The organism is Streptomyces sp. NPDC001514 (assembly GCF_053597075.1).
On record NZ_JBSFHO010000027.1, the window covers coordinates 1 to 57,671 of the forward strand.

Annotated in this window: 13 protein-coding genes and 4 pseudogenes (1 of these 17 running past the window's edge); 8 read left to right on the forward strand and 9 right to left on the reverse strand. The window is 71.5% G+C overall.

The genetic code is table 11. The annotated features are described in order from the left end of the window. Positions 1-1,124: 1,124 nt before the first annotated feature. The 3 pseudogenes from ACWCXB_RS25405 to ACWCXB_RS25415 form a co-directional block, all read left to right on the forward strand. Positions 1,125-17,300, forward strand: a pseudogene (locus ACWCXB_RS25405) (lonely Cys domain-containing protein); the annotation flags it as partial. Positions 17,301-19,736: 2,436 nt separating this feature from the next. Further along, positions 19,737-20,477 (forward strand): annotated as a pseudogene (locus ACWCXB_RS25410) (TNT domain-containing protein); the annotation flags it as partial. Positions 20,478-22,514: 2,037 nt separating this feature from the next. Continuing rightward, positions 22,515-43,859, forward strand: a pseudogene (locus ACWCXB_RS25415) (lonely Cys domain-containing protein); the annotation flags it as partial. A gap of 101 nt (positions 43,860-43,960) precedes the next feature. On the opposite strand, the gene ACWCXB_RS25420 reads toward ACWCXB_RS25415, so the two are convergent. The 4 genes from ACWCXB_RS25420 to ACWCXB_RS25435 form a co-directional block, all read right to left on the reverse strand. Then, on the reverse strand, positions 43,961-45,034 hold the full coding sequence (locus tag ACWCXB_RS25420) for an alkene reductase (RefSeq protein WP_450725831.1): 1,074 nt from the start codon (positions 45,032-45,034) through the stop codon (positions 43,961-43,963). 335 nt (positions 45,035-45,369) lie between these two features. Further along, on the reverse strand, positions 45,370-46,170 hold the full coding sequence (locus tag ACWCXB_RS25425) for an MBL fold metallo-hydrolase (RefSeq protein ID WP_450725832.1): 801 nt from the start codon (positions 46,168-46,170) through the stop codon (positions 45,370-45,372). After that, positions 46,167-46,301 (reverse strand): hypothetical protein, encoded by a 135-nt coding sequence (locus ACWCXB_RS25430; protein WP_450725834.1) that lies wholly within the window; start codon positions 46,299-46,301, stop codon positions 46,167-46,169. The genes ACWCXB_RS25425 and ACWCXB_RS25430 overlap by 4 nt, the downstream gene beginning before the upstream one ends. After that, positions 46,298-46,909, reverse strand: a complete 612-nt coding sequence (locus ACWCXB_RS25435; RefSeq protein ID WP_450725835.1) for an ester cyclase — start codon at positions 46,907-46,909, stop codon at positions 46,298-46,300. The genes ACWCXB_RS25430 and ACWCXB_RS25435 overlap by 4 nt, the downstream gene beginning before the upstream one ends. Positions 46,910-47,071: 162 nt before the next feature. On the opposite strand from ACWCXB_RS25435, the pseudogene ACWCXB_RS25440 reads away from it, so the two are divergent. After that, positions 47,072-47,300, forward strand: a pseudogene (locus ACWCXB_RS25440) (cupin domain-containing protein); the annotation flags it as partial. A gap of 37 nt (positions 47,301-47,337) precedes the next feature. On the opposite strand, the gene ACWCXB_RS25445 reads toward ACWCXB_RS25440, so the two are convergent. After that, positions 47,338-48,432: an NAD(P)/FAD-dependent oxidoreductase gene (locus ACWCXB_RS25445; RefSeq protein ID WP_450725837.1), complete on the reverse strand. Its 1,095-nt coding sequence runs from the start codon at positions 48,430-48,432 to the stop codon at positions 47,338-47,340. Positions 48,433-48,753: 321 nt separating this feature from the next. On the opposite strand from ACWCXB_RS25445, the gene ACWCXB_RS25450 reads away from it, so the two are divergent. Continuing rightward, positions 48,754-49,224 (forward strand): SsgA family sporulation/cell division regulator, encoded by a 471-nt coding sequence (locus ACWCXB_RS25450; protein ID WP_450725839.1) that lies wholly within the window; start codon positions 48,754-48,756, stop codon positions 49,222-49,224. Between the two features lie 680 nt (positions 49,225-49,904). On the opposite strand, the gene ACWCXB_RS25455 is transcribed toward ACWCXB_RS25450, so the two are convergent. The 4 genes from ACWCXB_RS25455 to ACWCXB_RS25470 form a co-directional block, all read right to left on the reverse strand. Beyond that, complete coding sequence (locus ACWCXB_RS25455) at positions 49,905-51,125, reverse strand: SDR family oxidoreductase (protein WP_450725840.1); 1,221 nt, start codon at positions 51,123-51,125, stop codon at positions 49,905-49,907. Positions 51,126-51,155: 30 nt separating this feature from the next. After that, complete coding sequence (locus tag ACWCXB_RS25460; protein ID WP_450725842.1) at positions 51,156-52,409, reverse strand: acyl-CoA dehydrogenase family protein; 1,254 nt, start codon at positions 52,407-52,409, stop codon at positions 51,156-51,158. Positions 52,410-52,470: 61 nt separating this feature from the next. After that, complete coding sequence (locus tag ACWCXB_RS25465) at positions 52,471-53,688, reverse strand: beta-ketoacyl-[acyl-carrier-protein] synthase family protein (protein ID WP_450725844.1); 1,218 nt, start codon at positions 53,686-53,688, stop codon at positions 52,471-52,473. Then, entirely contained in the window at positions 53,685-53,936 is a 252-nt protein-coding gene (locus ACWCXB_RS25470) for an acyl carrier protein (protein ID WP_450725845.1), read from the reverse strand. Before ACWCXB_RS25470 ends, ACWCXB_RS25465 begins: the two co-directional genes overlap by 4 nt. A 753-nt stretch (positions 53,937-54,689) precedes the next feature. Between ACWCXB_RS25470 and ACWCXB_RS25475 the strand changes: the two genes are divergently transcribed. The 3 genes from ACWCXB_RS25475 to ACWCXB_RS25485 all read left to right on the forward strand — a co-directional run. After that, on the forward strand, positions 54,690-55,556 hold the full coding sequence (locus tag ACWCXB_RS25475; protein WP_450725847.1) for a type VII secretion system-associated protein: 867 nt from the start codon (positions 54,690-54,692) through the stop codon (positions 55,554-55,556). A 48-nt stretch (positions 55,557-55,604) separates the two neighbouring features. Then, a complete protein-coding gene (locus tag ACWCXB_RS25480; protein ID WP_450725848.1) occupies positions 55,605-56,180 on the forward strand; it encodes a hypothetical protein in 576 nt (191 codons plus the stop codon). Between the two features lie 1,120 nt (positions 56,181-57,300). Continuing rightward, positions 57,301-57,671 carry the 5' portion of an amino acid permease gene (locus ACWCXB_RS25485; protein ID WP_450725850.1) on the forward strand. The gene runs 1,063 nt beyond the window's last position, so 371 of the gene's 1,434 nt are visible here — the first part of the coding sequence; its start codon is at positions 57,301-57,303; the stop codon falls past the right edge of the window.

Here is a 57,671-nt window from a genome sequence, read left to right on the forward strand (position 1 = left end):
ACACCAGTCGGGATTGGGCGGCGACCGCGACAACCGCCGGTGTTGGTGGCACGTCCGGGCGTGCCACCATCAGCGGACAGCGTCGCGACCGCGGCGTGACACTGCTCGCCCATGTCGACCCGGCCACCGGCGCCTTGGCGGAGCCCTCCCTCGTCGGCCTGCCGGGCCCCGGACCGCGGACGGCGGCGCCCGCCGCCCCGGGACGGCCCGAGCGAGTCGAGGTGCTAGGTGCCTACGGCGTCCCGCAGACGCTCTCCGGCGAGACGTTCCGCCGCTGGGCGGACGGCCTGCCGCCCGGCGCGCCCCTGTTGCTGGAGCCGGTCCCCGACGCCGCTGCCGCCGGTCTCGCCGCGTCCCGCCCCGGCATGGCCCCGTCCGCCCCGACGTGGGACAGCGGGCCGGAGCCGCACGAGGCGGACCCGCTGGGGCACACCCCGGCCGGGCAGCGGGCGGCCGACGCGAGCGGACGCGAGGTCTTCGTCGTCGAGCCCGGACCGGCACCGGCCGCGGACTCGACGGAGGCGGCCGACACCCGGGCGCGGGTCGTCCGGTACCTCCCGGCCCCGACGCCGCAGGAGCTGGCGCGCGTGGCGGAGTGGGCCGGGCTGCCCGAGGGAGAGGACCGCGAGGAGACGGCCGGGCGCCTGGACCGGGCCCTGCGACGCGCCTTCGGCCCGGACGTCGCCCGGCAGGACGGCTACCGGGAGCGGGTGGCGGCGATCGGCGCGCTGGCCCGGCTGTGGGCCGAGGACCGGAAGGGCACCGCCTACGGCCTGTTCACCATGGACCTGTTCGACCAGGTGACGCGGGGCGCGGCGGACCTCACCGCGCCGGAGCGGCCGACGGCGGACCACTACGACCAGGCACTGGACCGGGTCCGGCGTCTGGTCGCGGAGAACGAGGCCGCCTCCCTGCGCGACCTGCCCGGCCTGTCCGCGCTCACCATCGCGCTGGACGTGGTCACCCCCGCCGCCCCGCCCGCAGAGGCGTCGCCGACCGTGGCCGCCGGTGCCGGGCGGGAGGCCGGCGACTTGGGTCCGTTGTCCGCGACGGCGGGTGGGGAAGAGCGGTCCGCCCCTCAGGTCAGGGTCGATCCGACGTTCGACTGGGACGATCTTGACGACATGAGCGACGGCTCGGCCGAGGAGGACGCCGATGTCGTCGACGCGGCCGCCGCCGAGTTCGCCGAGGGCCCGCTGCCTGCCGCCGTGCGGCCGACAGACGCTGCTGACATCGTTCCACCGCCTGTCTTCTACCCGCATCGGGTCGTGTACCGGGCGGATCGGCGCGCGCCGGAAGTGATCTTCCGTGAGGGCTTTGTGCCGCGTGGCGGAAATCTCGACCTTGAGGAGTACGTGCGGCTCGGGATGGGGGAGAGCGCCGACTACGGGTTCGTGGGGACCGGTGCTTCGCGGGAATGGCTGGCTGGATGGGTGGGCGATGGCTATGTCTATGAGATCGACGCTCCGGGCGGCATCGACGTGGCCGAGACGTTGGTCGCGAACGAGATCCCTTACGAGGCCGCGGAGACGGACGAGATCGCGTTCGCGGGGGGTGTGGCATCCCGCTTCATCAAGGGCGCCTGGCGGATCGTCCCGGCGCCGCCCGGTGTCGCGGCCGAGAACACACTCGGCGAGTGGATACCCAATCCGTACTACCAGGGGGCGCGGGGTCCGGCCGGCGAGGACGACGACGGTGAGTCCGGTCCCGCCCTCACAGAACCCGGGTCCCCCCAGGATTCCCCCGAAGCCGACCGCGACACGGGGCAGCGACGGGCCGGGGACACCGGCCCGGGAACCGACTCCGCGCCGGACACCGGGACCGGACGGTCCGTCACCTCCGAAGGACGGTCCTACGGGCTGACGCCGCGCGCCCACCCCCAGCACCTCGTCCGGGAGACGCTGCGCCTGGCCGCCGACGCGCCCGTGGGCCCCGTCGAGTACGCCCGCTACCTGTCGGCGACCGCCAAGGCCGTCGCCTGGCTGCTGCCCAAGGACGACCGCGAGCGGGCGCGTATCGCCCGTAGCGTGCTCCACCTGGGCCGGCCCGCCACCGGGCGCGACCTCGTGGAACTGATCCGGCTGGTCACGACGGCCGCCGCGGCCGGGCTCGACATCCACCAGGAGGCCGTCCTCGGCGCGTTCGACCTGGCCCTGACGGGCGCCCTCGCCGAGGACGCCCAGCTGACGGACGAGAACGACGAGGTCATCGGCTACGACTGGCGCACCGGCTCCCGCTCCGCCGCGTCCGTGGACCGGCGTCGCTTCCTCGGCGGCCTGAGCGGCCGTCAGGAACCCGCCGTCTGGGACGACGGAAGCGGCGACGACGGGGACGGCGCGGCCCCCCTGCCGTTCCTGACCGTGGCCGACGAGGGCGAACCCGGGCATGTGACCATGCGGTTCACCGACCCCGCGACGGGCGTCCGGCGGACGGTCAGCGCCTCGCACACCGAGGTCGCCGTGCTCCTCTCCCGCGCCGGGGCCTTCGCCCGGTACGCGGGCACCGTGGGAGGCGCACCCCGCGTGGCCGTCCTGGTGCCGGGCGCCGCCCGCCGCCGGGGGACGCTCCCGGTACCGCAGGACGTCTTCCCCCAGGTCCTGGGCGCCACGACCTGGGCCACCAGCGGGCACGTGGCCCTCGCCCAGGACACCACCGGCGGCGCGGAGACCACCGACTCCACCGGCACCGTGCACGGAAACGGCCGGCCCGCCGGTCTGCTGATCACCGTCGTCCCCCCCGTCGCCGATGCCGCCGGCCTCTCCGGCGGGTGGGAGTCCGGCGACGCCCCGGCCGGCGTCCGGCCGGCTCCGGGGGCCGGGACCGGCGCCCCGTCGTCCGCCCCCGCGCCGGACAGCTCCCTGTCCCAGGCTCTGTCCTCCGGCCTCGGCGACCTGGCTTCCGGCGCTTCTGGAGCAGCCGGGGAAGCCGGGGCAGCCGGAGCCGCCCCGGCGGTCGGCCCCGGGACCGCCGTCGGGCGTCCTGCCGTGGGCACCACCCCCGACCCCCGTCCGGCGGCCCTGGTGGCGCGGGCGTTCGGCGCCGGGGCGGCGAGCGAGGACGGGTACGCGCGGCGGCTTGCGGCGGCGGAGCGTCTGTACCGGCTCTGGGCCAAGGACCGGACGCTGCCCGACGACGGTTCGGACCTGGCCGTGGACCGGATGGCCCGCCGGCTGCTGTCCCTCAAGCGCCCGGACGCCCGGTCCCAGCCGGAAGCGCCGGTCGGCCAGGACCGGTTGCGGCAGATGATCGAGCTGCTGGCGCGCGAGGACCTACTGGACGCGCGGAGCATCAAGGCCCTGGCCGCCCTCCGGCTGATCGACGCGGGCGTCATGGGCGAGCACAGCCTGCACCGCACCCGAGAGGGCGTCCCCGCCGGACGCGACTGGGACCGGGAGGGGCGCACGATGCCGCCGCTGCCGGACGACGCCACCGTCGACCTGTCCCGTGTACGGACCCGGCTGGGCCTGGTGGAGACGGGGCAGGCGGGTGAACCGCCGTACTGGGTCAGGGCCGACGGCGACAACGAGGCCGGCCACCCGGGCGTGTGGGTGCACGGACCCGGCACGACGGCGGAGCCGGGGGCGCCGGAACAGTCGGGAGAGCCGGAGGAGTACTTCGCCGACCCCGACGTCTTCGGCGAGCTCATGGCCCTCGACACCGGGCTGCTCGCGCGTCCGCGCACGACCGAAGTGCTGATCGAGATCAACGGGGCCGCCGACCGGTACCGCGAGGTCCCGGACGCGGTGTCCGACGCCACCGGGCACGGCGCGCTGTCCACCGACGGCCACTGGGGCGTCTCGGCGGCCTCGACGGAGTCGGACAAGAAGGTCCTCACCGTCTCCGGGATGTTCCACCGGTCCCGGCGCGGCAAGGCGGCCCCGCCCGTGTTCAAGAACCCCGAGGCCGCCCGGATCGACGTCCTGCTCATCACGGACCGGCAGGGCGACGAAGTCGGCCTCGCGAACCTCCCCGAAGCCGACCACGGCCTCGCGCGCGCGGTCTCCGCCAACCCCTCCCCCCGGTTCTTCCGGCACTGGGACGCGGCGGCCAAGGCGCTCGGCGAGCCGATCCCCGCGTCCTGGACGCACCTGCTCTACACCTACCTCGGACACGGCGCGCCCGGAGCCGACGTACTGTCCGTCGAGGGCGGGCTCAGTGCGATGTCCGCCGAGGAGACGGCGGACTGGGCCGCGGAGGTCCTGCGCCTGCGCGGTCTGCCGAAGACCATGGAGATCTTCCAGGCCCAGTGCGCCGCGGCCAGCCCGGGCGGCACCCGCCGGGCCGCGAAGCGCTTCTGGCTCGCCGGCCCCCTTCCGTTCGTGCACGACCGGCTGCGGAACGCCGACCGGGCGCAGGAGACGGCGAACGGGAGCGGACACCGGGTCCACGCCGGCACCAGGCCGCTCGCGGGAGACCGCGACGGCCGGCTGGACGGCTGGGCCGTCGTCGCCTCCGCGCTGTGGGGCCACGGCGAGATCGTCCGGCGCGACCCGGAGCCGGACGACCAGGTCCTGGCGGAGGTGGCCCGCCGGTCGGGGCTGCACACCGGCGACGGACCGGTCCCGCCGGACACCCTCCGAGAGGCGAGGGCCCTGGTGCGGGCACTGCGGACCGCGTTCCCGGCCGAGTCGGACGGCGAGCCCCGGTTCTGGGAACACGTCGAGTCGTTCGGCGCGCTGGTGCGGCTGTGGGGCAGGGACCCGAGGGTCGAGTTGTTCGGCCCGTTCACGATGGACCTGTTCGACCGGGTGGCCCGGGACACCGCGCGGCGGAACGGCGACCCGCTGGACTCCGCCCAGGCGCCGTCCGCCCGGCACTACGGCGACGCGCTGGCCCGCGCCGTGGCGGTCGAGACGGCGGCCGGTCCCGAAGCAACGCTCCAGGACCTCTTCGCCTCAGGTCCGTCCGGCGAGCCCGGGACCCTCGGCCAGGACGAGGCCCCCGGCCAGGACGAGGCCCCGCACGCGCTCGACCAGGCGCTCGACCTGCTGAAGGGCCTCAGCGAGCGGTGGGACGCCACATCCCTCGACGCGCTGGCCCGCGACGTGCTGCGACTGGAGCCGGACGAGCCGGTGGGCCCCGAGCAGCGTGGCTGGCTGCTGTGGGCGGCGGTCCGGGTCAGGGAGTGGGAGCAGCGCACCCCGGTCCAGGAGCGGCTGGCCATGGCCGCCTCCGTGCTGCACCTGGACGGTCCGGCGGACGAGTCCCACCTGGTGGAGCTGAGCCGGGTGGCGCTCGGGGCGACGGCCGACGGCCGCCCGTTCGACACCGACTCGCTGGGCGCCTACCACCTGGAGCTGATGCGCCTCTTCGACGCCGAGTTCGCGCTGACCGACGCCGAGGGCCGGGTGCTCGGATGGGACTGGAGCGGCGACCCCGAGTCCTTCGGCGGCCGGGCGACGGAACAGAGCTACCCGGAACTCGACCCCGACCGGCGGCGAACGGACGCCGAGGGCGCCGAGCCCTCGCCCGCCGCCCCCTTCACCGCCAGGTTCGCGGGCGCCACCGACGGTGGCGTGGTCCTCCGGCTGCGCGGCAGGAACGTGAATGTCCCGTGGGGCCGGCTCGCCATGGTGTTCGCCTACGACGCGGGCCTCGCGCGGTTCCCCTCGGACCACCCGCTGCACATGCTGGCCCCGGGCGCCGACCGCGTCACGCCCGGTGAGTCCGGCAGGACGGGCGAGCAGGAGCTGGCGTACGTGCTCCGCAGGCCCGTGAAGGTCACGACGACGGACCCCGCCGTGCAGGTGAACCCGGGCGCGGAGCACGCCGCGCATGTGCTGACCATCGGTGAGGCCGCCGAGGACGGAACGGTCGACGCCGACCGGGGGCCGGTCCTCCCGGAGCCGATCGAGGGCCTGACCCGGGCCGCGGACCCGGCCGAGATCGCGGGCCTGACCCCCCTCTTGGGTACGTCCTTCCTGGGGCTTCACAGGCTGCGCCGCGGTGGCGTCACCACGAGCGCCGTGGTCGTCGGCCCCGCCGGTTCCATCGTCGGCCCCGACGCGTCCGTCGTGGGCGTCGGCGCGTCCACTGTCGACGCATCCGCCCCTGTCGACGCATCGGTCGGCGCTTCCGCCTCCGCCGGCAGCACCAGGCCCGCGTCGGATGGCGTCCTCTCCCTGCCGGAGCCCGCCGCCTCCAGTGACCTCCTCGCGGACTTCGAGGCAGGGCTGACGCGGCACGGACGGGAGGAGGACGTCACGGACGACGCCGCGCCGACGGCCGTACGGGACGTCGCGGCCGCCCCCGTACGGTCCCTGGCCGACGAGATCTTCGCGGCTGTGACAGGGACCGCGCCCGTCGACACCGCACCGGCCACGGCGCCCCCCGCACCTACGGCGCCGGCCGTGACGGCTCCTTCAGCCCCGGCGGGTCCGGCCGACCCGGCGTCCCAGGCGGCCTCGTCCGCTCCGGTGGCCCCGGTGCCCGCGGCCGACGGGTCCGGAAACGTCGGCGCTGACGGTACCGGCCGGGCTGTTGGAGGCGCCCCGGCCGACGGCGCCGCCCCGTCTGCGGTGGCCGCGTCCGCCACCGCTCCCCAGGCGGCGACCGAGCCCGCCTCCTCCCTCCCGCCGTCCTCCGGCCCGGCCGACGACAGCGGCACCGGGGCGGCCCCCGGCAGCGCCCTCGGGGCCCTGCTCACCCTCCTGCCGCGCCCCGGTGTTTCTGCCGCGTCCGCGTCCGCCCAGGCGGGCCCGGCCCCCGCCCCGGCGGACTCGGCGTCCGCCCCGGCAGGCTCCGCGTCCGCCCCCGTCGGCTCCGCCCCGTCCGTCAGCGACAGCGGCGACGAGGTTTCGCTCTTCAGCGTCGGCACCACGGGCACGTCATCGGACGGCGGCGACCCGACCGAGGCAGGCCCTGCCCAGGCCACCGAGCAGGAGGACGCCGCCCAGGACCGGCCGGTGAACCTGGTGGAGCACGAGCTGGACCGGCGGCGCCCCGTCCGCGTCGACCACAAGATGCCCGCTCCTGGGACCCGGCCGCGCGACATCGTCTTCGCGGACGAGACGCGCCGCCCCGCCCTCGCGCACACGGTGACCAAGCTGCTGCCCGCCGCCGCTGCCCGGCAGCCGGAGCACCCCGTGTTCGGGCACACCCTGCAGACGCACCTCATCCGCGGGGTGCCCCTCCTGATCGACACGATCGTCCAGTTCCTGGAGGCAGACTCCGCCACGAAGCCGTGGGAGTCCCGGACCCGCGCCGAGGCGGCCGCACTGCGCTCGGAGCTGGCGAAGATCCTCACGACGGACGCCGAAGGCGTGCTGCGGGGCGGACGCGAGGTCGCCTACAAGGTCGCCGGAGAGAGCCTGTTCAGCCGGTCCCGCACCCGCAAGGTGCGCGTACGGGCACGGCAGTACGGGCTGGGCGAGAAGTTCACCGGCAAGGCCTCCGGCGCGCCGATCCGTACGGGCGCCTCGTGGAAGGACCTCCTGACGGTCGGACGGGTCGCGCAGCTGAACACGACCCGGTCTCTCGCCCCGGTGGTCCCGTTGTTCCCGCTCGTGCTGCCCGTCTGGCTGTTCGCCCGGATCAACCTCCTGGCCGGCCAGTCCCGCGCCATGACCTACCGGAACACCACGACGGTGGCGCGGCTGACCGAGGACCGGGCGCCGGGGGCCCAGCCCGACGTCCACCTCGACCACGGCTGGTTCGAGGTCGACGCGCTGGACAAGCACGGCCACGTGCTCCGCACCCATCACTTCGCTCTGCTCAACGGCATGGTCACCCTGCTGACCCACCAGGAGAAGGAGCGAGAGGAGATCCGGCTCCGGATCCCCCCGCGGCTGACCTTCACCTCGCGCCCGGACCTGCGCCTGGCCGCCACGGAGCGGTGGGGACCCCTGGACGAGGTGAGGGACTGGGTGCTTTCCCAGCTGGGCGTCGACCACGAGGCTCCCGCGCACCACCACATCTCGGAACTCTTCACGCCGGAGGGATTCGAAGGCCTGGGCGGGCTCAGCGCCGGGCGCGTCCTCACGCCGGAGACGCTCTACCGCGACGAAAAGAAGAAGAAGGCGCTGGGCCAGGTCGAGATCTCGGCGGTCCCCCAGTCGGCGGTCCTGCTTTCCGAGTCGCTGGTGAGCCGTCTCCGGCAGGGCTTCGAGCTGGCGACGGCGGGCGGAAGCCAGCTGACGAAGACGAACTTCCAGGGCCTGACGGGTGCTCTGGGACCCGCCGGGTTCCTGTTCGACGACCTCACGGCGATCCGGCTGATGCTGGCCTTCGTCGCCCGGTTCACCCACGCGAGCGGCCGTGACCAGGCCATGGGCGGCGGGGCGAGCGTCCAGATGCTGCGGGAGCAGTTCCCCAGCCAGGGAGCCACGGGGCTCTACCTGGTCGTCCAGGCCGTCACGGTGCGGCGCACCGGGCGGGACCGTTCCCTGCCGACGGGCTCGGACGGGCAGCACCCGCGCCACCCGGCCAGGACGTTCCTGACCTGGTCGCTGGAACGGATTCCGGTCTCCCTGGCCCGCGAGCTCGCCGGCTGGGACGACGGGAGCGGCCTCAGGCTGCGGTCGCTGCGGTCCACCGACCCCAAGGCCGCAGAGCCCTTCGTACCGCCGTACCTGACCCTCGACCATCCCTCGACGCTGGGCGCCAGCGCGGTGGAGAAGTTCTACTTCCCGGACGGCTCCTACACCCGCCAGGCCCCTGACGAGAGCGAGCGGACCTGGCTGGAGGAGCTCACCGACCGGGTGCTGGCGGGCGCGGCCGAGAAGTTCCCGGAGCTGGTGGCCCCCCTGAGCGAGCTCGACCCCGACCACCCCAAGTGGAAGCGCGACCGGAGGCGCTTCGAGCGGGTCGTGGGCAACGTCCACGAAATCGTGCGCACCTTCTCCGAGGCCGCCATGAGCACGGGCCTCGAGAGGATGATGACGACCGGCGTCACGATCACGCTGCGCGAGCACGTCGGCGTCAAGCGCGGCCACCGACACTTGCTGGTCCGGGTCAAGCTGACCGGGCGGAAGTACGAGGGCATCCAGTACGGCTACGGCCACGAGCAGTCGATCACCGGAACGGAACGGCTGTTCACCACGTACAGCAAGACCCACGGCCTCGAGGCCGGCTTGGAGGGGCACGCCTTCGTCCTGGGCGGCGAGAAGACCGCGTCGGGCCGCTCCCTGAACATGGGCGGGGCGATGCTGGGGGCCATGGGCGGCGTCATGCGCCAGGCGCGCAACGGGGCCGGTCCGCTCGTGCTCTTCGACCAGGAGAACATGACCAACTTCCCCCCGTACCAGGTCAGTTACCAGGTCGAGGTGGAGGTGGAAGAGAGCGGACTCTGGCAGCTTCCCGCCACCTTGCGAGGCCCGCTCTTCGCCGGTGTCGGGGCGACCCGGGCGTTCGTGTTCAGCAGGCCGAGCGGGCTGCTCCCGCTCGGCGTCGCCCCGGCGGACCCGAGCCCGGCGGACGACGCGACGGACGACGGGAGCGCTCAGGGGGCCGTCACGGTCTTCTCGGGACGGGTCCTGCTGACCGCCAACTCCCACCACACCCCGCTGGTGGACCCCGACACCGAGGCCAACCCGTACCAGCGCAGCCGGGACGCCGAGGTGCGCCGCCTGCCGGAGGGCGACGCGTTCCAGAGGTCCGCCGCCCGCCCGGCCCAGCCCGGGGCCCGACGGGACCTGATGCGCGACCTGAGCAAGTACTTCGTGCACACGGTCTCGGTGGCCTCGCACCCCCTGCTCGCCGAGACGGCACGGCAGGCGATGTCCGAGGCGGCGCACCGCTCCTGGCAGTTCACCCTCCCCGGGGCGCCCGTGCTGGAGTCGGCCGTCGACCAGTTCAAGGCCCCCAACACCACGGCGGACATCGACCAGACCATGACCCCCGGCGGCAACCGCACGCTGTTGTGGGTGCCGGGCCCGTACACGAACCGGTCGGGAATCCTGCTGCACCGCGTGGGGCTCGGCCCGATGCGGCTGATGGGCCCGGCCACGTACAACGAGCTCGTCGACGGCCACATCGCCGGCCAGCTGTTCTCGGGACGCCGCGCCACCGGCACCGCCTACATGGCCGGGCTGCTGGGTAATCACTTCCGGGCGTTCATGGCGGGCGAGGGCGGATTGACCGGCGTCGTCGCGGCCGGGCAGTTCCAGCGCGTCAAGCGGCACGACAGGATCACGGCGATGGTGGGGGTGACCGCCGCACTGCGCGCGCTGACGGGGCGGACCTACCTCGTGGTCGCCACCGCCGAGCACGACATCGCCGTCGCTACGACCACGCTCGGCACGATGTCCTCGGTCGGCGCTCCGTTCGTGCCGAAGGCACTGGCGGACTCCGCCGGGTTCCGGGTCTCGGTCCCGGCCGGGTGGACCGGCATGCTGCCCGAGAAGGCCGTCCACGAACTCGGCATGATCCAGGACGGCATGGGGAAGGTGCCGCACTACACGGACGCGGTCTGGGTCCCGCGGCCGTGGATGATCGGACGCCGGTTCGGCACCTACCCGGTCAACACCCTCGACACGGGCGACGTGGTCGACCGGTTCCTCGCGGAGCTCGACAAGCTGTTCCCGCGCCTGTCGGACCAGGAAACGATCCGCAAGGCCGTCTCCGCCCGTGTCAGCCGCAGCCTGAGCGGCACGATGGCGGAGGGCGGCGGGGCCTCGCTGCCGGTCCGGGTCGGCCGCTGGGGCTTCCCCCTCCTGCGTATCGGCGGCCGCACCCTGCGGGTGGAGGCCCACCTCGTCCCGGGCACGCCGAAGTTCGACGGCGTGGACCACAGCTCCTGGCTCATCGACGACGTCCTGGCCAGCGAGACCCGTGCCCACGGCGAGATCGTCACTCACACTCACATGCTCGGGACCAATACCAACGCGCGCGGTTTCTTCGAGGACGACCAGCCCGAAGCCCTGGGCGCCGGCTACGGTTCCGCGGGCACCCGTGGCTCGATGCGGACCGACTTCGAGGGAACGAACGAGCGGGCCGGGTGGACGATCGCCCTGACCTCGCCCTACACCGTGGAGCACATCCCCTACCAGCTGACGCTGTCCCTGGAGGTCGACAACACCGGTCTGGGTGACGCGGACGCGGAGACCGTCGTCCTCGGTGGCGATCCCGACGACGCGGTCATCGAGATCGCGGACGACGCGCTGCTCGTGCCGGTCGCGGACGCGGGTGCGGGGGCGGACGTGGCGACGGGGGCGGAGGACGCGGGTACCGGTACGGAGGCGCCGGCGGCCGGCGGCCACCGGCTGGCCGACTTCCGCGGCCTCAAGCCGTTCTCCGTCGAGGGTTCGATCGGCGAGCAGACCGTCCACCGCTCGCTCGCCTTCAGCACGCCGCAGCTCCCGTCCACCGCCGGCTCCGTGCTCGACGTGGCGCCCCAGCCGCCCCAGCCCGGTCCGGTCCGGCATCTGCCGCTTCCCTCCCTCGCCGAGCGGAACGACTGGCACCGGATCCGCTTCGGCGACGGCCGTCTCGGCACGTTCAAGCTGCCCGGCACCGGATTCATGATCTTCGACGTCGTCGGTGCGGAGCAGGTGCAGGAGAGCGCCCGCCGCGCGCTGGCCCAGGCATACGACAAGACCTTCCCCGTCGACGTGGGGAGTGGCGCACAGCCGCCGGAGTGGATCGACAAGACCGGCCTCACCAAGGCCGGCTCACCCGGCGACACCACCCTGCGGTCGGCGACTTCGGACAGCTCGCTCGCGGCCTTCGCCTACCGGGCCCTGTCCCGCGAGGGCTTCCAGCCGCCCACGCTGGAGCAGGACAACCTGATCGGCGGTGCCAGGGGCAACCTCACCCTGCTCGCCCGCCCCCTCGTCGAGCAGTCGGTGCTGATCACCGTCGCCGACGGCACCCACCACGTCATGTACGTACCGCAGCGGTACACGGGATTCGAGCACGCCGACTTCGGCAACGCGCAGAACGCCGCGGAGAACATCACCGTGCAGGGCGCCGACAGCACACCGGCCGGACCCCTGTGGCCGGGCGTGACCGGGTCGGGGCCGAACGCCGGCGGCTTCGAGAGCCTGCCCTCGGGCGCTGAGTCCCTCGGCTGGAAGGGCGCGTTCGTCACCGACAAGCCCGGGGAACGTGCCTTCCTGTTCGCGGTCCCCACGGAGTGGCTCACCATCGCCGACGTCCATCGCAGCATCAAGGACAGCCGGATCGGGCGGGCGCTCGCCCACCCGCTCCAGAAGATCGCCCCGAACCACGTCGGGAACGCCGGCGCGCAGGCGTACGGCACCCAGGCCGCGCTGCTCGTCTGGATGTCCGAGGCGACCGCGCGGGACCTCGGCCTGCTCACCGACGAGAGCTACCCGGCCAAGGTCGCCAAGGCCTGGGACACGGTCAACGAAGCCATGACCGCCTGGGTCACCGCCGACAAGGCGTACTGGGCCGCCCGTCGGCAGGTCGGCCCCGGCCCGTTCACCCGCCACGACGAGGCGGAGGGCCGTGCCGAGGCAGCCCGGTCGGTGTTCGACGCCCGCGAGGCGGGCGTCACCTCGGCGGATCGAGGCCGGGCCGAGGCCGAGCAGGCGGTCCAGGAGGCCGAGGACGCCGTCGAGGCGGAGGAGCGGGCCCACGAGGCGCGGGAACTGGCCCGGCGGCAGGAGTCGGCCCGGCAGCGGGGGCCGGCCCGCGGGCAGCAGATCGAGGACGCCGGCCCGGTCGCCTCCGGAAGCGGTGCGGTCGCCGGAGCCGGTGCGGTCGCCGGAGCGGGTGCCGGACCCGCCGCGGACGCCGGACCCGCCGGACCCGCCGCGGACGCCGGACCCGCCGCGGAAGGCGTGTCGTCCACGGACCAGGCACCCGCCCCCGATGACGTGTCCCTCACGAGCGGCGACACGGACGAGGAGCCGGCACCGCTGCCGCACCCGGAGCTGGACGCGGCCCGGGCCCGGCTGAGCGCCGCCCGGCACGAACTGCGCCGTGCGAATACCGGGCTGAGCGCCGCCCAGGACGAACTGCGCCGCGCAAAGACCGCGCTGAGCGCCGCTCAGGACGAACTGCGGGACGCGAAGGCCGTCCTGGACGCGCTGCACAAGGAGCTGCGGCCCCTGCGGAGCCTCGCGGACACGCTCGCCCAGGAGATGCACCGGGTACGCGCGGAGGCGGACCGCCTGACCCGCTGGCACCGGCTGAACGCGACGGCGGAGGGCCGGGACCTGCTGGCCGGCACCCCCGAGCCCGCCGAGGTGGAGTTCGACGACCCGACGCCGAGCAAGCCCGAGGCGCCGGTGTTCACCAAGCGGGACGCCGACGGCCGGACAACCCTCACCCCGCCTGCGGACCAGGTCTTCCCCGGCGAGGAGTTCCTCGTCGTCGACCCGCCCGGCACCACGGAGGGCAACGGCTTCTTCGCGTCCTTCCTGGCCGGCCTGCGGGCCCAGGCCCCCGACATCGCCGGGACCATGAACGAGGCGGAGCTCCAGGCGGCCCTGGCGGACACGCTCGCCGACCCCGCGAACACCGCCCTCATCGACTTCTACACACCGGACGACCGGGACACCTTCACCCGCGAGGAGCTGAAGGCGGCCGGCGTCGACCTGGGGAAGAACACCCCCGAGTACCGTGAGTTCGAGGCGATCGGCGTCGTCCCGCACTCCACGGCCCTCACCTCCGCGCAGAAGCTGAAGCTCGCATACGCGCAACTCACCCGGTCCGCCGACGCCAAGGGCGAGGGCTGGGACACCGCCGCCGCCGATCTGCGCCCGGTGCTCGCCGCCCGATCCTTCGGCGTCACCGTGACCGTCGTGGACGACAGCGGCCGGTTCCAGACCTTCCGGCCCGCCGACGGCCCGGCGATGCCGAAGGCCCACGTCGTCCTGTACCTGGACAGCGAGAAGCAGCGCTTCCGCGTCGCCCTGCCGGACGGCGCCGACCTGGGCAAGGGGAAGGGCAAGGGGAAGGGCAAGGCCAGGGCCGAGGAGCCCCCCGCCGCACCCGGTTCCTCCGGGACGGCGACCGTCGCCGGCCCGTCGACCGCTGGCCCGTCGACCGACGTTCCGCCAGCCACCGCACCCTCGGCCTCCGGAACCTCCACCGACGCCCCAGCGGCCCCGGCCGACCCGACCGCGGACGCCGACGGGAGCGCGGCTCCGACCGCGACCCCGAGGCCGGGCGGAGCGCCCCTGCCGGTCCACACCACGCTGCCCTGGAGCGCCGCGGGCACGACCGCCGCAGACCGGGCGGAGGACCTCTACGACACCTCGGACCACACACGGCTGACCGCGCCGGACGACCAGGCCTACGACCTCGCCGCGCACCTCACCGACGGCAACGGCTTCTACGCCGCGGTGTCCGCCGCCCTGCACCACCAGGCCCGCGCCACCCGCACCACCGTGCCCCGGGTCGCGGCACGACCGGCGACCCTCGCCTCGGCGGTCGCCGCCCAGCCGCTGGTCGACGCCCAGGACGCCGTACTCGACCCCGAGGCGCTGTTCCTCGCGTCCGAGATCGACGCGCTCGGTCTCGAGCTCCCGCAGGGGCTCACCGCCGAACACCTCACGGCGGAACTCGGCCGCACCGGCGGGCGCGTCCCGGCCGAGGTGTACGCCGGCAACCGGGGCAACGAGGAGGCGCTGCTGCGCTCGCAGCTCCACAGCGCCCGCCTCTGGAACGACGCCACCACCCGCCTCGCGGCGCGGCTCGTCGCCCGTACTGTGGGCATCACCGTCGTCCTCGTAGGCGAGAACGGCACCCACACCACCCACGCACCCGCCGACGGCACGTCCGCCGGCACCGTCGTCCTGCACCAGCGTGGTGGGGAGTTCCTGGCCGCCCTGCCCCGCGCTGTCCCCGCACCGGCTTCGTCCGCACCGGCCTCGTCCGCCGCGGCGGACGAGACCCGCACGGGCGGGGACGACGCCTCCGCTCCCACCACCCGGCCGGGCCCCGCCGCGGACGCCGACGCGAACACCGGCTTGCCCCAGGGCACCCCCACGAACCCCGCCCCTGTCCCCGCCCCGGCTCCCGCTCCCGCCCCGGCTCCCGCCCTCGCGTCGGCCAAGGCGGCCGCGGGGTACGCCGTGTCCCAGCTGCCCGCGACGTCCAGGCCGGCGGCGGACCCGGAGGCGTCCACGGCGACGGCCCGGCCGGTGATGGGTTCGGAGGCAGAGCACGCGGCCCTGCTGAGGAAGGCGTTCGGGGCCGGGGTGGCGGACGAGCCCGGCTACCAGGAACGGCTGAAGGCCCTCGCGTTCCTTGCACGGGTGGGTCTGGCGAAGGCCCGTCCGGGTGAGCGGGTGCTGGGCGACACGCTGGTACGCGACGCGCTGATGCTCGACGAGTGGAAGACCGTCACTCCCGATCACTGGCGGACGCTGATCGAGCTCGCGCGCAAGCCGAAGGCGCGGCAGGCGAAGACGCGGGCGCAGCTGGCCGCACGGTTCCTGGAGGACCGGGGCGCCCTGTCGCACGAGACGTACCTGTGGGATGCGCACGGGAGGCTCATCGGCCGCAACTACAGGGGGAAGACGCTGCCGGGTGGGCGGCTGGACCTGAGCAGTGTCGGCATCGCCGACTTCGTGCACGGGCGGCTGGAACGCCGGTCGCAGGAGAAGCCTGAGTGGTCGACGGAGATCAACCGCACCCCGTACACGATGGCCGCCATCGGCGATCCGTCAGCGAAGAAGGTGAGTGTGTGGCTGCCGAAGGACGAGGTGTTCCGGGACGCGCCGGCGGACGTGCTCGCGGAACTGATACTGCTGGACCCGGTCCTGGAGATAACCCCGAAGGAATCGGGCGTGGCGCTGCTGGCGGACGGGGGGGCGAAGTTCTCGTACGCGCAGGAAGTTCTGGACCGGGTGGGCCGCGACGGGGTGGCTCCCGACGGGCAGATCGCCTTCCTGGAGCCGAAGGCGGAGCGGCGGAAGCGGCGCTGGATGCCGCGGAGGCCGAAGAAGGCGCTGATCGCGCTGGTGGAGCGGAACTGGCAGCCTCAGTGGATCTCGCTGAAGGCCCGCCCGGCGGGCCTGGCACCGCAAGCGGACCCGCCCGCCGAGGTGCGGGACATGAACCGTCACATCGTCACCGACGCCGACGGGCGGCGCGTCATCCACACCATGGCCGCCGACGACGACGCGCTCATGGCCCGGCGCGCCCGCACCAACTGGCGCGGCGTCACCCACTTCGTGCCCGAGGACCCGCTGACCGGTAAGGCCGACCTGTCAGCGGCGAAGCGGATTCCCGGGATCAGCGCGCTCACCAGGTGGACGGACGGCCACGGTCAGCCGAAGTACCTCGAAGTGGTGGACAGCCGGGGCGACGTATCGCTGGTGACCGGTGCGGAACTGGGCGAGACCGAGAAGCGCCGCGCCAGCTTCAGCGACCTCCCGCTGGGCGAGCTCCAGATGCTCGCCTGGTGCTACCCCGCGGCGAGCCGCACGGAGTTCACCGAGCGCGCCGATGTCTACGTGCGTGGCCCGGTGCTACCCGCGGGCGACCCGCTGAGGAACCTGCCCTTCATCCAGGGGATGGCCGACACGACACGGGTGCCCGCCGCCGGCCCCACTCGTGCCAACCGCGCCGACGAGACCGCTGTCCTGATGGCCGAGGGGGTGCGCAGCGCCCCCGGTGAGATACGGAAGGCCAATCCACGGCCGGAGGGCGAGCGGCTCGACGCTCTCATCGTGCAAGGGGGACTGGCTAAGCGCGGCGAGATCACGGACGCGGACCGTGAGCTGGCGCTGGCCCTGGTGATGGCGCTGCACCTGCGGTTCAGCCCGGATGTCGAGAAGGACGCCGAGTTCGACCAGCTGTGGAACGGGATCTGCGCGCTGGAACTGCTGCGGGCGGCCGACCGGCGCATGGCTCCGTATCCGTTCGCGCTGGACCTGCTCGACCTGGCCGCGCACGCGCGGCAGGGGCTGAAGGCCGGCGCTGTGCCGGGGCCGAAGCACTACGCGCTGATGCTGAAGGCGGCCCGGCAGACGCTGGACGCGCGTCCGAAGGCCACGCTGGCCGACTTCGTGACGCTGCCGAAGGAGGTGGACAGGGCCCTCCTGGTCTTCGAGGAGGGGGTCCGGAACCAGGGCGCCGAGAACCTGGAGGGCCTCACACGGGACATCCTGGAGCTGAGCCCCACCGCTGTGGTGGGTCCGAACGAGAGGCTGCGGCTGCTCTGGGCGATGGTGAAGGTCGCGCGGTGGGAGCTGGCGCACGACTTCGCCGCGATCGACGACTTCGCGGCCAGGGTGCTCCATCTCCCGCGGCGTCAGCCCGACCCCGCCACCACCCGCGGGCGCCTGCGCCGGCTGATGATCAAGGGGGCGGCGATCGGGCTCGACATCGCCGATCCGGTCGACATCGCCGTCCTCGACCTCCAGGACAAGGGGGCGTACGACCGGAACACGCTGCTGGTCGACGGCACGGGCCAGGAGGCGGGACGCAACTACCGCGAGCACTCCGACGGCCCGCTGACGGTCGACCCCGATGTGATCAGCACGCCGTACGGGCCAGAGGCGGCTCCATGGACGGTCCGGCCGTTCCTGGCGGCGGTCGAGCTGCTCGATGACGGCCGGGTACGGATCGTCCTGCGCGGGGTCACGTACGACATCAGCATGGAGGAGTACGCCGTGCTGACGCTGCACGACCCCGTGCACAAGAGGACGGATGCCCGCGCGGCCGTGCAGTTCGTCGGCGACGGCGCCGTCGGCCTGGACCGTCTGGCCGATATGCCCCGGAACACCGCCCGCCGCACGATGGTCACGCGGGGGCCGCTGTCCCTGGAGGACGACCCGGACAACCCGGGCAGGAAGCGGCTCAGGCTGTACCAGCGGAATCCGTTCCGCCCGCTCGCGGACGAATTCGCCGTGGTGATGCCCGCCGACGGCAGCCTGGTGAAGGCCGACTTCGACGGCCCCGACGTCTGGAAGCCCACGCCGCCCGACCCGCGGCCGCTCGACGCCGACGCGCCGGTCGTCAGTGACGGGGCCAAGCGGCATGTGACGTTTGGGCAGGCTCCGGAGGAGGCTCGTACCGAGGGGATCGAGGGTGTCCTGGAGGGCGAGTCGGTCGACCCGCGTCCGGTCGACGCCGAGCAGCTCGTGGAGGGGGCGCCGGTCGTCAGGGATGGGGCCAAGCGGCATGTGACGTTTGGGCAGGCTCCGGAGGAGGCTCGCACTGAGGGGATCGAGGGTGTCCTGGAGGACGCGCCGGTCGACCCGCGTCCGGTCGACGCCGACCAGCTCGCGGAGGGGGCGCCGGTCGTCAGGGACGGGGCTGGGGCCAAGCGGAATGTGACGTTTGGGCAGGCTCCGGAGGAGGCTCGTACCGAGGGGATCGAGGGTGTCCTGGAGGACGCGTCGGCCCCGGCCTCCACGGCACCGGCGCCCCCGCCGGGCGAGATCCAGGTCCTGGACTGGGACCGCTCCGGGGTGGCGCCGACCGAGTTCAAGCGACGCCGCTACGCGTTCGAGGGTGGGCTGGTGCTGCCGCCGGGCGATCCGCTCGGGACCTTCGCCCCCCACCAGGAGCGGGCCACGGAGTCCGGGCAGGCCGCGATCGGGCGCCTGGCGACGGGTGTGCGGGGCGCGCCGGGCGCGGAGGTGAAGGCAAGGCCGCTGCCGACGGGGGAGCGGCTCCGCGAGCTCGCGGAGACGGCAGGGCTGGCCGAGAACGGGGAGGTGACGGACGAGGCCCGCGCGACGGTGTGGCGGCTGCTGCTGGCGCTGCGCTTCCGGTTCGGCGTGGACATCGAGGACGCGCACGGGCGGTTCGACGAGCTGTGGCGCGGGATCGTCGCGCTGGACCGTCTGCGGGCGGCCGACTGGAGGCTCGCGCCGGCCGGACCGTTCGCGCTGGACCTGTTCGATCTCGCCGCGCACGCGCACCAGGGCCTGAGGGTTGGAGAGGCGCCCGCGCCGGAGCACTACGAGCTGATGCTGCGTGCCGCCCGGGAGATGCTGAGCGGCAATCCGCGGGCCACGCTGGCCGAGTTCGTGACCCTGCCGGCCGTGGACGCGGCGGCGGCGAAGTTCCAGTGGATGGCCGAGAACCGTCTTCCCGCGGCTCCACTCGCGCGGGAGATCCTGGAGCTGGATCCCACCGACGCGGTGGGGCCGGTGGAGTTGCTGCGGCTGTTCTGGTCGATGGTGAGGCTGGCTCGCTGGGAACAGCGGCGCACGCAGGCACAGGCCGACGAATTCGCCGTCCGGGCACTGCACCTTTCGCGGCCCGAGCCCACCCCGGACACTCGTACGCGGCTGAAGCGGCTGCTGCACAAGGCGGCGGCGATGGGTCTTGACATCGACGATCCCGACGAGGTGGGCATTCTCGACCTCGAGGAGCGCGGGGCGTTCGACGAGCAGACGCTGATCCTCGACTCGAATACCGAGACCCTGGGCCGCGACTATCGCCTGGCCGCCGAGGCGGTCATCGACGACCCCAGTGAGATCAGCACGCCTTCCGGGACGGAGCGGGCCCCGTGGACGAGCCCGCCGTACCTGGAGCTGTTCGACGAGGTCCCGGGCAGGCCGGACCTGCTCAGGATGCGCCTCCCCGAAGGGACGGTCGACATCACGCACCGGCAGGCGGCCCTGCTGGCGCTGGTCGACCCCGAGCTGGACCAGCGCAGCGGACAGACGGCCGTGCTCCTTGGCGTGAACGGCGCCGCCCGGCGGCACGGCCTGGCCGAACTGCCGCGGAACACCGCCCGCCGCACCGCGATCCCCCTGAGCGACCTGACCCTGCAGGACGATCCGGACAACCCCGGTATGCAGCGGATCTGGCTGGACCGGCGGGATCCGTCCCGGCCGCTCACGGACGAATTCGCCGTGGTGATGCCCGCCGACGGGACCCTGGTCAAGGCGGACTTCGACTCCGGGGACGGGGAGCAGCCGGAGCCGGTCAGGGACACCCGCCGGAAGGCGGGGAAGAGGAACGATTGGCAGGCGGCCCTCGACCTGGAGATCGGGGCTGTCGCGCGGGGGGCGTTGCGCCTCCTCGGCGGACGCGCGCTCAAGTCCGCCCCCGCGCTGGGCACCGGCGGGGTCCGCCGTTACGGCCTGCTGGGGCCGAAGGACCTGCCGAAGAAGTGGCAGAAGCCGGTGGGGCCCCTGCTCGCCGGGTGGAAGCGGACGGGGAAGCTGACCCCCAGGGCCTTCCGCAAGAAGTACCGGGAGGGCCGCGCCGACACCAGCAGCTGGAAGTACCCGCCCAACGAGGGTTTCGCGGTGATCAACGGGCGGCTCGATAAACAGCCCAAGCGGCTCGACACGGGTGAGCTCATCGACCGCTTCGGCTCGGAGTTCGGTGCCTTCCTCGCGCCCGCCGGGGATACGTACGCCAAGCGTGCGCTGCCCCCGCAGAGTCTGAACACCCGGGACGCCGGCCCCGCCTTCAGCTACCACGTCTACAAGGTGACCAAGCCGTTCTACGTGTGGGAGGGTCGCATCGCGCCCTGGTTCGAGCAGCCCGGCGGCGGTCGGCAGTTCAAGCTCGATCCGGCGTTCCTCGACCCCGGCCCGGAGCAGCAGCTCAATGTGAAGTGGCTGCTCGAGAACGGCTACCTCGAGCGTGCCACTGACGCACGCGAGGGCGTCGGCGAGCTGCCGGACCCCGGGCAGGAGATGGACCTCGCGCCGATGGCGCTTCCGTTGCCGCCGGTGGAGGAGCGGCCGGCGGTCATCGTGGACACGTCTGCCCGCCGGAAGGTCACGATGGGCCAGGTTCCCGAGTCGGTCGTCGCCGAGGCCTCGGCTCTGGGGCAGTACCTGGAGATATCCCCCGGGTATCTGGAGCGGGATCTCGGAATGCCGATGTGGGAGCAGGCGGTCTTCCAGCACTTCGCCGACACCATGAAGGTCGTGCTGGAGGTCCGCCCGTCCAACCCGGACGGCATCAGGCACCTGCTGGCGGGTGCCATCCCCAAGCCGATGGAGATCAAGGCCAAGACCATCTCACCGGTCGACGTCCACCTGGGCGCCCGCTCCAGCGATGTCGGTCTCGTCGGGCTGTTCCGGCCCGAGATGCCGGAGCGGACTCCCGAGCTGGACGCGATCCCCGGGTTGTGGGACAGGATCACCAAGCGGCACGAGCAGCGGCTCGCCGAGTACGAGTTGCTCCATCCCCAGATGGAGGCTCTGAAGGGCCGCTTCTGGATCAAGCGCGGCGTGGTGTGGGGCCGCAACTCCGCCGGGCAGGACCGCCCGCTGGGACCGGACCGCGACATGTACAACATCACCCTGCCGGACGGCCGGCAGGTTGCCCCGGACGTCGAGCGGGCGGTGATCGCGAAGCTGTACGAGCAGGGCGTGGCACAGCACGGTTCCCACCTGTTCTGGAACCCGGTGTCGCCGTTCGAGCGGACCATCAAGGACCGGATCGTGCAGACGCACCGCAGCGGCGCCGAACCGCTGATCCGGTTCGTTCCCGGCGGTGGGCGGCCCCTGCTCGTGCCCGCGGAGGAGGGAACCCCCTACGCGGGCGCCCCGGGCCGCCGTCCTTCGGACCTGGGACACGAGCCGCCGCAGCACGGCTGGATCGGGTACGTGGACGAGGGCGTGGCTCCTGAGGACACGGGCATGGGCGCGGCCACGGACGGGGGCAGTGCGGCCGGACAGCCGGCGCCCGGCGCGGTGCCCGCGACCGTCGAGGGCGAGGCGCCGGCAGAGCTCCCGCTCAGCGCGGAGTCGGTGGCGGCGGTACTGACAGGTGGCCACGTGCCGCCGGTCGCGGAGCCGCCGGCGACGGAGGAGCGGCCCGACATACTCGCACGGCAGGCGGGAGGGGCCGGGGAGACGGTCACAGGCGAGGCGGGCGAGCTGGCGGCGCGCCTGATGGCGGCGCTGCGGCTGGAGCCGCACCACCACGAGGCGGTGCTCAACGCGGCCCGGGACAGGATGGAGGACGAACCGGCTGCCACGTCGGCCACGTTCACTCCGGCGGTCGACGCGGCGGTGAGGAAGCTGGACGCGTTGGTTCGCAGACGGGGCGCCGGTGCCTTGACGGAGGCCGCGCGGGAGACCCTGGGCCTGACCCGCGCCGAAGCGGTGACCTTGGCGGACCTGCTGGGGATGTTCTGGGCGCTCGTGAAGGCGGCGCAATGGGGGAAGGGCCGCAGCACCGATCAGATCGAGGCGTTCGCGGTGCTGGCGCTGCGCCTGCCCGAGCCCCGTCGGGACCTGGACACGCGGATGCGTCTGCAGTGGCTGCTGGTCAGGGCGGCGGCGCTGGGGATCGACATCGAGGACCCGAGCGCCGTGGCTGCCCTCGCCGAGGACAAGCCGGAGACCGGAGCCGCGACGGCGGACGACGGCACGACGGGTCTGGTTTCGGACTCCGAGGACCTGCTCGACACGGTGTCGGAGCTGTCCGACGAGGACACGGAGTGGGACACGTGGTCGCAGGTGTCCGCGCTGCCCGACGAGGACGAGGCGCCCGCCGGTGAGCCGGAGCCGGCGGTGGACCCCGCGCACATCGCGCTGCTGGAGCGAGCGTTCCGAGGGGAGACGGCGACGGCACAGGACCGGGAGCGGCGGCTGGACGCCCTCGCGTACCTGAAGCGTCTGGACGCGGCGGAGGCCGGGCCCGGGGAAGCGGCGCCGGGCGACGCACTGGCACGTTACGTGCTGCGCCTGGGCGAGAACGCGGAGGTCACCGATGACCACTGGCGCACGCTGATCGAGCTCGCGGAGGACCCGGACGTACGCGACGCACGGACCTGGGCCCAGATGTCGGCCCGGTACCTGAGGAAGAGAGGAGCGCTGTCGAAGGAGACCGAGCTGAAGCTGGCGGACGGCACATCGGTGGGCCGCGACTGGCGGGACTTGCCGAAGCCGCACGGACTGGATCTCAGCAGCGTCTGCACCGCCCAGCGGATCGACGGGCGCTGGTTCCACCACGCGCCAAGGACGCCGCTCTGGTCCGCGAAGAAGAACAGGAGCCCGTACACGATGGCCGCCGTCGGCACCCCCTCGGGGCAGTCGGTCAACGTGCGGGTGGACGACGGCACCCTGCTGCCCACGCCCAAGGAGGTGCTGCACGAGCTGATGGTGCTGGACCCGCTCTTCGAGCGCACACCAAGGGAGGCGGGATTCCTACTGCTCGGCGACTGGGCGGGACGATTCGAGGCCGAGATGCTTCAGTATCTGTCCGACCAGCTGCTCTTCGAGGGAGTGGGCACCGACAGCCAGATCGTCTTCCTGCCTCCGAAGCAGCGGAGCCGCTGGAATCTCCGGACGGCGGAGCAGACACGGGGCGCCCTGCGGATCGGCCTGGTCCACCAGGGCGAGGACGCCTGGGAAGGGCAGTGGATCCGGGTGAAGCCGCGGCGATCGCCGGCCACACCGGCCACGCCGGGCAAGGGCGCGCGGGGCACGGCACCGGGCCTGAAGCTGCAGACGTACACCCTCCAGGACGCCGACGGCCGTCGCATGGGCCGTGCCGACTACACGGAGAAGGACATCCCCGCGAGGATGGGCCTGCTCCGCCGGCTGCGGGAGGTCACCACCTTCGTCCGCGAGAATCCGCTGACCGGGAAAGCCGATGTCAGGACGGCAGAGCGGATTCCCTCCGTCAGCGCGCTCAGCAGATGGCTGTTCGGCCACGCCGGGCCGGGGCACGCCTGGGTGGTGGACCAGCAGGGCGAGAAGCATCCCGTCGACGGCACACAACTGGGTGAGATCGACAGGCGTCGGGCGAGCTTCGCCGAGCTCCCCGAGGATGAGGCCACCATCCTGCCCCGCTGCTACTTCGCCCTTCCGCTGGCGGAGAACCGCAAGCGGCAAACCCCGTTCGCCTTCGGTCCGAACCCCTTCGTGGGCGACCCCGCGGGCACCCGCCGTCCCATCCAGGATCACGCCGACGCGGTGGGCCATCAGACGGTCGGCTTCGACCGCGCCATCCGCTCGAGGGCCATCGGGGCCGGAGTGCCGAGGATTGCGCTGATCGAAGGAGTGCGCAGCGCTCCGGGCAGGGTGATCAAGGCGAATCCGCTCCCGAAGGGCGCGCGGCTCGACATGCTCGTACGGACGGCGGGTCTCACCGAGAACGGGGAGGTCACGGACGCCGGGCGGGAGGACGCGAAGCGCCTGATCGTGGTGCTGCGCGAGCGGTTCGGCCCCGATGTGGACACGAAGGATTCCGGGTTCTGGACCCTGTGGGCGGGCATCGCCGCGCTGCGCCAGATGTGGGTGGCCGACGAACGGCTTCGCCCGTTCGGCCCGTTCGCGCTGGACCTGCTCGACGAGGCCGCACACGCGCACGGCCGCCTGAAGGCCGGCAAGCTGCCCCAGGAGCGGCACTACCGCGCGATGCTGGTGGGCGCCAAGGCGGCCCTGGACCAGAACCCGGAAGCCACGCTGGCCATGTTCCTGCCGGAGCTGCCGGCGGTGGACGGCGCGGCGCGGATCCTGGACGAGATAGCCCGCGATGACGACGCCCTGGAGGCCGCGGCACGGGCGGCGCTTGAGCTCGACGACACCGATGTGGTGGGTCCGGTGCACATGCTGCGGCTGTTCTGGGCCGTGGCGAAGGTCGCGCGATGGGAGCAGGCGCGTAAGAGCGTCGACGAGATCGACGCGTACGCGGTCCGGGCGTTGCACCTGCCCGCGCCCCGTCCCGACGACGCGACCCGCGCGAGGCTGCGCACGCTGATGATCGGGGCGGCGGCCATCGGGCGCGACCTGGACGACGTCACCGATGTGGCGGTATACGACCTGGACAAGAACGGCGGCGCCTTCGACCGCCGGACGCTGATGGTCGACGCCGAGGGCGAGCCCGCCGGGCGCAACTACCGCGAGCTTTCCGACGATCCCCTTGTCGTCGACCCCGATGTGATCGTCGGCCCGTTCGGGCGGAAGGAGCCGGCGCCGTGGCCGTCGCGGCCGTATCTGCCGTGGATCAAGCTGGTCGGGAAGAACTGGGTCGAGATCGTCCTTCCGGGCGGCACGTACCGCATCAGCATCGAGGAGTTCGCCGTGCTGATGCTGCACGACCCCGATCTCAGGGAGCTGCACCAGCACTTCGCCGGTCTGCAACTCCTCACGGACGGCACGGAGAGCGTGACCGGCCTGAAGGGCCACCTGGCCGACATCCAGCGGAACGCCGGCCGCCCCGCGACGGTCACACGCGGCGCCTTCTCCGTCGTGGACGATCCGGAGAACCCCGGCCGGAAGCTGCTCAAGCTCAATCCGTGGGTTCCGGGCCGGCCGCTGAAGGACGACTTCCGGTCCGTGCGGCACTCCGACGGTGCCTTGAAGCCGGCCCGCTTCCCCGACACCGCGCCCCAGACGATCGACCTGGACCTGCCGCTGCGGCCGTCCACCCCCGCCGAGCCGACGTCGGCGGATTCGGACGTGGCGGCGGTGCATTTGTCGCCCGATGAAGAGCAGTTCTTCCTGGCGCGGGGCCACAGCGCGCGGGAGGCGCGGCCGGTGCAGGATGCCGAGTGGGATCCGGTGGACGGCGGGGATCTGGCCGGCGGACCGGCCACGTCGGAGTACCCGGACTCGGTGAACTGGCAGTCGGTGTACTCGCAGTCGGTGTACTCACAGGACGCCGACGCCGACGCCGGGGTGTCGGCGTCGGAGGAGGATGCGGCCCTGGCGTATGCCGTCCGCGAACGAGGCGTGCGGGCACAGCAGACGCGGCCTCTGCCTCCCATCGGAGAGCTGGCGGACGGCGGGTACTTGGTCGTCGACAGGCGGTCCTCGTCGGTGTATTCGCAGGATGGGACGGGGTCTGAGGGGCCGGGTGCGGGAGATGACTCTCTCGGCGTCGACAGGCGGTCCTCGTCGGTGTATTCGCAGGATGAGATGGGGTCTGAGGGGCCGGGTGCGGGAGATGACCCTCTCACCGGCCGTCGGGCGGTGCACGAGCTGGTCACCGAGTACGAAGTGGTCGGCAGCCGGGCCGGGACGGGCGCCCTGTTCACGTTCGTCGGCAGAGCGGGTTCGGCCGTCCATCTGAAGGACGCCCTGCCCGGCTTCCCGGGCATTCCCACCGCGTACCTGGGGACGGAGGAGGTGTTCGCGGCGGACCGTCCGCCGCTGTGGGTGTCGCAGGACCGGACGATCGCGTTCCCCGAGGAGGGGGAGCAGACCCAGACCTTCTTCGCGACACAGCGGGTGGTGGAGCGTGCGAACGAGGAGTTGAGGCTGCGCGGTGCCGAGGCTGAGTGGGACCTCGATCTGACGCTGGGGGTGAAGTTCACCGGGCCGGACGGCACCGACAAGGAGCTGTACCAGGTGACGGCGAAGTTCCTGAACAAGAAGGGGAAGGCGAAGGAAGAGGCGGGGCACAGCCTGGCCAGGCAGGTCGCGGGTGACAAGGTCGCCTCTCACGCGGTGTTCCGGGCGGGCGGGACGACCTACGGGGCCGTGATCGAGGCGATCACGGTCGGATACGACGGCGCGGCCCAGCTGGCGGCGATGCTGGCGGAACTGGCGCGGGGCCAGGCCGATCTGGGAGAAACGGGTCCGAAGTGGGCCGCGGCTCAGATGGGCAGGGGAGCACTGCTGGGGAAGAACAAGATCGCGGGATCGGTGCCTCGGCCGGGCAAGGAGTACGGCGGTGTACAGGCGCTGAACTCCGGACAAGCCGATCCTTCGTTGCCGCAGACGCTTTCGCGGGCCGCGGAGAAGGTGGGAGTCAACGAGTACGCATGGGCGAAGAACGTCCTTGAGGCGTATGTCGTGCAGAGCATCGAGCACGTGGGGCAGTTGGACAAGGGCAGGCAGACCAACTACGCCAAGCCGGGCGAGGGGGAGTCCTCGGACCGGATGGGCAACGTGGTGGCCATGGTGATGCTGGTCAGCGAGGACGGCCAGAACCAGGTGGCCATCACCAACCGTCGGCGCCAGGTCGCGCTCAAGCAGTTCCGGGACATGGCCTTCGCGGCGAATCTGAAGCTGACCTCCGAGCAACTCGACGAGCTGGAGTCGCACCTGCGGGGCCGTCTGGAGGAGGGGGAACAGGCGCGGTTGCCGGAGCGGGACCGGCAGCTGCTGGAACGCCTCCTGGCCGTGGTGGACGTACTTCGCAAGTACCACGATCTGAGTGCCAAGCGCGACGCGCTGGAGGCCCGGCCGGCGGGCGAGGTTTCACCGGACGATCTCAACTACGCGGCGAACGCCGCGAAGGACGCCAGGGGCGCACTGCTCAAGAGACTGGCGGCGCTGGAGGGCATGCCCAGTGCGGACGGCTGGCACTTCACCATGTACGGCTCGCGCCCCGGCGAAAGCGCGCACGACTTCCACGCCAAGCTGCTGTCCTCCGAGGCCGCCGTCGTCGCGAACCCTCTGACGTACGTGGTGACGCACGCGAGCAAGGTGAATTCCTTCCTCATCACCCGGGAGGCCAGCGAGGCGTATATCAGGAACAGCATCACGAAGGGGGCCGAGTACGTGGCCACCTCAGGGCTGTGGAACGCGGCGGAAGGAATCGCGTTGCCGTCGCTGACGCTGAACGTGACGGTCTTCCAGCAGCCGTCGGCCCTGCAGCAGGAGTTGCGCTCCCGACGGCAGCAGTCGCGCCGACAGCAGGCGAAGACGGGCGCATTGAGCGCTCTGTCGGCCTTCACAGGCCGGCTGAAGTGGCGCGGTGCCTTCGCCGAAGGCAAGGAACAGGCCGCGAGGCTACGCGAGAGCCTCATCGAGGAGCTGCAGAAGACGCTGGCCCTGCGGCAGCCCGCCGGCACGGCTGCCCCGATAACAGCAGCGGACTTCTCGATCTCGGTGAACGTGGTCGGCCGACCCGCGCCCGAGGACAAGAAGCCGTACGACGTGGAGGTACTGGTCGAGGTCACCGACCCGCGGGACACCGAGCCGGACCGGACCCCGGGCACCGCGGCCCTCGAGGCCGTCGTCGAGAAGCGGGGGCCGCTGATCCATACGATCGAGGCGTCGGTGCCGGGTGTGTGGATCAGAACGTCGTTCCCGGTGGGCGGGAAACCGGGTGACTGGGAGCTGCGGAAGGCCGCGTACAGGCGGCTTGCCGAGGTGAAGAAGTTCAAGCTGTGCATGCGGGATCCGGTGACAGGGGAGCTGCTCATTACGGAGGTCGACCTGCCATGGGCGTTGGAGGCGTCAGGGAAGGGGAAGGGTGAAGCCGGCCTCTCGCACTTCTTCGGCTCGCACGCAAGCGCCGAGGGTGTCGATCTCGCGGATCCCCTCGGCGGTCTGATACGCCACGCTGCCAGTGATGTCGGGCAGATGCTCACTCGGCGTCGCAGTTTCAAGGCACTGGCGCCGGGCGGCAGGCTGGTCCTGCTTTGGTGTGATGGTTACGCTCACGCGGCACGCGTGGCGGGCTGGGCCGGAATGCCGGTCTTCACCCCGAACGGCAAGCTCTTTGTGGTTCCGCCGAAGGAGCCGGACGGGCTGCCCGAGCTGGTGCTCTACGCCGTCAACGAGAATCCGGGCTGGGTCGAAGTCCTCCCGCAGGGCTCCCCGGAGCTGTGGGGACCGGAGCGTGTCTCCCCTGCAGAGGGGAAGATCCTCCCGGCCGGGGAGTGGACCCTGGCGTCCGAGTCGGACATCCCGGGGACGGAGTTTGAGCACGGCCCTGAGACCGGTACCGAGGATCCAGGGGACCCGGAGGACCCGGAGGACCCGGACGGCTCGTCCGGTCCGTCCGGTCCGCGGGGTCCGTCCGGTCCGCGGAACGGTGACGGCTCCGCCGGGGGCGGACCGGTCGGCGGTTCTTCCGTACCCGTCACCGGGTCGGCCGGTGCCGCCTCAGAAACTGCTGCGGCGCCCGCTGGGCAGTCCGGTGGCGGTCAGGCACGTCCCAGGAAACGGAAGGCTGGCACAGCGGCCGGCGGACCCCCGCGTCGCCGCAAGACCGATGCCGTCGCCGGCTCTGCGTCCGCCGCGGGGTCGTCCGGTGGCACGCGTTCGGAGTTCCACGTGGTTCTGCTGCGGGGTCCCGCCACACTCGGCGCCGGCCGCAACGGGACCAAGGACCTGAGCGAGAGGGCGGCGGCGGAGTTGCTCGCCTTGTTGCACTACCGCAGGTTCAGCAACGTGGACGACCAGGCCGAGGGCGCGGGTCTCAGCTGGGAAGCTGTGAACACGAGGATAGGTCGTCTGAATGGGATCCTTGAGGATAGTGGGGCGGAGGAGCCGACGATCCTGATGCCGGGCGGTGGTGCGCCGTTTGGGGTGTCTGGTCTGCGGTCGGACTGGGATGAGTTCCTGCAGCGAGCCGAGGAGGCCAGAAAGGCCGAAGAGGCCGGGAATGAGCAGGGGGTTCGGGAGGCTCTGGAGAGGGCGCTGGCCCTGCTGGATCCGCACGCCCTTCCGCTTGGTGCCATGGTGCCCAAGTGGGCGGTCGCGCTGCAGCAGAAGATGATCGAGAAGCGTAATGAGGTTGCCAGGCTGGCGGCGGACTTCTATGGCCGGGTTGGTGATGCGGCGGAGGTGGCGCGGGCCAAGGCGTTGATCGTCAAGGATGAGAAGCGGCCGTATCTGAAGCTGCTGAACGGCACGCCCACGCTTCATGGGCTCCACGACCCCAAGGGCACCTTGCGCCACGAGATCCGCCTGGACCAACGCCAAGTCCAGACGCTGGTGCTCGCCTGGTTCAACACGGTCGGCGGCGGTGCTGTCGGCAAGGCCATGCGGGCCGCTGACCTGGACCTGAGCAAGCCTACGCTGAAGGAGAGGTTCCGCAAGCTGAACGAGAAGCTGGCCAACGTGGTGTATGCGCCTGAGACCGCGACCAGTGGTGATGGTGTGTATCGGGTGTGGGGGTTGCGGTCGGATGTGGGGGATCTGCTGAAGGGGGTCGAGGAGAGCTGGGGGAAGGTGGGAGGGGAGGAGCTGGCGGTTCTGGGGGAGTTGCTGGGTCGTCTGGTGGAGGCCGGGGGGCGGCCGTTCGGTGAGTCCCCGGTCGCGTGGCAGGAGGGGGTGCAGGGGCGGCTGATCGGTCTGGTGAACGGGATCGTCAGGCGGGTGGAGGAGCTGGGCAGTGAACTCGATGACCATGGGGCGGTGGAGCTGGCGCGGCAGCGGCGTATCGATCTCCGCCCGGTCCCCGACCGGAACGGGCCGTTCCTGCGGCTGCTGGGCACGCCCGAGCTCCTTTCCCAGGATGATGCCGAGGGCACCCGGCCCCAGCCACTCACCCTCAATGAGGGGACCGGCTTCAGCCAGGAGTCCGTGGCCGGATGGCTCGCCTTCTACCACGTCAGGACCGACGTGCACGGCGTGGATGCCCAGGTCACCGCCATGGGATTGGAGAAGAACAGCCTGCATGTCCATGCCGATGCGCTGAACCAGGTGCTGGGGGCGGTGCAGGGGGGGCCGCGGGTTCGGTCGGTCGGGTGGGGTTTGGGTTATCGGTTGGTTCCGGGGGTGGTGTCGGACTGGGAGTTGTTGAGGGCGGGGGCTGTGGAGGCTCTGGGGGCGGGGCCGGGGGGGCTTGGGGTGGTGGAGGGGGAGCTGGCGCGGGTGGCGGGTGTGCCGTTGGACGGGGTCGTGCAGCGGTGGGCCGGGGCGGCGAGGGGGGAGATTCGTGCCGCGGTGGGGGCGTTGGCGGGGGAGGCGTTTGTGCTGCGTTGGGGTCGTTGGGGCTGGTCGGCGGCGGAGCTGGTGCGGGATCGGTTGGTGGCGGATCTGTTCGAGGGGCGGGGGTGGGCCGGGCGCCGGTCGGATGCTCCGGTCACGGAGCCGGTGGTGGGGCCGGACGCGGGTGTGGTGTTGCGGTGGGTGCTGGGTGAGGGCGCGGCGGTGGAGGGGGATCTGCTGGCGGGGATGGCGGTGTTGGAGGGGTTGCGTGCGGCTGACCCGGGTATGGCGGCGTGGTTGCCGGGGGTGTCGTGGCGGTTGGTGGATGTGGCGGTGCGGTCGTGGCAGCTTCAGAAGGAGGGGGTGGAGTGGGGGGAGGGCAGATATGCGGCGTTGGCTGGGCAGTCGGGGATCGCCGATGCTGAGGCCACTCGCGCGTATCTGAGGGATCTGGCCGACAGGGGGGCGGCTGGGCAGCCGGAGGGTGCGGGGGGCGGGGGGCGTCTCGATCTGGTGGATGAGGTGCCGGTGATCGGGCATGTTCTGTTCCGGCTTGGTACGCGGCTCCGGTCGGTCGGGTTGCTGGATGCTGATGGGCATGTGGATGTTGGTTGGTTTGTGGCGCGGGTGTTGGGTGTGGGGGATCCGGCCGGGCTCACGGGTGGGGATTTTGAGCGGGTGTTGTGGGGGTTGGTGGCGGTGGAGACGTGGTGGGAGCGTGGTGTCGCTTCGGGTGACTGGGCGGAGAGGGTGCGGCGGATCTTGCATCTGCCGGGAGCGGATGCCGGGGATCCGGAGGTTCAGCGGTTGCTGTTCTTCGTCCTCGTGTGGGCTGCGGTGAGTGGGCGTGATCTGGATGATGTTGATGCGCTGGCCGCCACTGATCTGGAGCGGCGGGGGGCGTATGGCAAGGAGACCGGGCTTCGTGGTCCGGGTGGGGAGGAGAACGGGGCGAACTGGTCTCCGGTGGAGATGGAGGGTGTGGATCCGGAGACGGTTTTGGTCACTGTCGCGGATGGCGGCCCGGAGGGCTCCGCCGGCCCGGCTGGTTCGGCTGGGGGCCGGGGCCGGGGCCGGGGTGGTAAGGGGAAGGGCAGGGCTGGTGCTGCTGGTTCGGCTGCTGCTGTTACCGCCGGGGGTGGGGGTGTGGTGGCGGGGCCGGTGTCCGCGTCGTGGCGTGGGAAGGGTTCGGTTTCCTTCCTGGCGCTGGGTGGGGTGGAGGTGCGGGATGGGGTGGTGTGGGTAGCGGTTTCGTGGCCGGGGCTGGTGGGGGAGGGCCGGGGGGCGGGTGTGTGGGTGCGGCGGGAGGAGGTGGGGTGGCTGTGGTCGTGGCATCCGCGTAATCGGGCTCTTCCGGGAGGGTTGGCGGGGTTGTCGGGTCCGGCGTGGACGGTGGTGTTTCATCCGGGTCATAACGGTTTTGGTGCGGGGCTGGTGCATGAGGCTGTTCAGGCGCGGCATCACAGTGTCGTGTGGAGCAGTGGCCTGCCCGTCGGCCTGACCGACCCGCCCGCCCCGCCCGCCCCGGCCGCCCCGTCAGACCCGCCCGCTCCTGCCGGGCAGGCCGGCGTGGCCGGTGACCTGGCCGGCAGGCCGGGGTGGATGCTTCTTCGTGGGCGGGCTTTGCCGTGGGTCACGGTGCAGGCGCCTGCTTCGGCCCCTGCTGATCTGAAGCCGTTCTCGGATGTGCCCGGTCCGTTGTCCCTGGTCCCGGACCCGGACCCGGTCTTGGACCGGTCCCGCGGTGTCGCGGAGCCGTCCGCGTCCGGGCAGCGGCCCGGGACAGCGCGACCCCCCGCGCCGGACAGCGCGTTGGGACTGGGTCTGGACTCCGGAACCATCGCGGCTCCTGTGCCGCCGGATGCCGGTGACCCCGGGGATGAGGAGGGTGGGGGCCGGACTTCCGCGGCGGAGTTTGACGACCTGAATGTGGGTCAGGACGGTGGCCCGTCCGAGGGCGGTGGTGAGGGTGCCCCGGATGGTGGTGGGGGTGTGGAGGGAGCTGGTGCTCCTGTCGACCTGCGCGCGAAGGGGGGTGGCCCTGTCGACCCGGACCAGGACAGAGAGTTTCCGGACGAGCTGCGTCGCACCGGACCGGACCGGACCGCGGGTGTTGAGGCCGATGGCGGGAATGGGGGGCCGGTGGACGGTTCTTCTGTACCCGTCACCGGGTCGGCCGGTGCCGCCTCAGAAACTGCTCCGGCGCCCGCTGGGCAGTCCGGTGGCGGTCAGACACGTCCCAGGAAACGGAAGGCTGGCACAGCGGCCGGCCGACCCCCGCGTCGCCGCAGGACCGATGCCGTCGCCGGCCCTGCGTCCGCCGCGGGGTCGTCCGGTGGCACGCGTCCGGAGTTCCCTGTGGTTCTGTTGCGGGGTCCCGCCACACTCGGCGCCGGCCTCAGCGGGACCGGGCACATGAGCAAGAGGCCGGCGGCGGAGTTGCTCGCCTTCTTGCAGTACGGCAGGTTCGGCACCGCGGAAGCCCAGGCCGGGGGTGCGGGTATCAGCGTACAGACGCTGCAAACCAGGATCGGTCACATCAAGGAGCTCCTGCCTGGTGGTGCGGATTGGGCGCCGAAGGTCCTGATGCCGGGCCATGGTGGTGGGGCGTATGGGGTGTCTGGTGTGCGGTCGGACTGGGGTGAGTTCCTGAAGCGGGTCGAGGAGGCCAAAAAGGCCGAAGAGGCCGGGAAGGTCGCGGAGGTTCGGGAGGCTCTGAAGAGGGCGCTGGGCCTGCTGGATCCGCACGCCCTTCCGTTCGGTGCCAAGGTGCCCAAGTGGGCGGTCGCGCTGCAGCAGGAGATGATCGAGAAGCGTAAAGACGTTGCCAGGCTGGCGGCGAACTTCTATGACCGGGTTGGTGATGCGGCGGAGGCAGCGCGGGCCGAGGCGTTGATCATCAAGGATGAGAAGCGGCCCTATCTGAAGCTGCTGAACGGCACGCCCACGCTTTATGGCCTCCTGCGTGACGACCCCGAGGGCACCGTGCGCCACGAGATCCCCCTGAACTCACGCCAGGTCGAGACGCTGGTGCTCGCCTGGCTCAACAAGGTCGGCGGCAGTGTTGCCGGCAAGGCCATTCGGGCCGCTGACCTGGACCTGAGCGGGTCTGGGCTGAGGGGGAGGTGCGACAAGCTGAACGAGAAGCTGGCCGAGATGGTGTATGCGCCAGAGATCGTGACCAGTGGTGATGATGTGTATCAGGCGTGGGGGTTGGGGTCGGATGTGGGGGATCTGTTGAAGGGGGTCGAGGAGAGCTGGGGGAAGGCGGAGGGGGAGGAACTCGCGGCTCTGCAGACGTTGCTGGCTGGCCTGGTGGAGGCCGGGGGGCGTCCGTTCGGTGAGTCCCCGGCCGCGTGGCAGGAGGGGGTGCAGGGGCGGCTGATCGGTCTGGTGAACGCGATCGCCGGCCGGGTGGAGGAGCTGGGCAGTGAACTCGGTGCCGATGGGGCGGTGGCGCTGGCGGGGCAGCGGCGTATCGGTCTCCGCCCGGGCTCCGGCCGGAACGCGCCGTTCCTGCGGCTGCTGGGCACGCCCGAGCTCCACGGCCGTTACAAGCATGACACCGTGAGCACCCGGCCCTACCTGCTCACCCTTGAAGCGGGGGAGGCCGCGCACGAAGCCGTGGCTGGGTGGCTCGCCTTCTTCCACATCCGGGCCGACGACGTGCGCGACACGGAAGCCCAGGCCACCGCCATGGGAGTAGCGAAGGTCACTCTGGCTTTCCGTGCCGACTCGCTGAACCGGGAGCTGAACAAGATCCAGGGGGGGCCGCGGGTTCGGTTGGTCACGAAGGGTTTGGGTTATCGGTTGGTTCCGGGGGTGCTGTCGGACTGGGAGTTGTTGAGGACGGGGGCTGTGGAGGCTCTGGGGGCGGGGCCGGAGGGGCTTGGGGTGGTGGAGGGGGAGCTGGCGCGGGTGGCGGGTGTGCCGTTGGACGGGGTCGTGCAGCGGTGGGCCGGGGCGGCGAGGGGGGAGATTCGTGCCGCGGTGGGTGCGTTGGCGGCGGAGGCGTTTGTGCTGCGTTGGGGTCGTTGGGGCGGGCCGGCGGCGGATCTGGTGCGGGATCGGTTGAGGGCGGATCTGTTCGAGGGGCGGGGGTGGGCCGGGCGCCGGTCGGATGCTCCGGTCACGGAGCCGGTGGTGGGGCCGGACGCGGGTGTGGTGTTGCGGTGGGTGCTGGGTGAGGGCGCGGCGGTGGAGGGGGATCTGCTGGCGGGGATGGCGGTGTTGGAGGGGTTGCGTGCGGCTGACCCGGTTATGGCGGAGTGGTTGCCGGGGGTGTCGTGGCGGTTGGTGGATGTGGCGGTGCGGTCGTGGCAGCTTCAGAAGGAGGGGGTGGAGTGGGGGGAGGGCAGATATGCGGCGTTGGCTGGGCAGTCGGGGATCGCCGATGCTGAGGCGACTCGCGAGTATCTGAGGGATCTGGCCGACAGGGGGGCGGCTGGGCAGCCGGAGGGTGCGGGGGGCGGGGGGCGTCTCGATCTGGTGGATGAGGTGCCGGTGATCGGGCATGTTCTGTTCCGGCTTGGTACGCGGCTCCGGTCGGTCGGGTTGCTGGATGCTGATGGGCATGTGGATGTTGGTTGGTTTGTGGCGCGGGTGTTGGGTGTGGGGGATCCGGCCGGGCTCACGGGTGGGGATTTTGAGCGGGTGTTGTGGGCGTTGGTGGCGGTGGAGACGTGGTGGGAGCGTGGTGTCGCTTCGGGTGACTGGGCGGAGAGGGTGCGGCGGATCTTGCATCTGCCGGGAGCGGATGCCGGGGATCCGGAGGTTCAGCGGTTGCTGTTCTTCGTCCTCGTGTGGGCTGCGGTGCGTGGGCGTGATCTGGATGATGTTGATGTGCTGGCGGCCACTGATCTGGAGCGGCGGGGGGCGTATGGCAAGGAGACCAGGCTTCGTGGTCCGGGTGGGGAGGACAACGGGGCGAACTGGTCTCCGGTGGAGATGGAGGGTGTGGATCCGGAGACGGTTTTGGTCACTGTCGCGGATGGCGGCCCGGAGGGCTCCGCCGGCCCGGCTGGTTCGGCTGCTCCTGCTGGTTCGGCTGGGGGCCGGGGCCGGGGTGGTAAGGGGAAGGGCAGGGCTGGTGCTGCTGGTTCGGCTGCTGCTGTTCCCGCCGGGGGTGTGGTGGCGGGGCCGGTGCCTGCGTCGTGGGGTGGGAAGGGTTCGACTTTCTTCCTGGCGCTGGGTGGGGTGGAGGTGCGGGATGGGGTGGTGTGGGTAGCGGTTTCGTGGCCGGGGCTGGTGGGGGAGCGCCGGGGGGCGGGTGTGTGGGTGCGGCGGGAGGAGGTGGGGTGGCTGGCATCGTGGCATCCGCGTAATCGGGCTCTTCCGGGAGGGTTGGCGGGGTTGTCGGGTCCGGCGCGGACGGTGGTGTTTCATCCGGGTCATAACGGTTCTGGTGCGGGGCTGGTGCATGAGGCTGTTCAGACGCGGCATCACAGTGTCGTGTGGAGCAGTGGCCTGCCCGTCGGCCTGACCGACCCGCCCGCCCCGGCCGACGAGCCCGCCCCGGCCGACGAGCCCGCCCCGGCCGACGAGCCCGCCCCGGCCGACCCGCCCGCCCCGACCGACCCGGCCGACGAGCCCGACCCGACCACCCCGACCGACCCGTCCGACCCGCCCGCCCCGGCCGACCAGGCCGACGAGCCCGCTCCTGCCGGTCAGGTCGGCGTGGCCGGTGACCTGACCGGCAGGCCGGGGTGGGTGCTTCTTCGTGGGCGGGCTTTGCCGTGGGTCACGGTGCAGGTGCCTGCTTCGGCCCCTGCTGATCTGAAGCCGTTCTCGGATGTGCCCGGTTCGTTGTCCCTGGTCCCGGCCGGTGACGGCACCCCGGCCCCGGCCCCGGCCGCTGCCGCTGCCGCTGCCGGTGGGGGTGAGGGCGCATCGTCTGGTGTGGGTGGGCCGGGCGCGGGTGCGGTTTTGACGGAGGTGGAGGTGGATGAGGAGGTTGTTGTCGGGGGTGCGGCTGTCGTGGGGGATGGTGGTGGGGAGGCTGTGCCGCCGGATGCCGGCGACTCCGGCGATGGTGAGGGGGACGGGACTTCCGCGGCGGAGTTTGACGACCTGAATGTGGGTCAGGACGGTGGCCTGTCCGAGGGTGGTGGTGAGGGTGCCCCGGATGATGGTGGGGGTGTGGAGGTGGCTGGTGCCTCTGTCGACCCGGTCCTGGATCAGTTCTCGGACCTGGACCCGGTCTTGGGCTTTTCGTATGGGGATGTGGTGATGGGCGGGGAGGGTTTGTCTGACTTCGAGAGGGAGGCCCTGGAGCGGTTTGATCCTGCTCCGAACCTGCGCGCGGAGGGGGATGGCCCTGTCGACCAGGACCAGGACCCGGTCTTGGGCTTGCGGGATGGGCAGGGGGAGGGGGATGCGGGTGGGGAGGGTTTGTCTGGCTTCGAGGGGGAGAATCCCGGTGCCGCGGAGCCGTCCGCGGCAGGCGCCCCGTCCGGGAAGCGGCCCGGGACAGCGCGACCCCCCGCGCCGGGCAGCGCGTTGGGACTGGGCCTGGACTCCGGAACCATCGCGGCTCCTGTTCCGGCCTCCGGCGGGACGCACCCCTCGGGCCAGCTGATGTTCAGCTCCGAGGACGGGAGCGGTGACAGCGACGCCGCCGCCGACTCCGGCAGCGACAGCGACAGCCGGGTGAGCTCCGAGACGGGCCGTCGGGTGGACCTGCTGGCTCAGCTGAGCGAGAAGGGTTTCGTCTGGACCGGGGACCACGGGGACCTGGTGGACGCCGCCGCGAGGCTGGCACGGATGTGGCCGGCGGACGCGCTGCTGGGTGACCTGCCACTGGACGCGAAGAAGCTGGCGCGGCGGGTGCTGTCGCTGCGTCCGCGGACGAGGGTGAGCGCGGTCCACTGGCGGAAGCTGTTCGAGCTGGTCCTGAGCCCGGAGATGGCCGACGCGGACAGCCTGGTGACGCTCGCCGCGGGCCACCTGGACGAGGTCGTGAAGATCCTGGGGCCGCACAGCGAGCGTCATGGAGCGGACGGCTCGTTCCACGGCTGGTCCTGGGACAACGGTACGGTCTCCGCTCCGGCGCTGACCTCGGATCTCGACCTCGGGGAGGTGTCGGAGGCCGAACTGTCGGGGCCAGGACGACTGCGGATCACCGAAACCCGACCGGCCCCCTGGCCGGGCAGGCCCGTCGCGATCAGGGCGGAGGGTGATCCCGACGGCTTCTTCGTGAAGCTGCTGGACGCCGAGGACCACGCGTACTGGCCCGCCGTGGACGTCTTCGGGGAGCTGATGGCCCGTGCGATGGAACGGAAACAGATCAGTCCCGACGCCCGGATCCTGCTGCTGATCGACCAGATGGCGAGCGGACTGCGGGTCGGCCCGGAGATGCTGGCCTTCACCACACGCCGCATGGTGTACGCGACGGACGGACGGTTGGCGCCCGACCGGTCGTCGGCGGGCCGGATGCGACCCGCCCTGGTCCGCGCGGACGGGGAGCGCCCGCCTCAGCTGCACCTGTCCGAGCCCCGTGACACCCCGCCGCCATTCGGCGGAGATCGTCCGAGGTTCGGCTTCGACCTCTTCACCGACGACGCCGGGCGGGTGCGCACCGTCGCCTCGCTCGCCGAAGGGGAGGCGAGCAGTGCGTGGGAAGTGGCGGCGATGCGGGTCGGTGACAGTCTGCGGACCTTCTTCCTCGTGGACTTGAAGACGAAGCAGAAGCTTCGCCGGATCGAGCCCATCCCGGACGGTGAGCGGTTCCTGGAGCTCCACGGCCATGCCACGCCGGGCTACTCCCTCCTGCGGGCCTGGTCCGGTGAGAAGGTGGCCGTCACGTCGTCGGCGTACGCGCTGGAGGTCAAGGGCATCCTGGCCGCCCTCGGGGTGCGGTCGTACGATCTGTCGCTGCTCCTGACCAAGTGCAACGCGGGGATTCCGATCGGCGAGGATCCGAGTTGGCTGTACAGCATGTGGGAAAGCGGTCCGCTGCCGCCCGTGGCGGACGTGCTGGCCCATTCCGCGGAGGTCCAGGTCGTCGCCAACGTGACGGGCTTCAAGGTATGGGCGAGCAACCGTCACGTCGGCTACGCCACCGAGGACGGCCGGACGTTCCGGGTGATCGCGGCGTCGGTGTTGCCCGAGCACCAGGGCCGTATCGGGTACGTCCTGCCGGAGCCGCAAGGGGCGGAGCTGGACACGGTGGCCCGGGCCATGCGGCTGCGTCGCGGTGCGGGCGAGAGCCAGGAGTCGCTGCGGACGCGGGCGCTGCGGCTGACCAAGGCGCTGCGGCGGGCGTTCGGTCAGGAGGTGGGCAGCAGGCCCGGTGAGCGGGACCTAGCACGCCTCATCGGCGCGCTGGAGGGGATGTGGCTGCGAGACCCGCGGGCCGAAGAGCTCGGTCCGTTCACGATGGACGTGTTCGACGAGGTGGCGCGTGCGGTGCGCGACCGGTCCCGTACGGGCCGGCCGTCGCCGGATCCGGCGTGGGCGGATCCGCTGACCGAGGCCGACTACCGGGCGGCGCTGGAGTTCGCCGACCGCGCGGTGGCGGCCGACCGTCGTGCCACGCTGGGCTCGACGCTCGCGGTGCCCTCGCTCGACCAGGCGCTCGCCTTGCTGCCCCATCCCGGTTCCGCGTCCTTCCTGTCTTCGATGGACGCGATGGCGCGGGACGTGCTGCGGCTCGGTCCCGAGGCGCCGGTGGGCGAGGTGGAACACACGCGGCTGCTGCTGGCGCTGATCAGGACGGTGGCGTGGCAGCGTCACTACTCGGAGGCGGAACGCAAGGACATCGCTCGCGAGGTCCTGCACCTGCCGAAGGACCAGGAGCCTGGGGAGCCCGAACTCCGGGGTCTGTGGGAGCTGGTGCTGAAGGCGGCAGCGGCCGGCCGCAACGTCCACAGCCGCACCGCCCTCGGCGGCTACCGGCTGGTGCTGCTCGGGGGGCTGGAATCCCGTTACGTGGTGGGGGAGGGCACCAAGCCGACGGGGCGCGACCTGAGCGGCGTGACGGACGGCGACCAGGAGCTCGACCGGGGCCGCTTCGTGCATGCCGGCGACCTGCGCGAAGAGACGGCGGTGTGGAATCCCGACGACCCCGCCGACCTGCCGTATTTCCTGTCGGTGGGCAAGAACCCCGAGCCCGGTCATGTGACCGCGGTGCTCGACGGACACGCGCACACGGTCCCGTTCGCGCACCTCGCCGATTTCATGATGTACGACTACGAGCTGGCCCGGGGCGCCTTCAAGGAGCTCGCGGTCGTCGGTCCGGACGCGGACAGCACAGGACCGTCCGGGAAGTCGGTGGACCACGTACTCTCGGACATGCTGCGCAAGCCAGTCCGCATCGTCACGGTCGATGCCAAGCTCCAGGAGAACCCGGACTCGGTTGAGCGGCGGCTGAACATCGTGATCGACCCCGGCCTCGATCCAAGGCCGCTTGCCGCTCACTGGCGGACGGCCACACCGGCGCCCCTCCAGATTCCCTTGCCTCCGTTCACCCCGCCTCCCGCGACCCCGCGCGATCCGGGCGAGATGGTGGCCCCCGACGGCGCCCTCCGTATGGCGCTCGCGCCCTTGTCCCTCAGCGGCGATGATGTGGGGTCCCGCGGCCGGGAACTGGAGGATGACGGCGACACCGACAGTGAGGCCGGCACCGGCGCCGACAGTGAGGCCGCCGGCGAAGAGTCGGACGACGAGGGCTTCTTCGGCGTCGAGTCCGGGGTCGGTGACGTGGGCCCGTTGTTCGCGACGGCGGGCGGGGAAGAGCGGTCCGGCCCTCGGGTCAGGGTCGATCCGACGTTCGACTGGGACACTCTTGACGACCTGAGCGACGGCTCGGCCGAGGAGGGCGCCGATGCTGTCGACGGGGCGACCGCCGAGTTCGCCGAGGGCCTGCTGCCGGCCGCCGTGCAGCCGACAGACGCTGCCGACATCGTGCCGCCGCCTGTCTTCTACTCTCATCGAGAGTCATACCGGGCGGATAGACGCCCCCCGGCAGTCGTCTTCCGTGAAGGTCTTGTACCGCGTGGCGGAAATCTCGACCTTGAGGAGTACGTGCGGCTCGGGTTGGGAGAGAGCGCCGACTACGCGTTCGTGGGGGCCAGCGCATCGAAGGAATGGGTGGCTGGATGGGTGAGCGAGGGCTATGTCTACTGGATCGACGCTCCGGGCGGCATCGACGTGGCTGAGACGTTGGCCGCGAACGGGATTCCGTACCAGACCGCGGAGGAGGATGAGATCGCGCACGCGGGGGGTGTGGCACCCTCCTTCATCAGGGGCGCCTGGCCGGTCGTCCCGGCGCCGCCCGATGTCCCGGACGAGAACACGCTCGGCGAGTGGATACCCAACCCGCACTTCCACGGGGCGCGGGGCTCGGCCGGTGAGGACGACGACGGCGAGTTCTCTGACATCCCCGGGAAGGGGTACGAGCAGGGCCTTGAAACCGGCGCTGAGGATCCTGGGGACCCGGAGGACCAGGACCCGGAGGACCCTGACGGCTCGTCCGGGCCGTCCGGGCCGCGGGGACCGTCCGGGCCGCGGAACGGCGACGGCTCCTCCGGGGGCGGGCCGGTCGACCAGCCGCTGCCGGATGCAGAGTGGGTTTTGGTTGACGGGCTCGACGCGGCGGTTGGTCCGGCTCCCGAGGCGGCGCCGGTCGCCGCACCTTCCGACGCGAGGGCCGACGGCGCGGATGGGAACGCGGACGAGGGCGAGCGGCACCCGGTCGGCCCGCAGGGCGCGGGGGAGCAGTTCGCGGGCGAAGACGCAGCCACGGACCCGCTCGCCGGGGACGACGTACTGTCGCGGCGGGGAGGACCGGTCGGCGAGGCCTTCCTGAGGGACCGGCAGCAGGACGAGGCAGCCGATGCCTCGGAGGCGTCCGGGGCGGCCCGGGAAGTCGGCGGGGCGGATGCCGACGGCACGGGACCGACCGGCGACATCCCGCTGACCGATGCGGAAGGGGAGCGACTGGACAGGGTGTTCGTCCCGCACGCGGGCGGCCTTCTGGGGGCCTTCGCCGACGCGATCACGGATCTGGCCGCAGACCGTCCGGGCTCCGGTGTCTCCCACCCGGTCGCCGACGACCTGCTCCAGACCCTCGCCCGGAGCGGCAGCCGTCCCGACGGTGACAGGCTGATGTCTCACCTCATCGCTTGGCTGTACCGTCACCCTGGTCCGCTGCCTCGGAAAGTGTCCGAAGTCCCCGCTGACACACCGGCCGTGGCCGACTTCCCGCTGCTGACCCCTGGCCAGCGGGCCGAGACGGCCCTCGCCCCGGGACAGACCACCGTCGGCGGCCTCGGACTCACCCCCGACCGCCGCTTCCTCTACGGACTGTGGCACGCCCACCGCACCAACCTGTGGCCCATGTCCGTGGTACGCGGTCTCGGCGCCCTGCTCGCCGCCCGTACCGACACCCGTGTCGTCCTCGCTTTCCACGCGCCCCCTCAGCCCGTCGAGGTGGAGACCCACAACCCCGGTGCGACCCACACCCTCCGCTTCGACCTGCCGGCGGGCCCCGAGGACTGGCCGCCGGTTCTGGCACAGCGCGCCGAGCGGACAACGGCGGTGCAGGCAGGGGCCGTGCGGCGGTTCCGGACTCCGGAGAACATCCAGGACCTTTGGACCGACGGCTACTGGGAGAGAGAGGCAGGCACCCTCCCCGCGGTCGAAACCACGGCGCAGGGAGGTGGACGGACTCTCAACGTGATCCTGACGAACGTGGCGAACGAGCTCCTGTCGGCGTTGACGGCGCAGGGAGCGCGGACGGACCAGAAGGAACTGCGGCTGTTCCGGACGATGACCGTCGAGGAAGCCGACGCGATCCTCGCATGGAGGGATGCCGGCAAGATGGCGGGCACCGAAGCGTGGCTGAGCGAGCATCAGAACGACGGACAGATAATGGCCAACTTCCATGCGGCCAAGAACGCACCCGGCTCCACCGTCGGTGCCATGCCGGTCCAGAACCACCTTGGTGACATGGATCAGGCGAACCGCTACTACAAAAGCCAGCGCGACCGGCACCACGCGGACCACAGGAAGGCGGCAGGGGGCGCGAGTAAGAGGGGCGTCGGCGGTCCGGGGACCAGCGTCCTCGAATTCACGCTCAAGCCCGGCGCGCACGAACTGCTGTTCAGTCCGGATTACATGGCCCTGTCCGGAGAAATGGGGGCAGCCGCGGCACTGCGCAGAATCTTCGGTGCGCGGGGTCGCACCTTCCAGACGGGTTCGAGCGGTGAAGGAAGCCTCACCGGGTATATCGGCATGAAGCCGGAAAAGCATGGCGACTTCAGCCTCAGCCTCGGGGACACCGAAGCGACCAAGCTGTTGTTCCAGCTGTTCGTCAAGGACATTCAGGAAGCTGCCCGCAGTGGCCCGCAGGACGTGGGGGAGCCGCTCGCGGGCGAGGACGCCGCCACGGACCTGCCCCCCGGGGACGACGTCGAGGCGAATGCACACCGGGTGATAGACGCGGGTGCCCCCCAGCCCACGGCGGCCGGTGCTGAGCCGCCTGGGCCACTGGCACAGGCGGGAGCCGACGTGATCCAGCGAGCTCCCACAGTTCGCGAGACCAGGCTGATCTCGCAGCTGGGTCCTTCGTGCTGGTTGTACGTGCTGGAGGCCATGGCCAAGGCCTACGGCCTCAACACCACGGCACTCAATGCCGCGATGCGGTCCTTCCCCGGTAAGAGGGAGCGAGATGCTCGGGCCGCCGTTCAAGGCACTGCGAAGCGGGCGACAGGTGTCCAGATGATGCAGGAGAACTTGCAGGCGATGCGGGGGACCATCGACGGAATGGACAGTGATACGGTCACGCACGAGCAGCTTCTGACGACGATCAGGACCCGCGTGCCGGCAGCGGGCCCGTCAGGTGCCTTCGCTAAGACCATCTGCGCCCCGGACGAGAGCGTCCGGAAGGAAGATCTGATCCGACTGTTCGACAAGGCGATCGAGAAATCGACACTGCTCCTGTCACTCACCTCTGCCAATGGCGACGAAGTCAGCCTGATTCTCAACGCGGGCCAGCAGGTGATCGACCCCTTCCCCGAGAACGGCAGTGAAGAGGACAAGGCCTGGGCGGTCCGTGACGCCGAATCGACCATGGGATTGATCACGGACTTCCCGCAGTACATGACGGTGCGGAAGAGGTTCACCCGTGCGGCCGTCACGGATGCCGACCGGCGATTCGTCCAGGACTTCCGACGCGTCCCAGGGAACGCGGACAAGGCTGCGCTGCTCGACTGGACGGCAAAGAATGGCCTGGAGCCCACGGCGCATGCCGTGCTGCTGACCAACTACGACGCAGTGAACGGGTTCGTGTACTACAAGGACCCGAATGTTCCGGCCGCTGAGATCAAGATCACGTTCGAGCAGTTCCTGATGATGGCGGGCGCGGAAGGGACGACGGACAAGCTCACGATGCGCCCATTCATCCCAGGCGAGAACGGCCGCAAGTCGCCCCTGGAGAACCTGGCGGACTGATTCCCCAGGGCCTTGAGCTCTCGCGCAGACTGAACATGGCTGGTGCCCCAGGGCGGAGCGGTCGTGCATCTCCCGGTTCGGGAGAACAAGGGCACACTCATTCAGTCGGCGAGCATGGGGTAGTCGGTGTAGCCGCGGGTGTCGCCGCCGTAGAAGGTGGTGGGGTCGGGTTCGTTGAGGGGGGTGTGGTTCTGCCAGCGTCGTACGAGGTCGGGGTTGGCGATGAAGGCCCGGCCGACGGCGACGAGGTCCGCGATGCCGCCTTCGGTGTACCGGCGGGCCGCGGCGGCGTCGGTCATCGGGTACCAGCCGTCGCTGACGATGAGCGGGCCGTGGAAGCGGGTGCGGAGCCCGGTGACGAGCGGGCCGGTGGGATCGCCGATGGGGTGCAGGTAGGCGAGGCCCAGCGGGGAGATCGCGTCGACGAGCATGCCGTAGGTCTCCGCGGTCTCGGCGGGGTCGTCCTCGATCGCGCCGTGCAGGTTCACGCCCGGTGAGATGCGCAGGCCCACGCGTTCGCTGCCGATCGCGTCGGCCACGGCTTCGACCACCTCGATCGCGAACCTGGCCCGGGCGGCTGTGGATCCGCCGTAGCCGTCGGTGCGGTGGTTGGTGGACGGGGCGAGGAACTGGTGGATCAGGTACCCGTTGGCGCCGTGCAGTTCGATGCCGTCGAGGCCGGCCTCCACAGCGGCACGCGCGCTGTTCGCGTACTCCTCGACCACGGTGGGGATCTCCGCCGTGGTCAGGGCCCGGGGGGCGGCGTGCGGGCGCATGCCGCCGGCGGTGAAGATCTCGCCGGGGGCGGCCGGCGCGCTGGGGGCCACGGTCTCGTGGCCGTGCTTGTTGTCCGGGTGCGCGATCCGTCCCGCGTGCATGATCTGCGCGACGATGTGGCCGCCTTCCTCGTGCACCGCGTCGGCGACGTCGCGCCAGCCTTCGACCTGCGCGGGTGTGTGGAGGCCGGGGGTGTTCGCATACCCCTGTCCGGCGGGGCTGGGCTGCACGCCTTCGGTGATGATGAGGCCGGCGGTGGCCCGCTGGCGGTAGTACGTGGCGGTGGCGGGCCCGGGCACGCCGGAGGCGTCGGCGCGGCTGCGGGTCATGGGTGCCATGGCGATCCGGTTGGGCAGCGTCCACTTGCCGATGGTCACGGGGCTGAACAGGTCGGGCATCGGGTTTCTCCTGGGAACGGGGGACGGGAGGGTCAGGCGGTGGATGGCGATGACGGTGGCGTCTGGCCGCCCGGGCCGGTGGCCTCACGCTGGGCGCGGTCGAGGCGTTCGGGGGCAGGTGCGCCAGGCCGGGGCGCCGGACAGCTCGGCCGTCAGTGCCCGCACGCGCACGGAGCGCTGGGTGACGGCGAGGACGTGGGCGGTCTCGATGGGTAGGTCGCCGGCGATGACGCCCTGGTAGTGCCGGGCATGATCCGCAACTCGGGCTCGCCCTCGTACTCGGTGGCGATGGCCGCCGGCCAACCCGCGGTGTCGAAGACCGCGAGGAGCCGTTCTTATGGTGTGGTTCTGTTCTGCGCCCGGTACAGCAGCGTGGGGTCGTGGGCGTTGACCAGCAGAAGGCCGGGCGGGTTCTCGGCGCAGAGCTGGGTCAGACGACGGTGGTTTCCTGCGACTTGGGACCAGTCGGAGGCGATGGCTCGCTCCATGGCGGTCAGGGACTTCGGAACCCGGCCGATGCCGTCGATCTGTCCGTGGTGGTAGAAACAATCGCCAACGTGGAGGACCCAGTGGGTGCCTGCGTCGACAGCGACGGCGGCGTGTCCCCGAGAGTGGCCTGGCAGGCTGATCATGACGATGCCGTCGGCGATGTCGGTGAGCTCCTTGGCATTCGGGAACCCCCACCATGTCTCGCCCCCGTCGAGGGTGTGCGGAACGATCAAGGGGTCGTGCGTGCGGTGGGATGCGAGGTAGCGGCCCCGCTCGACGGCTCCCATCGGGTACAGGGCAGCGTGGTTCTCTGCAGTGGTGAGGTGGACCTGGGCCCAGGGGAAGTCGGCAAGCCCGCCCGTGTGGTCGGCGTCGAAGTGGGTGAGAACGACATGGCGTACATCTCGAGGGTCGTAGCCAAGTGCGGTTACCTGGTGGATCGCTGCCTCGGCGGTGTCGAAGGCGGGGCGGACGTAGAAGCGTGCTGCCCCGAAGCGTCCTGCCGGATCGGCGGCGTCCTGTAGGCCGAGGCCGCTGTCGACGAGTACGAGGCCGTTGTCGGACTCGATGAGCAGGACGTGGCAGACCAGTCCGTCGGGAGCTCGCCAGGGGCGCATGGTGCCGCAGTTGAGGTGGTGGACCTTCATACGAGTCTCGTCCGGATGTCGACGGCGCTGAGCCGCTCGGGCAGGTCGATCTCCTCCAGCAGCCACTGCACTCCCTTGCCACCGGTCAGAGCGCGCATCGTCGAAGCGGTCTCGTTGGTTCGCGTGGTCACGAACGTGCTCCGGTGTCCTGGGCGTCGAGGTTCGGCTCGGTGGTGTTCAGCAGTCGCGGGTCGGGCTTCGACCCCGCTGCGGTGAGTGCGCCGCGGAGGACGCGGGCGAGCTTGAGCAGGCCGGCGGGCTTGCGCTTGTCGAGGCCCGCGACCAACTGCTTGAGGATGGTGAGCTGGTCGAAGTAGACGCGCTCGGTGACTAGGCGCTCGTTCTCGTCGAAGATGAAGTACGCCGTCATCCTGGTGCGGTGTGTCGACCCGGTCGGCGGGATCTTGCCGAGCATCCCGTGGTGGGTGCCCTGCAGCCAGAACTCCACGATCACCGCATCGGCACTGTGGCGCAAAGCGATGAGCTCGTGGTCCTGGTCAGGGAACGCGACCCTGGTGTCGTGGTAGTAGCCGCGGACTTCGGAGTCGCCGTCGTGCACCAGCATCGGCGCGATCAGCTCGTAGTGCGGGTGAGGGAAGGTCGAGAGGGTGGCGTCCCAGTCCTGGAGGACCTCGTTACGGAAGTGGTCGAGCACGAGCCTTTCCCGGGCACGCAGGATGGCCTCCGCAGGCAGCGCGAACCGGGGGGGAGGCGACGGGTCGGCAGGTATGGCGGACATCTACTGTCTCCTGTCTCAGGCGGGCTGGGCGCTATGGCGGATCGCGCCGTGAGTAGAGTCGGCTTCGTGCCGGGATGGGTCCAGGAGCCGGTCAGCCTACTGGAGGGGAAGAACCGCAGGAACCGCCCATCGTGGTCCTCCCGCCACGGCCGCACGGGGGGCGAGCCGGAGACGCGGACGCACAAAGGTCCACGACTGGGTCTACGTCCTCGAAGGCCGGCTGCGACAGATCCTCGGCGACCGGGAAATCGTCCTCGACCCCGGCGAGGTCGCCGAGTTCGACACCCACGTGCCGCACTGGACGGGACCGGCCGATGCCCGACCCGTCGAACTCCTCGTGCTCTTCGGCAGCCAGAGCGAGCGCGCCCACCTGCGGGCGCGTGCAACCTGACGTCGCGGCAGCGGGCAGCGTACGCGGGCCCGTCGCGTCAGGCCTGCCGATGGTCACCGGGCGGCAGCAGGCCGTCGAGGCCGTGGCGGCGGGCGCCCATCACCCGCTCACAGAGCGCCGCCTCCGCCTCCGGAGTGAAGACACGCGCGGGATCCGCGGCCCGGCGGCGGGCGAGCGCGGTTTCGGTGTCGGCGGCCACCAGGTCGGCGTTGATGGCCGCCGCGGCCCGCACCCCCGCGGCGGCTGCCGCCGGTACCCCGTCCAGCACGTCCGCCACGTTGCCCGCCACCCACACCCCGGGCACAGCGGTGAGCCCGCCGCCATCCGACTCCACCTGGTCCCCGATGCCCCACGGATGCTCATACGCCGTCAGGCCGAGCCCCGCGAGAACATCGTCCCGGGCCTCGAACCGCGGCGCCACGACCAGCGCGGCAAGCGGAACCCGCAGTCCTGACGCCAGCCGTACGCCCGTCAGCCGGTCGTCCTCGATCTCCAGCCCGACGACCTCCCCGTCCACCACGGCGATCCCACGGGCCGCCAGCTTCTCCCACTCCTCCTCGCCCAGATCACCGTCGGTGTGCCGGAACAAGGTGACCTGATCGGACAGTTGACGGAAGAGCAAGGCCTGATGGACGGCCGCCGGACTGGTGGCCAGCACTCCGACCGGCTGGTCCCGTACCTCCCACCCGTGGCAGTACGGGCAGTGCAGCACGTCTCGCCCCCACCGCTCGCGCAGCCCGTCGAGGTCGGGAAGCCGGTCGACCAGCCCGGTGCTCACCAGCAGCCGACGCGCCCGAAAGCGGCGCCCGCCCGCCGTGGTGACGACGAATGCTTCGCCGTCCTGGCCGGCGGACACCGCCCGGTCGGTGACCACCCACCCGCCGTACGCGGCGACCTCTTCCCGTCCCAGGCGCAGCAGTTCGCCGGGGACGACGCCGTCCCGGGACAGCAGGCCGTGCACGCCGGAGGCGGGGGCGTTGCGGGGCTCGCCGGAGTCGAGGACCACCACCGACCGCCGGGACCGGGCGAGCGTCACCCCGCCGGACAGGCCGGCGACTCCACCACCGACGATCACGACATCGACGGCTGCGTCGATGCCGTGCTCGCTGGAGTTCTTCGCGATCTCAGTCATACCGGCACCCTCGCCCGGCGACCGCTCGCAAGCAAGGATTCGTGCCGTTTCAGCAACAACCCGGCGCGCAGCCCCTCGGCCTGGTGCCCGGCCCGCCAGTCCCCGCAGCGGGCGTGCGCGCTCAGGTCTCCGAACGTGTGGACCAGGCGCCGACGGCAGGGCCCGGAACCCGCCCGGCACACCGGGATTTCCCAGGGGCCGCGGCCGGCCCGCGGTCACGCAGCCGAACTCCCTCGAAAAAAATTCTCGGAAGTCGCGTAATGATCCCGCCCGACCCCCCTCTCTCCATGTGAAGGCCCACCGAGAGAGAGGCATCGTGTCATGCAGAACACCGAGAGCAACGTCGTCGTATGCGAGCTTGAGCTGCGGCTCGTTCTTTCCGCCGAGCACTCCTTCCCCGTCCCCGCCCGCCTCGCGTACCGCACGGACGACCCGTATGCCGTCCGCGTGGTCTTCCATATCGATTCCGAGCACTCGGTCGAGTGGACGTTCGCCCGTGAGCTGCTCATGGAGGGCATCGTCCGTCCGTGCGGTCACGGCGACGTCCGCGTCTGGCCCGGCAAGGTCGAGGGCCGCGATGTGATCGTGATGGCACTGTCGTCGAACGACGGTGACGCGTTCCTGGAGGCCCCGCGCGCACAGGTGTCCGCCTGGCTGGAGCGGACCGTGCGCGCGGTGCCGCCGGGCACCGAGACCGAGTGGCTCGGCATGGACGACGGTCTGGCCGCACTGCTCGCGACCCCGGTCACGACGGACGACCTGCAGTCCGAGCCCACCGCGGGTGAACGGTGACCCCCGAACGGGCGGCCCGAGCACCGGTTCGTACGACGAGGTCCATGAATCACATGGCGTAACGCCAGCAGAGGTTGGGATCCAGCAGAAGCTCCGCTACCGGTTCGCTGGGGTGTCGCCGCCTGTCCAGAGCCTCAGCCACTCGCAGCACCTCTCGTGCCTCCGCGTCGGCCGCCGGCCCACTCTCCCACGTCGCGACCGACTTGGCCCAGCGGAGCCATTCGAGACACTCAGGTGAGCAGCATGATCGGAGTCGGTCGGTCTTCCCGATCGTCCGTCCGCGGGGGAACTGACATCCAGGGCGCTTGCATCGTCGCTCGGCCACGCCGCCTCCATGACTTGGTATGCCGCCACGTCGGTGCAGGGCTGTGCCAAACCCGTACGCGCCTCGTTCGCGGTGGGAGAAGTAGGTCTCTCGAGGAACATCTCCGATCTTCTACGTCCCGCATCCATCCCCAGTTCGCTCGTGGCCACGGCCTGAGGTCTCCCCGTGATCTCGGACTCTCGCTGTCCGCGCCGCGACGGTGTGCTGCTGCCGTGGTCGCAGCGAAGACCTCGCCCGTGGGGGCGAGGCCGGAGTCCAGCGCGACGTCCCGCGCGGAGTCCGCCAGGCAGTTCGCCTGAGCCTGGTCGTCCGGCTGGGAGGCGGCCTCGGCCGGCGGGCCCCGGAGAGCGGTCGGTCAGCCGCCCGCGGCGGTACGGGTGACGGTGCTCGGGCCCGCTGCCGTACCGCTGCCGCCGGCCGTGGTTTCGGCGGCGTCGGGACGAGACCTGGGCGCGGGCACGCGGGTGGCGGGGTAGCGGCGGGCGAGCTCGTCGCGGTAGTAGACGCCGAAGAGGCGGTTGAGCAGTTCGGCGTCCATGGGGTAGTCCGATGTGCGGGAGGCGGGGAGCGCGGCTCGGGCGTGGTCGCGCCGGAAGCGGTGGTCGTGGGTGAGGTAGCCGCTGTAGAACTCGTCGAGCAGTGCGGCGAGGTGCTGATCCGCGGGACGCAGCCGGCTCTCGTCCTCCACCAGCTCGTAGAGGGAGATGCCGAGTTGCTGGAAGATCGCCTGCACGGCGGCGCCGACGGTGGGAGGGGTGGGGTTGGTGAGGTGGAAGATGCGGTGCTGCGTTGACGAAAGGGCGATGTCGACCATGTCCCGTGCGACATGGTCGACAGGGACGAGGTTGGCCGGCAGCTCCGGGCGGGCGACGAGTCGGATGGGGTGGTGCCCGCCTTCCAGAAGGGGACGGAAGCTGCGGTGGACGGCGATGCGGCGCATCATGCCGTAAATGCCGGTATAGGGGCCGCCGCAGGCCAGCGTGGTGTGGTGACCGACGACTCCGGAGGGGCGGAAGACACGGGTGCGAAGGGGGGCGTTGAGCACGATGCGCTCTGCTGCGATCTTGCTGGCTTCGTAGAACTCGCGGGGCATGGGGTCGGTGATGGGGCGCTCGGAAATCTCGCCTTGGCCGTGGCCGGCGACGAAAGCCGTGGAGACGTAGTTGAACGCCTCGCAGCCCAGCTGGGTGGCCAGCGTGACGGCGCGGCGGGTGCCGGCGGTGTTGGTGGCGAACAGACGGCGCCGCTGGGCCTCCCCGAAGGCGATCAGGGCACCTGAGTGCCAGAAGACGGCCGGGGCGATGGATGTCAGGGTGGCCGCGTCGATGCCCAGGCCGGGCTGAGTGAGGTCGGCGGGGACCGCCCTGACAAGCCGCAGGGCCCGCTGGATGATCGCCGGGTCGGTGCGGTAGGCATGTGCGGCCGAGGCCAAGGCTCTGGTCAGCCGGCCGGCGGCGCCGTCGGCGCCGGGCCGAACCAGGCAGATGATGTCGTCGTCGAAGCGGGAGGCGAGTTCCAGCACGAGGGCGGCGCCGACGAGGCCGGTCGCACCGGTCACGATATGGGTGCGCTTCATGATCTCTTCCTTGCGGCGGAGGTGAGTTCGTCAGGTGCGGGCGGCTGCGCGGATCACGAAGCGCTGGTAGATCATTTCGCGCAGTACGTCCTCTCCGCCTTCGACGATGGAGACGTAGCGCATGTCCCGGGCCAGCTTCCCGACGGACAGGTCGTGGGTATAGCCGAGGCCTCCGAACATCTCCGACCCGGTGCCGGCGATCTGCCAGCCGGTCTGGCCGCAGAAGACCTTGCCGGCGATGATCGGTTTGAGGGCGCCCGCCCGCAGCAGCCGTCGTGCGGCGTCGGGCCGGGCGCGCAGCTGGTCGTAAGCGCGGGCACCGGCCAGGCACTGGTTGCGCATGACGTCGATGAGGAGTTCCATCTGTGCCAGCTTGGCGGCGAAGACGGGGTGGGCGGTGAGACGCTGGCCGCGGACGGACTTCCCCTTGGCGTAGTCCATGCACACATCGCGGATGCGCCGGGCGATGCCGAGGGCGGAGGCGGCCATGAAGAGCCGGCTGGCGTTCAGCCCGACCTCCAGCACTTGCAGGCCGTGACCGGACAGCGCGTGGTCGGCGGGTACCCGGCATCCTTCGAACGCGACCTGGTAGACGCCGGCTGAGCGGACGCCCACCAGCGGCCAGCGGCGGACGATCCGCACCCCGGGCAGATCCCGGGGGACGACCACCATCACATAGCGGGTGGGCGTGTCAGGGGTCTTGGCGAGCACCACGAGGAAGTCGGCGAAGTCGGCGTTGGCTGAGAAGAACTTCTCACCGGTGAGGACCAGGTCGTCGCCGTCGCGTGCGGCCACAGTACTGATCCTCGCCAGCTCGCTGCCCGCCTCCTGCTCGCTGGCCAGCGTCGCGCAGCAACCGCCCTTCTCCGCCAACGGCCGCAGATAGCGTTCGCGCAGCTCGGCGGAGCCGTACAGGGCGATCATGCTGGATCCCAGGACGGAGACGGCCAGGGTGATCACGGCCCCGGCGTCGCCGTACGCGAGTTCCGAGACGATGTCCACGCTCTCTTCCAGGGAGCACGCGGGCCCGCCGACGTCGCCAGGCAGCCACCAGTTGGCCAGACCACGCTCGTGGAAGGCGCGGATGAACGGGAGCGGCGCCTCGGGCTGGGAGTCGAGGAACGACTGTTGCGGCAGGAGGACCTCACGTGCGAAGTCGCGCACCCGCTGGACGCGTTCGGCGGGTGCGCCGGGCTGCCCGTCGACGGACGGGCTCGAGGGAGAGGGTGTGAGGCGTGTCGTCTGGCTGGGGACGCGGGGCGTTGCGAGCGACGAGTGATTCATGGGTCGGGCTCCAGGCTGAGGGGCGCTCGATACGGGTCGGCCGGCGGGGTTACCGGCCGGGTCAGCGGAAGAGCAGTACGGCGTTGTGGCCGCCGAAGCCGAGCGAGGTGCTCATGGCCAGGTCGATGGGGTGTTTGCGGGCCTCGTCGGTGACCAGATCGAGGTCGACACCGGCGTCGGGCTTCTCCAGGTTGGCTGTCGGCGGGACCAGCTGGTCGGTCAGGGCCCGCACGGTGAGGACCGCCTCGACCGCGCCGGCCGCGCCCAGCAGGTGGCCGGTGACGCCCTTGGTGGAGGTGACCGCGGCCCGTGAACCGACGACCTGCGCCAACGCGGCGGCTTCGGCCCGGTCGTTGGCGAGGGTGCCGGTGCCGTGCGCGTTGACGTGATCGATGTCCCGACCCGACACACGGGCCTGCTCGAGTGCGAGGCGAATCGCCCGGCGGAAGCCGACGGCTTCGGGGTCGGGGGCCACGGGGTGCAGCGCGTCGGTGGTGGCACCGTAGCCGGCCAGTTCGGCATGACCGCGGCCGCCCCGCCGCCGGACGTCCGCGGCTCGCTCCAGGACCATGAAGCCCGCACCTTCACCCATGACGAAGCCGTCGCGGTCGGCGTCGAAGGGGCGGCTGGCGGCACGCGGATCGTCGCGGCGCCTGGACAAGGTGCCCATGTTGGCGAAGGCGGTGCTGTAGAGCCGGGTGATGACGGCCTCGGTACCGCCGGCCAGGGCGATCCGGCAGGATCCGGCGCGCAGCAGAGCCGCGGCCAGTCCGATGGCACTGGCGCCGGCGGCGCACGCGGTGGAGACCTGCAGGCTCGGACCGCGTGCGCCGAAGGCGATGGCCAGCTGTCCGGCGACCATGTTCGGCAGGGACACCGGCAGGGTGAGCGGTGAGACCAGCGCGGGGCCGTCACCGGTCAGGTGCAGGTGCTGCTCCTCCACCGTCCGCACGTCACCGGCCGCGTTGCCGACCACGACGGCAACCGACTCACCGTCCCAGTGGGCCGGGTCCAGCCCGGCATCGGCGACGGCCTCGGCGGCAGCGGCCAAGGCGAGCTGGGTGAAACGGCCCAGGCGGCGGGTTTCCGGCCGTCCGGTGTGGCGGCGCGGGTCGAAGCCGGGCACGCGACAGGAGAAATCCACGGCCAGCCCGGCCAGTGCGGGATCCGTGGCAGCGGTGGGCGTGCCCGCGCACACGGTGTGCCAGGTGGTCTCGGTTCCGATTCCGGCCGGGGTGACCAGCCCGAGGCCGGTGACACTGATCGGCCCGGTGGTCACGGCCGGGCCGACGGGGCGGGGGTAGCGGTGTCCATCAGCCGGCACACGTCGGCTACGGTCGCCTGGGTGCTGCCGTCGCCGTCGGACAGCAGTAGCCCGTATCGGCTGTGGATGTTGACACGGAGCTCTTCCACTCCCAGGGAGTCGATGCCCAGCTCGGCCAGCGATACCTCGGGCGCGATCTCGTCGGGGGTGACTTCGAAGACCTCCACCAGCAGGTCGGCGAGCCGGTCGTAGTTCGTCACCATGAGTTCTCCTCCATCAGGGTGGGCCGACAGCCGCACGGCGCGGCCGCGGGGGCGGCGACCGACGGCGCGGGCCCGCCGGTGGTGAGGCGGGGCTCAGGGAGTCCAGCCCAAGTCCTTGGAACATTCGGTGTCGGGGCGCACAGACCCGCTGATCCGTTCTCCCGGTCGACGACATCACCGCATCGCTCGCACGTCTCTGCGTCATGCTCGCCTCCCGCCCGCACACCACATCCGGATGGTGGTTTGGTGTACCGGCGCGGGTTGACAACCAACCGGACCGGATACCCGCACGCCGGGCGGCAAGGAGTGAGGGACCGAGGAGTCAACCAACTGATGCGTTGTGTATGGTCAACGTACCAGCTCGCAGGGCCCATTGGCAGCGATGTCATCTCAGCTCGTCGAATCATGGATCGACGTGATCCGCACGCTGCTCCACACCCCGCACCGACCCACCCGTCGTCGTCCAGCTGAGCGGAGAGCGGACCATCCGGCCTCCAGCCGCCACCAGGCCTCAACGGCTCGGACACCGGCCGGAGCGGACCGCCCCTGCACCTCTCACGGGGGATGCGACGCCACGCCGCCCCGGACTCAACCGGTCGCTGCTCCCGGTCGTAGGGATGTGTGTCCGAGTGGATGTCGATCACGCGCCCCCCTGGCGCGGCGCGGCACCGGTGTTGTGTGATGGCGTGACGGTGTTGGTGTCTCGCGCCCTTTGGTTGGTTGCTGGACGGTCGAGAGGATGCGGAGCCTGAGATGAGCGACGACGAGTCGGCGATGGGTGAGCCGGTCGGTGCCGGCGGTGTGGAACCGTCCGAACCTCAGGAACCACCCGAGTCCCTGGAGTCCCTGGATCCACTGGAGGCTCTGGGGACTCCGGAGTGGCCCGAGGAGCTCGTGGAGCTCGCGGAGCTGGCGCCGGACCATCTGATCCGGATCGTGGATTCGGCCTGGACGGCGGATCGTGGAGATCCGCCCGAATGGGCGGTGGGCGGCGCGTGGTTGACCGACTCGGACGGCAAGATCGTCGAGGGGGAGATCAACGAGAACTACCGTCCGTCGCCGCTGACGCTGGGCTGGGCCGCACCGGTGGACTCCCTGGACGAGGCGGTGCAGCTCGCCGCCACCGGGTACGGACCGGAGTCCGAGGTGGCCCGTCAGCTCGCGGAAGTCGCCCGGGTGATGGTGTTCCTGGACGAGGACGGGGAGCCGGCGGTGGTACGGGCCCCTGACGGGGCGGACGTGGTGTCCGTTTCCTGCGCCGGGCTCGACGTGGACGAGACGGAGCACCCGTACGCACGGATGCCGGTCACGGAACTGCTGGAACGCACGGAGAGCCGGTACGGCCTGCATTTCCTGAGCCCGACCGCCCCGGTGAGCGCCGTGGTGACCCCGCAGGCCCTGCTGAGCGCACTGGAGGGGCGGTCCGCGAGCGAGGAGCCCCTCGCCGGGGACGCCGGGGAAGCGGCTGTCACGGCACCGGTTCCGGACCCGGCCCGGGGACAGGCCCAGGAAGCCGACGCCGACGCCGACACCCGCGCGCGGGACCCCCGGACCAGGCCGATCGACGACCTCATCCTGCCCGAAGGAGACGTCGACCCCACCACGGCCCCTTTCAACTAGCCCGGCCCCCCTACCGTTCCCTCAGCCAGCAACAGGAGTCACGAAGTCATGATGTGGTTCAAGGGCCCGGGCCGGATCACCGTCATCGCGGTGGACGCCGCCTGGTCGCAGCGAGCGGTCGTACGACCGGACGGTGACGGTGACGGCGAGCCCGTCGTCATCCCCGGCGTCGTGGGCAGCACCGCGCAGGTGGGCGCCGGAGGCTTCCGGCTGACCCTGGAGCACGACCCCGGAGGAGGCTGGCGGCCCAACGTGCGGATGGTGCAGGCGAGCCGGACGCGCAGGGGCCGCAGCGACATCCAGGTGATCCGCAGCAAGGACAGGGACTGGGACGGCGATCGAGACGAGAACGATCTCGTCGTGCGCCTGGAGACGTTCCCCGACGCACCGTGGGCCGAGGAGTACCCCGAGGAGACTCCGGCGCCGCAGCGCCACGGGAGTCCGGCGGGTGGCACCGCATCTTCCGGGGTACCCGCCGGGGCAGGGCGCATCAGCACCGTCTCGACGGGCTCCGGCGGCACCGGCCGGGGCGGCCATTCCCGGAGCGAGGACGAGGCCGGGAGCGGCCGGGCCGGCGCCGCCGCCCGGATTCCCAGCGGCGGAACGCGCGCGCGGCGCAGGTGAGCGGAGGATCCGGGGCCCTGTTCCTGGCCCCGGCCGTCCGCGGGACGCCCAGGCGAACAGCACCGTACGGGTCCGTCCGCGGCTCCGCGACGGGGAACGGCCTCCGCGCCCGCGCCGCGGGACAGACGACGGCGCGAACAGCTCGCGCGGCCGGCACCGGCCGGCGGGTTCCGCTTCCGAGGGTTGGTATGGCCGACTCGGGTGATCGGGATGATCCGAGGCCGAGCGGCAGACGTAGTCGAGGTCAAGACGCCCGACGAACACCAATTGTCGGGCGGCCGACGTCACCACCCACCGGGAGACAGGCGATGACACGTGAAGAGTACGTTCGTGCGGACACCCTGAACCTCCTGGGCTCCGACGTGCGGTCCGCGGAGTGGGAGGAGCTCTTGGGGCGTCTCCCTGAAGCGCCGCGAAGCGACGGCGAGCCGAGCGCGGTTGAGAAGGGGGGTGAACGACGCAACCGGACGACGAGCCTCCCCGGACTGTCGGCCGGTGCGAGCACCGGGTGATCCGGCCACCGCTCCGGGCGCCGACCCACCCGGTGGTGGATTCCCGGGAACTCTCCCCGCCATGGGTGGAGTTCGGGGAGCCGCCACAGAGACCGGGCAAACCAGGCACCGGCGGTTGGTGGGCGGCGTGCCGCCGAACGCGCAGAAGGTGTGCGCGGAGGGGATGTCCACACCAACCAGCACCACACCTTGAGAACGACATGGCCTGGGCCGTCACCACGGGGGGACGGCCCAGGCCACCACTATGCCAGAACCCATCCGGTCGTGGGTAGTGTTTCGCGTGGATGTTGTTCGGTAACGGACCGACGAGTGTGACGGGTACCCCTGCCGTGCCGCGTATGCCGATTCTCGATTTCGGTAACGATCGCGTTACTTGACCGGCTAGTTCCAAGGCCCAGGGTGATCCTCATTCGCAGGTTGTTAAGCGCGGCCTCGCGTTCTTGTGGTAAACATACGCTAGGTCAGCCGTGGTGGTCTCATTCAACCATGGTTTGAAGTGGCCGGCTTTTGTCCGGTAGTTGAGGCAGGGTGTCGGTGGGACACCGCCTGATCGTTGACCGGAAGCGTCGTTCCGTCCGCGCCGGTCCCGCATCCTTAAGGAATCGTCCATGACCTCGCAGCCGACCCTTGCGGAGGCAGGCGGAACCACCGGGGACCCCGGTAGTCCGCGGCCTTCTGACGGTCTGAAAGCCGGACTCAAGAACCGGCATCTGTCCATGATCGCCATTGGTGGTGTCATCGGCGCCGGACTGTTCGTCGGGTCTTCCGGTGGTATCGCCGCGGCCGGTCCCGCCATCCTGATCTCGTACCTCCTTGTCGGTGCGCTGGTCGTCTTCGTGATGCGGATGCTCGGTGAGATGGCGGCCGCGAGCCCGAACTCGGGTTCCTTCTCCGCGTACGCCGATCAGGCGCTCGGCCGCTGGGCCGGTTTCACCATCGGCTGGCTGTACTGGTTCTTCTGGGTGGTGGTGCTGGCCGT

Excerpts from the sequence above, each read along its gene's own strand:
- ACWCXB_RS25480 (WP_450725848.1), top strand. The coding sequence starts at position 55,605 with ATGATGTGGTTCAAGGGCCCGGGCCGGATCACCGTCATCGCGGTGGAC.
- ACWCXB_RS25460 (WP_450725842.1), bottom strand. The coding sequence starts at position 52,409 with ATGAATCACTCGTCGCTCGCAACGCCCCGCGTCCCCAGCCAGACGACA.
- ACWCXB_RS25435 (WP_450725835.1), bottom strand. The coding sequence starts at position 46,909 with ATGTCCGCCATACCTGCCGACCCGTCGCCTCCCCCCCGGTTCGCGCTG.
- ACWCXB_RS25450 (WP_450725839.1), top strand. The coding sequence starts at position 48,754 with ATGCAGAACACCGAGAGCAACGTCGTCGTATGCGAGCTTGAGCTGCGG.
- ACWCXB_RS25445 (WP_450725837.1), bottom strand. The coding sequence starts at position 48,432 with ATGACTGAGATCGCGAAGAACTCCAGCGAGCACGGCATCGACGCAGCC.
- ACWCXB_RS25455 (WP_450725840.1), bottom strand. The coding sequence starts at position 51,125 with ATGAAGCGCACCCATATCGTGACCGGTGCGACCGGCCTCGTCGGCGCC.
- ACWCXB_RS25475 (WP_450725847.1), top strand. The coding sequence starts at position 54,690 with ATGAGCGACGACGAGTCGGCGATGGGTGAGCCGGTCGGTGCCGGCGGT.
- ACWCXB_RS25470 (WP_450725845.1), bottom strand. The coding sequence starts at position 53,936 with ATGGTGACGAACTACGACCGGCTCGCCGACCTGCTGGTGGAGGTCTTC.
- ACWCXB_RS25420 (WP_450725831.1), bottom strand. The coding sequence starts at position 45,034 with ATGCCCGACCTGTTCAGCCCCGTGACCATCGGCAAGTGGACGCTGCCC.
- ACWCXB_RS25425 (WP_450725832.1), bottom strand. The coding sequence starts at position 46,170 with ATGAAGGTCCACCACCTCAACTGCGGCACCATGCGCCCCTGGCGAGCT.